Raw genomic sequence first — 50,837 nt, 5'->3', positions numbered from 1 at the left:
ACCCACCAAGTCGGCAGTAACCGGTCGGCGAACATCATCATAAAATACGATCCATCTATCAAAAAACTCTCCTAAACTAGTCCCTCTAATCTCCACTGCGACTGTGTCCCTCGTTGCTACACCGGGAGCTTCAATCTTTTCATCAGGGTCGGCTTGCCCGTCCCCAAAAACTGCAACTTCGCTCCCGGCGCCAACAAAGCCAACGAGAGGAACAAAGCTAACGCGCCCTTCCTCTAAACCGTTCATTAATTTTTCGCGCACGAGCTGGAGCAATTTCCGCTCGTTCTGACCACGCGGAATGGTCTCGCCATTCTTCCATCGAGAGACCGTAGGCTGGCTGACCCCAACTTGCATTGCGATCTCGTCCTGCAGCAGGCCGGCCTCGTCTTCAAGGCGCGAGATAAGGTCGGGGGAGAAGGTCAACTCGCTCATTTCGGGCGCATACGCCCGTGCATAAAATTTTGCCAATGCGCACGTGCATAAAGGACTTGCCTCCTTGATGCGTATGCGTATATGCATTGTTCATGCAAGCGATCGCTCATATCAGAAAGCACGTGCTCCAGATTTCGCAAGCCCGGCTCGCCGAGGTTGCGAAGGTGGCCCAGGCGACAGTCTCGCGCTGGGAAGCTGGCGAGTTCGATCCCGGCCTTGCCGAGATTACCCGCATTCGGACGTGGGCCTTAGCCGAAGGCAAAGCCTGGGACGATGCATCCCTGTTTCTGAACCACAAGTCAGAGGAGGTCGCATGACCGCCGCGGCAACCCGCGCCTGCATCGTCGCGATGCTGGCCTGGCTGGTCTTCATCGGCCTGCAGCTCGGCGCCCGCGACGCCGCTCCCTTCGAGACAACCATTCCTTGGAGTGCTGGACGATGAGCACCGGAGCCCCGCTTCCCGTCTATAAGTACGCTTCTGGCGATGAGATGCTGCAGCGATACGCGGCCATCCGAGCTGCTACGTTCGCCCCGAGGCATGTGCCGGTAAAGCCGCCGACCTTCGTTCCTCAGACAATCAAGCCACCTGATCGGGCGGTGACGGTAAAAGCCGAGGCAGAGGTACGCGCGGCGTTCCTTGAAGCCACCCGAGAAGAGCGTGTCGAAACGCTCAAGATCCTTCGCATTGCCCGTGTTGTAGCGGCGGTGACCGGGATCACGGTGGAGGCCATTAAAGGGCAAAGCCGGAAGGCCCCGACGGTGAAAGCCCGTCAGATCGCGATGTTCATCGCTCTGAAAACCGGCCGCCCCCTGACTGCGTGCGGCCATGCTCTGGGCGAACGGCACCATACGACCGTCATCCATGCTCGTGACAAACTCAGCCCGATCGCTGAGCGCCTTGGGCTCGCCGGCTGCTCGGATGCCGTCGAGATCGCCCATCAATTGTGGAATGCCGATTGGCGTCTGGCTGACGGAGCCGCGCGATGATCGCGGCCCCCCATCAGCAGAAGCTCAAGTTGGACTGGCTCCCATCTCGGCTTGCCGGCCGGGTCGAGAGTGTAGTGGACGGTTTCCTTGCCGGGACACCATCCGCGGTGAATTACCCGAATGTACTCAACGCGTTGAACATCCTTTCTGTGGGTCACGCTGTCCCGTCCCTTCCTGTGGTCGACGATCAATCGACCACAGGAGCGATGGTGTGCGGCGCAACCAGAATTGCCTTTCCGAACAACCCGAGAGACGCGTGATGACGACAGTCAGCACAGCCAGTCGGTATGCCCGCCGCCTTGTGGAAGGCGAGGCCCGCACGACCGGTCAACCCATCAAGGAAGTTGCCAAACACGTCGCGACCCGGTTGCGGCAGCCCTATGGTTCGATCTGGGGGCTATTGTTCAGATCGCCGAAGACGGTGAGCGCCGAATTGCTGGTGGCGCTTCAGGAAGCCGTTGAGAAACAGGTCCGGCTGGAGATCCAGGCCCTTGAGAACGAACTTTTGGCAGTCCGTTTGGGCGCTCTTCGCCGCGATGCTGGAGCGTTGGAAGAGATCGAAGAGGGCATCGCGCGACTGAGAGCGCGGCTGGCCGGCGCGGTGGAGGACAAGCAATGATCCCCGCCCCCTCGCTCGTCACCACCTCCGTCGATCCCGAGACCGGCAACGTCGTCATTTACGGCGACGGCATCCCGCTCCTCCAAGTCACGCAGAGCAGCGCCCTTTGGGTTCTATCTCGGCTGGCCGAAGCACTGGCGAGATCGTCATGACCCCGCGCCCGCCGTCGGAAGAATGCATACAGGGCGAGATCGTCGTGGCGATGAGCCGGACCTTCGATGCTCGCACAGTGCACGTCGCCAACGGCGGCAAGCGCTCAGCCAAGGAAGGCGCAAAACTGCGCTCGATGGGCGTCTGGGCCGGGCACCCCGACCTGATCGTCTATGGCGATGACGACCGGTCATTCCTGATCGAAGTCAAGGATCAGATCCTAGCCCGCGAGCGTGAGGTGCCGACCGATCAGCGGTTCGACACGCTCGACCCTAAGCAGAAAGACGCTGTGCTCGAACTCCGAGCGCGCGGGAAGACCGTCCACGTCATCGACAATGTCGAGGACGCCCTTGCGGCAGGCCGAGCCTTCGGGCTGGCGCCCAAGACCATCCCCATTCGGGCGAGCGCCTAGCGCAGCCCACGAAGTCTGGCCGAGGTCTGCGCTTTGCGCAGCCGGGCCGCCATCCCGTCGCCGCCTCGGCCAGACGACCCCAGGCGACGGAAGCGGTCGAACTAACAGGAGCGATCAATGGCGATCGATTGGAACACCCTCACACAAAAGAAGCGGCCGAAGCCTCCGTGCATCCTGCTCTACGGGCCGGAGAAGTCTGGCAAAACGACCCTGTCCAGCGAGTTCCTGCGGCCTGTGTATCTCCAGACCGAAGAGGGCGATGGCGTCCTCGATATCGCGTCGCTGGGCAAGATCGAGACCTATGCCGAGCTGATGGACGCGATCGGCATGCTCTACAGCAACGAGCACGACTTCCAGACGGTCGTCCTCGACAGCGTTACCGCAGCCCAGGCCCTGGTTTGGGCCGAGACGGGCGAGCGCGGCGACGACAAGGGCAACAAGAAGAAGCGGATCGAGGATTTCGGCTTCGGCAAGGGCTACACCTACGCCCTGGCAGTTTGGCAGGAAGTTCTCGACGGGCTGAACGCCCTGCGCAACGAGCGCGGAATGACGATCATCATGATCGCCCACTCCAAGATCGAGCGCTTCGACGATCCCGAGACCGTCGGCTACTCCAGATATGAGATCGACCTTCACGAGAAGGCGCGCGATTTTCTGAAGCGTGAGGCGGACGTCGTCCTGCTGCTGAAGGCGGACGTCACCGTGAAGTCGGAAGACGCCGGCTTCAACAAGGTCCGCGCCATCGGGCAAGGCGGTCGCTCGGTCTGGATGCACGCCACCTCGCGGCCGGCCTACGCCGCGGGCAACCGCTACGGCATTCCCGAAAAGACGCTCTACGAGCCTGGCAAAGGCTTCTCGGCCCTGGCCCCGTACTTCCCCCATCTCACCCCCCTCGCCATTGCAGCGGAGTAAGCACCCATGTCCGATTTCATGAGCTCGTTCGATCCGACCGCGGTCGACACCACCGATGAGCGCGGTTCCGGCGACTTCTCTCCGCTGCCGAACGGCGACTACCTCGTCCAGATCATCGAAGCCGAGATGAAGGACACCAGCACGGGCGGGGAGATGCTGCGCATGACGCTGGAGGTTCTGGACGGACCCCAGCCCGGGCGCCGGGTCTGGGAGAACCTGAACGTCGTCAACAAGAACCCCGACACCGAGAAGTACGCTCGCCGCGACCTCGCGACGATCATGGCCGCAATCGGCCAGGGGCCGACGAACGACCTCACGCTCCTCTGCGGCCGGCCGTTCAAGGTCACGCTGAAGACCAACCCGGGCCGTGAATACAACGGCAAGACCTACGATCCGTCGAACGGTGTGAAGCGCTATCACGGCAAGGCCGGCGCACCCGCCAGCAAGACCCCTGCGGCGGCTCCTACGCCTCGTCCTGCGGCACCGGCCGCCACGGCCCGCGCGTGGGCCAACAAGGCGCCTGCGGCCCGGTCGCTGGCGAACGGTGACCAGCCGCCGTTCTAGCGAAGCCGGGCGGCTGGCACCGTCCCTGGAAGTTCGAGCCAGCCGCCCTCGTCCCCGTCTAGCCCCTTTCAGAGCCGTTCGGAGAACCCGTTCCATGGCACAGGACAATTGCGCCGTCATCAAACCCGTAGGCATCGGAGATGTGTTCGGGCGCCTTACGATCATCGGAGGCCCCTACAAAGAGAAGAGTAAAGTTCGTTGGCAATGCCGCTGTGAATGCGGCTCGACCAAGGATTTTCGCCACGATCATATCAGGTCTGGAGCAACAATCTCTTGCGGATGCGCCTACATAAAGCATGGCCACAGCTTGAGCGGCAAGAAAACGGCTGAGTATGACGCCTGGACAAATATGCATCAAAGATGCAGTAATCCAAATCATTTCAAATATAAGGACTACGGCGCTAGAGGTATTGTTGTTTGTGAACGATGGAATTCTTTTGAAACTTTTATCCATGACATGGGCATGCGGCCTGAAGGTCTGAGCCTTGAACGCATTAATAATGATGCAGGCTACAGCCCAGAAAATTGCAAGTGGGCTACTTACGCTGAGCAGATGAAAAACCGCCGCGCTTACCGTCGGAGGGTTGCATAATGACATTCCTCCCTCCCGCAACCGTAAGCGCAGTCAGCTTGATTGATGCGGCTTATGTATCCGCGGCCAGAAATGGTGATGGCGCCGGCATCGCTATGTCCGCTGTCTCCAATGAATGCCTGCGGTCTCTGTTCTACCAGTTCCGCTGGGTCGCCGACCCCGAACAGTCCGAAGGTCGCAAAGAGCGCATCTTCAAGACCGGCAACCTCTACGAGACCCGGTTGCTCGACGACCTCCGTGCGATCGGCTGCGACATCCAGGAAATCGACGAGACGACCGGTTCCCAGATGAAGGTCGAGCTCGCCGGCGGGCATCTCCGCGGCAAGGTCGATGGTCGTCTGACCGGCTTTCACACCGCACCTGAGCTCGAACGCGTGGTCGAGGCGAAGTCGATGAACGAGCGCAGCTTCAAGGCGCTCGTGAAGGCCGGGAACGTCCGTGAGGGCAAGGCTGAGCACTATGCCCAGATCCAGATGTACCTCCATGGGACCGGCATCAGGCACGGCATCTACATCGCGGCCTGCAAAAACGATGACGCAATCTACGTCGAGGAGGTGCCCTACGACGCGGCGTACTGCCTCGCGATCGAGGCACGCATCCAGCGTGTCATTGACGCCCAAAGCCCGCCCGCGCGGCTCTACGACGATCCGAACGCCAAGGTCGCGTTCACCTGCAACTTCTGCCGTGCCAAGAGCCAGTGCCACGAGGGCGCCTTCGCCCGGGTGAACTGCCGGACGTGCCTCTTCAGCGAGGCTCATGACGGCCCGCGCTGGGTTTGCACGCGGGACAATCGCACGCTGTCCTATCGCGATCAGCAGGCCGGCTGCGCCGGTCACCGCTTCATTCCCGGACTGGTCCCGGGCGAGCAGATCGATGCCGATCAGGAAGCCGAGACGATCACCTACCAGCTCGCCGATGGAGCGGTGTGGGTCGATGGTGCTGTGGAGGTGGCGGCATGAGCGAGGTCATCGAAGCCGTCCGATACGATCTCGTCCAGATCCTGGCCGACCTATTGGTCGCCGCAGACGAAGCCACTGCCGTTGTCGCGCTCGCAGCTGCGCATAAGCGGATCGATGCAGCATTCGACGCGATGGAGGTCAGCGATGGCTGAGCTTCCTACTGCCGAATTGCGGAATAGAGTGCATCAGGTGCTCGATCCGCTCTGGATGAATGCTCTCGACAATGGCGGCTATCGAGAGAGCAAAAAGCGGTTTCTGCTGAAAACCAGCACTCGCCAGTTCCAGAAAATTGCTCGCGAACGTGTCTACGCATGGCTTGCCGAGCAGATGTGGTTACGCCCGGCCGATTGCCACGCTGCCCGCTTCACCATTGACCAGTGTCACGAGGCGATCAGCCTTCTTGAGAACGTGACCTACGTCGAGATCCGCAAATGGGCGCAGCGCCAGAAGTCCGCCCAGAAGTTGGCAAGGATGGAGGCTCGCGCATGTTAGACCTGAGGTATTACCAGCGCGAAAGCCTCGACGCCCTCTACGCCCATTTCAAGGACGGCGGCCAAAACGGCCTGATCGTGCTTCCGACCGGCGCCGGCAAGGCGCTGGTGATCGCGGCCCTCATCACCGAGATCATGGGCTGGTACCCCGAAAAGCGTATCGCGGTCGTCACGCACAGTCGCGAGCTCGTTGCCCAGAACCATGCCGAACTGAAAGCGTACTGGCCAGCCGCGCCGGCGGGGATCTACTCGGCCGGGCTCGGCCGCAAGGACACCCGCAGCAAGATCCTGTTTTGCGGCATCGCCTCGGTCCACAACAAGACCCGTCTCCTCGGCGCGTTCGATTTCGTTATCGTGGACGAATGCCACCTGATCCCACGAAACCGGGACACCTTCTATGGCCGGTTCCTGCGGGACCAGGCTGGCGCTCGCCTGATCGGGCTGACCGCCACCCCGTTTCGCCTCGACAGTGGTCGGCTGAACACGGGCGAGGACGCCATGTTCGAGGCGGTCGTCTACGACGCCAACGTCCGTGATCTGATCGAGAAGGGCTACCTGTCGCCGCTCATCTCCAAGGCGACCATCACCAAGCTCGACACGAACGGCGTGGCCAAGAGGGGCGGGGACTACGTCCCGGGCCAGTTAGCCGAAGCGGTCGATCAGGAAGAGATCACCCGGGCCGCGGTGGCCGAGGTGGTCGAGCGGGGCAGGGATCGACGAGCCTGGCTGGCATTCTGCTGCTCCGTCGAGCACGCGATCCACGTCCGCGACGAAATCCGATCCCACGGCATCACGGCCGAGACGGTCACGGGCGAAACGCCATCGGGCGAGCGGGACCGGATCATTCGGGACTTCAAGGCCGGCCGCATCCGATGCCTGACCAGCATGGCGGTGCTCACCACGGGCTTCAACGTGCCGGCAGTCGACATGCTGGCGCTGCTACGCCCGACGAAATCCGCCGGTCTCTACATTCAGATGGTCGGCCGGGCGATGCGTAAGGCCGTGGGAAAGGACAACGCCCTCGTCCTTGATTTTGCCGGCTGCGTCCGTGAGCACGGGCCGATCGACTGCGTCCAGATCCGAGAGCCTGGGGCCAAGGCCGGCATCGCGCCGACGAAGGAGTGTGAGCACTGCCACAGCTACATGCCGATCTCAGCCATGGTCTGCGAGGATTGCGGTAGCGAATTTCCGCTGATCGAGCGGGGACCGCGAGAGATCAAAATCGAGCGGGAGGCGGACAGCACGAGCCTGATCCTCTCGACGGAGCCGCCGACCGAGCTTCGCGTGAAGTCGTGGCGCTTCCGGGTTCACGAGAAGAAGAACGAACTCGGCGATGTCTCACGCACGCTGCGGGTCGATTTCTTCTGCGGCCTCACCAACCCCAGCATCTGGCTTTGCCCCGAACACCGCGGCGCCATGCGCCACAAGGCCGAGCGCTGGTGGAAGATGGCCGGTGGCGACGTAATGCCATCGACCGCGGCGGAATGCGTTGCGCTCGCCGATACCTTGGAGCGGCCGACGTCGATCAAGACGCGGCCCAACGGCAAATACACGGACGTGGTCGGCTACGAGTTCGCGCCCGTCCTGCAGCTGGAGGCGGCGGAATGATCGATCTGAACAACACCGAAGGATGGGAGCCGATAGCTACGGCTCCACGCGATGGAAGCGTGATCTGGGTAATGGACCCGGACTGCGGTGCTTTTCTCATGCGCTGGAGCGCGTCGACGACCAATCCGATGTTCTCTGACGCGACCGGTATGTGGCTGGCAACCGATGGCAGCCTGACGTGGTGCGAAGACACTGACGCCGGGCCGACGTGGTGGCGAGCTCAGATACTGCAATGACCCGCCCCCTCGACAACCCCGGAAGCTGCTTCGTCTGCCGGCGATCCGCGTCCGGTTTTGGCGTTCACCGCGGCGAACAGGTCGGCTGGATGTGCCTGACCTGCCGCGACACCCGATCGGGAGTGATTGCGATGTCCATCCTCACCCAGACCTTCGACCAGTACGAGCGCGATGCGCTGATCTACGCCGGCAACGAGGCGGGAGAATATCTGGACAGCCTCGGCACGACCGACCTCTCCGCCTTGCCCCCGGAAAACTACCAGCGCTTTTTGGAAATCGTCGTGAACTCGTTTGGCGAGGGCATGCGCCACAGCCTGAAGGACGCCGCATGAACACGCTCCTCCCCTTTGTGTTCGACCCTGCCATCCATCAGGTTCTGTCGAACGTCTCGGTCGCCCTCGACCTCGCGCAGAGCGGCGTCAGTGTTTTCCCCTGTCAGGCGGAGGGTGAGAAGGCGAAGTGCCCGGTCCCAGGCCTGTTCTGGCGCAATCAGAGCACCACCGACCCTCGTCGGATCGAACAGTGGTGGGAGCGGTGGCCGGATGCCATCCCGGCGATCGATCTGGCGAAGTCCGACCTCCTTGTGATCGACTGCGATGGCGAGGTCGGGCTAGCCGATTGGGCTGAGGTTTCTGCTGGTCGCTCCGACAATGCTCCAAGCGTGCGCAGCCCCCGCGGTGGCGAGCACGTCTACTTTAAGCGCAACGGCCGGAAGCTCGGCAACTCGACCGGCAGCCTGCCCGGGAAGCGGATTGGGCCAAGCGGCGACATGGAAGGCCTCGATGTCCGCGGGGCAGGGGGGTACGTCATCGCCCCGTGCGCGACCATGCTGGACGGTCGGCGCTACGAGCCCAGCGACATCAGCATCCATCATGCCGACGAGATCCCAGATTGGCTTCTTGAGATCCTAGAAGGGCATCGGCAGGCCGAGGCCACGGCCGTTCCGATGGCGCCCGGGAAGCCTGTCTCTGATGAGCGCAAGCGCGCCTATGGCGAGCGGGCGCTGTCCGAGGAGATGGCGGCCTTAGCTGCGAAGGGGCCGGGCGAGCGCAACGAGGCTGCCAACAAGATCGCGTTCCGGATTGGCCAGCTCGTCGGCGGTGGATGCCTGACCGAGGCCGAAGCCTACAGCCATCTGCATAACGCGGCAGCGTCCTGGGGCATCTCGGCTAACGACAAGGCGCTTGGGCCGCGGGGCACGATCGCTCGCGCGATTCGCGACGGCGCGCGTTCGCCGCGGTTCGTGCCGGATGACTTCTCTGAGGTTGATGCCGACACCTATGCGCGGGCCATCATCACCACGAAGGAAGGCACGTTCGACGCGACCACGGGCGAGGAGATCAAGCCCATCGTCGCAGAGCCGGCCGAGGACTATCCGGACGAGGCCCTGCAGGTCGGCGGGCTGGTTGGCGAGATTGCCGACTGGATCATGTCGACCGCGATGTACCCATGTCGTCTGTTCGCTGTTTCCGCGGCCCTCGCGGCGGTCGGGACTGTAGTCGGGCGGCAAGTCTATACCGGCGTGCCGCGGGCTGGGTCCGCCTTGTACTGGCTCATCATCGCGCCAACCGCGGGCGGCAAGGACCGGCCGCAGGAAGCACTGAAGCAGGCCCTCCAGGCCGCAGACCTTGGGCATCTCATCAAAGGGTCTGTCTCATCGTCCGCGAAGCTCGGAATGACCCTGATCGAGCAGCCGGTGCAATGTCAGGTGATCGACGAGGTGGGAAAGGTTCTGCGGAAGTTCGTCAGCCGCAACGCCTCCAGCCAGGAAATGAGCCTGCTCGACGACTATTGCTCGATCTGGGGCAAGAACCTCGGCTCGTTCGAGCCGGAAGGGGTGACCGTCAGGACCGACTCGACGATCCGGCAGCCGTCGCTCACTTTTTTCGGCGCCACCACCCCGACGGCGTTCTATACGCAGCTACGATCAGCCCAGGTTGCTGGCGGCTTCCTCAACCGCTTCCTCGTCATGCAGCGTCACAAGCGCGTTCCGGAGAACGCCAACGTCCAGCCCGAGGACGGCGTGCCGGAGGTCATCGTGGAGGGCTTGAGACGGCTTCACACGTGGCAGGACTGCGTGGCGGGTCGGGTCTCCGATCAGGTCAAGGACGCGCTTCTCCCGCCAGATCCGTGCGTGATCCCAACTAGCCGAGAGGCTGATGTGCTCCTGCTGGAGGCCCGGGCCAAGGCTCGAACCTGGATCGTAGCGTCTGACGACAATCCCATGCTTGAGGTCTACGCGCGCTCGGCCGAGATGGTGAAGCGCATGGCGCTAATCCTGGCCTGCGGGCGGCATTGGCAGGACATGACGCGGTGTCGGATTGAGGTCTGTGACGTGGCCTATGCCAACGGTCTGGTGAATTGGTCCATGGGTTCGTTCGTCGAGGGCCTGAGCCAGCACATGGCCGAGAATGAGCACCAGGCGAACGCCAAGATGGTGCTGAGCATGATCCGGAAGGCCGGCACCATGCCGCGCTTCAAGCTGGTTCGGCAGATCGACGGTAGGCTCGATGCCCGGACTTTGGACAGCGTTCTGAACAATCTGGTCGAGGGTGGATCGGTGGAGAAACTGACCGAGGCCAGCGGCGAAAAGGGTGGCCGGCCGAGGACGGATTACGTCTACCGAGGGGGGTAGTTATTGCGGAAAATGGCTTCCGAATGGGGGTTTTGTCGGGTCGCTCGGAAGGTCGTTTCCGGGCGATTTTTCGTTTCAAGAGGGGGTTATGGCGGGTTTCAGGGGGGTTCTTTCGGGTGCGTTTTCCGACAAAACCTCCGCCCTCTAACTCATTGTTATATATATAGAAAAAAGATATTTTTTCTTAATTATATAGTTTTGTCGGTTTCTTCGGGGCGGTATATGAATTTTCTCTCTTTTTATCAGTATGCATACCCTTGACCGACAAAACCTACAAAACCTCCCCAAGCAATAACCTGCGGATGGCGAAGTCCGGAGTCAGCAACCAGCCCGATCGCGATGGTATAACCCCTCATCACCTGAGCGGGCCGGCGCGATGGATCAATCCGAACTCGATGACGCGACCAAGGGCCGGGAAGCCTACGAGGCTTTCATCCACCTGTTCATGCATCCGTTCGACCACGACGAGGATGTGATCCTGTCCGTTGTCGAGGCTGGTGACGGCCAGCCGATGGTTCTCGTGGAGGCGGATGCCGAAACCCTGCTCTTGACCGTCCAAGAGGCGATGGATGCCTCCGCGGTCCTCACGATGGTCGCCCGCTTACTGGACGACGAGCCAGACGCCCCGGTCATCCTCGAACTGGCGCATGACATCACCGAGATCGTCGCCGAGGCCCTGGGCATGGAGGCTGCCGAATGCGTGCTCCACTGACCTCTCCCCGTCAGTCCCCGACCGCAGAGAGGGACGCGCGATGAACTGGCCATCAGCTTTCACGGCCCTCGTCATGACCGTCGAGAATATCCTGATCCTCGGCGGCACTGGCTATGCCGTGTTCGTCCTCGGCGCGAGCGGATGGTGGTTCGTGCTCGCCGTGCTCTGCCTGAACATGTGGAGGTCGAAGGCATGACCCTTACCGACAAAGCAGCCAGCTTCGCCAGAACCGAAACAGAGGAGGGGGCCGTGGGAGACGTACCGGAGATGATTGAGCGCGTGGCGAGGGCGCTGGTTCTCGATTATGGCGGCCATCCCGACCAAGTCCTGGGCTTCTCCAGCGCTAGCGCTGCGCTTTGGACATTCTACGTTCCGGCTGCCCGCGCCGCCATCGCCGCGATGCGCGAGCCGAATGAGGCCCTCCTCGGCGAGCTTCACGATAAGGTGCGGATTGAAGTCCGCCCCGAAGAGCGCGGCGCGTACATCACGAACGCTGATGCCATGTGGGCCGCTGGCATCGACGCCGCCCTCGGCAACCCTCCGGCGGCGCGATGAGCAACGCCCCGCACTTCGATCCTCTCAACGCCTCCTCCGAGGAAGAGGCCGACATGGTTCGCGGATACCGCGAGGCTGGAGACATGAGTGCCGTCTTGGAGATGGAAGGCGTCGCCTACGAGCACGGCTGGCGGATGCGCAGGAACGACATGGCCGGTGTGGTGGATGCCGATCAGCGCAATCTAGCGCGGCGGTATCTCTGCCTCCGCCAACCCATCAGCGTCTGGTCTCCCCAATCCGGCTTCAGCATTGAGACTTTCAACTAACCCCTTCCCGACACCCGGAGACGCCCGATGGCCTTCGCCAGAACACCCGAGCAGATCGAACGCTTCCGGAGCCTCGCAGCGCCCCGTCGCGAGGCCAATGGCAGGAAGCAGCGCCCAACCACCTCGGCGGCCCGTGTGGAGGCCAGGAAGGCAAAGGACGACATGTCTGAGACCGAAGCACTGAGCGTCGCGCTAAGCCAGCCTCATCGGAGGCCATTTAAGTCCTCACGCCTGGACCCGAAGCTCGGCATGCGCGATCCGCGAGCGGGCTACCCGATCGGGCGCCTCTACCTCGAAGGCACACTGACCATCGACCAGTTCAACACCAGCCACCGCTACATCGAGCTCTACGAGCGATATGCCCATCAGGTGGTCGGCGTCGCGCCGAAGTTCCCGTGCCAGGCCATCAGCGACGCGCCGGGCGGCAAGTCCACTGGCCGGGAGATGACATTCGAGGAAGCCGACAAGATCAAGGCGCAGTGGCACGAGGCTCAGACCGCGCTCGCCGACACTGGCGAATGGGCCGCGTGTGCCGGCGCTCTCGTCGCCATCGGCGTGATGCTCAAGAACCCGAGGAACGACGCGGAGCTTGGATCGCTGCGGGTTGGGCTGAACGCCCTTCACAAAGTGTGGAAGTAGGGCGTTGACACGGCGTTCAAAAAATTCCATGGTCACGTCGTTATCGGGCGCTTTGCGTCCTCAGGGCTGGTCCGCAGGGGCTGGCCCTTTTGTTTTTCCGCCCGCATCGTCCCGCCCATCCCCCAATTCGCCGCTGAGGCGGTAGAGAGCCAGCTAGCCTCGCAGCAGAGTCAGGAAAGCCTCAATCTCTGAAGCCTGCTTGTCCCATGTATCATACCTTCCGGCGATGAACGTCCCGCCGGGTGTGATGATTTTCTTGACGAAGCCGACTTCAAATCGTTTCGCTCGCGATGCTCCTGCCTCACGTACTCTCAGGCACCTATCCACGATGTCGAGAATTTCGACGTTGGTCATTCGCTCCTCAGGCGTATCGGCCGAGTAGCCGCGCCGAACGATGACTTCTCGGGCATGGACGGGCTTCGCAGGCATTTGAATTTGGCTCCTCTCAGCCGCCAATCCTGTTCGCTAACGATATCAAAGGCAACGACATGACAACCATCGCCATGCGCAATGCCCTTCAGTCGATGGGCGCTTCCCTTGAGACCGGCGGACTTCTCGTCAACGAGGCGATCGACGCTGTCGTCTCCGCTCATGAGCATGGTGGCAAGGCTGCCTTCGACGAGCGTATCGACCACCTTCGTGCTGTCGTCATCGGGTATGCGGATACGGCGAAGTCGCACCGCGACATGGCTCTTCACGTTGCAGGGCTGCCGGGGTTCGTTCCGAATGAGTCGGTGGCCCCTGTCACCGACAGCACCGATCCCGAAGTTGCAGCCGCTGCTTCGCGGAAGGGTTCGGGCAAGGCGGACGCCTGAGGGCTGGAATGGCAGACAGCGACGAGGCCCACGACAATCCAGTAGGCCGCCCCACTGCCTACAAGGCTGAGTTCGCCGAACAGGCTCGCAAGCTGTGCTCCCTTGGGGCGACGGACATCGAACTCGCAGATTTCTTCAGCGTAAGTTCCTCGACGTTTTACCTTTGGCGGAATGTGCATCCGGAATTTTCGGAGGCAGTCACCGCGGGGAAGGATAGCGCTGACGACCGGGTTGAGCGCGCCTTCTACAATCGGGCAGTCGGATACACCTTCGAGAGTGAGAAGGTCTTCCAACACCAGGGACAGATCATTCGCGCAGAGACTCGTGAGCATGTGCCCCCGGATGCCGGTGCCGCTCTGAACTGGTTGAAGAACCGCCGCCCCGATAAGTGGCGCGATAAGCAGGTGGTTGAGCACGACGGCAAGGTCGAGATTGGTGCTGATGCAGCCTTCGGAGATCTTGTCGGAGCGTTGGAAGCTGCTGCCCGCCTCAAGTCAGGCGGCTCTGGCAGCTAGATCTCGCTGGATAGACCGGGCTCGTCCGGCTCAGATTACGCCGGAAGGACTAGACTGGTCGACGTGGCTGATCCTTGCGGGCCGTGGCTGGGGGAAAACCCGGACGGGTGCCGAAGACGTTGCTTGGTACGGGGCCAGCAAGCCTGGCGTCCGGATCGCTGTCATCGGCCCTACCTACGCCGACGCGAGAGACACCTGCATTGAGGGCGAAAGTGGCATTCTTGGGGTTCTTCCTCGTGAAGCCGTCGATACATGGAACCGCTCCCTCGGCGAACTGATCCTCACGAACGGGTCGCGCTACAAGCTCTTCTCAGCGGACGAGCCGGATCGTCTTCGCGGGCCGCAGCATCACCGAGCCTGGTGCGACGAACTCGCGGCATGGACGAAGCCCGATACTTGGGACCAAATGCTTTTCGGGCTCAGGCTCGGCGAGCACCCTCAGGTGGTCGTCACCACGACGCCGAAGCCGACGCCGCTCGTTCGCAGATTGGCGCTGGATGCCCGTACGCGCCTTACGAAGGGTCGGACGCTAGACAATGCAGCCAACCTCGCTCCGAGCGCTCTAGAGCAGCTTCAGGCGCGATACGCAGGCACGCGGCTGGGCAGGCAGGAACTTGAAGCCGAGATCCTCGACGATGTACCTGGGGCCTTGTGGACTCGGGCCATGATCGACGAGGCGCTTAAGCCCGTTGCTCTGCCCGCCATGAAGCAGATCGTTGTGTCGATAGATCCTTCCGGAACGAAGGGCGATGCCGACAGCGGAGACAGCATCGGGATTGTCGTAGCAGGTAAGGGCGTGGATGGCAGGGCCTATGTGCTTGCCGACCGAACCTGCAAGCTGTCACCGAATGGATGGGGCCGGCGCGCGGTCGAGGCCTATCACGAATTCAAAGCCAATATGATCATCGCAGAGCGCAACTTCGGCGGCGCGATGGTCGAGCACGTAGTTCGAACCGCCGACCCTTACGTTCCGTACGAAGAGGTCGTGGCTTCCCGCGGCAAGGCTATTCGAGCCGAACCGGTCGCCGCCCTGTACGAGCAGGGGCGTGTTTCGCATGTCGCTGGCATGACCGATCTGGAGGATCAGATGTGCCAGATGGCGGGAGATGGATACCTCGGCGAAGGATCGCCGGATCGGCTTGATGCGATGGTGTGGGCTCTTTCACACCTGATGTTGGGGGAGGTCGCTCGGCCGCTTCGCGTCAGTTCACAGGCCGTCGCTCAGTCCATGGCATCAAGCCCTCGACGTGCCCGGTTCTGATGGCAACCTCGCGCCAGCGCCGCCTCGCGCCCAATGCTAAGCAATCCTCGCCTAGTAAGGCGAAGATACACCCGATGTCGGTGCATCAGTCGCGCCAGAAGCCTCGCGAGGAGGGCATTGACCCATATGCAGCCGAGCGGCTGAATGGCCTGTTCCCATCCAGCGTCTTAGGCGAAGGCTCCGGGCAAATCGCTCAGGACGGTGCGATAGCCGAGGTCTCCAATTGGGCTTCGGCCGGCTACGCTGATTACGCTCTGTCGGAGGGCGTTGCCTTCCTCGGGTACCCCTACTTGGCCGCGCTGTCTCAGAGGGCCGAATACCGCAAGATCGTCGAGGTTATCGCGACCGAGATGACGCGGAAATGGATCAGGATCACCTCTCAGGGAGACGACGATAAGTCGAAGCGCATCAGGGCGATCGAAGAGGCGTTTGATCGGCTCAACATCCGCGACGCATTTCGACGCGCGGCTGAGCAGGACGGGTTCTTCGGCCGCGCCCACATATTCATTTCGCTCAAAGGGGATGATCAGCCCAACGAACGGGCCGCTTCGATTGGTGACGGTCGAGATGAGACGTCCCGCGTCAAGGTGCCGAAGGGAAGCCTTCAGCGCCTGGTGACTGTTGAGCCATACTGGGTGGCCGCCAATCCCATCAGCTTCAATTCGATGGACCCGCTCGCCCCGGATTTCTATCGCCCCAACAATTGGAACGTGATGGGCAAGCAGGTGCATACCTCGCGCCTGTTCACCTTTGTCGGCCGTTCGGTGCCGGATGTCTTAAAGCCGGCCTACGCTTTCGGCGGCCTTGCGATGACGCAAATGGCCAAGCCCTACGTCGACAACTGGCTGAAGACCCGAGAGAGCGTTTCAGACCTGATCGCATCGTTCTCTGTGAGCGGCGTTAAGGGAATGGATATCGTCGACGCGCTCGCCAATGGGCAGATGGAAGACCTCTTCAACCGGATCGAAGTGTTCAACAATCTGCGTGACAATCGCGGGTTCATGGCGCTGATGGCCAATGAGGAATTCTTCAACGTCTCCACTCCGCTTGGGACGCTTGATAAGCTGCAAGCCCAAGCGCAGGAACAGATGGCAAGCGTCAGCGGCATCCCGCTGGTCAAGCTCCTCGGCGTCACCCCATCGGGGCTAAACGCCTCGTCTGATGGCGAAATCCGGGTCTTCTACGACTACATCCATGCCTACCAGCGGCTGCTGTTTGGCCCCAACCTGAAGCGGCTTCTGAGCATTGTTCAGCTCTCTGAATTCGGCGATGTAGACGAGAGCATCGGCTTTGAGTTCGAGCCGTTGTGGGAGATGTCGGACAAGGAGAAGGCAGATGTCCGCCTCGTCGAGGCGCAGACGGCTCAAGCCTACGTCGACAGCAGCATCATTCTTCCTGAGGAGGAGAGAAAGCGGCTTAGTTCCGATAAGGACGGCACCTATCAAGGGCTGGATCTCTCCCTTGATATCGCGCCCGACCCGACAGAGTTGCTGAGCGAGCCGCCAGAGCCCGATCGGAATGATGAGGGCCGAGAGGCGGCAGAGTGAACCTCGACCAGCACTTCGACGCTTCGGCGCGCTATCGTAGGGCTCTTGCCCTTGATGAGGCCCGAAGCGGTTTCGGCTCTGGTCGAGATCGTGAGCCATCCCCACAATCGGCGCTCAAGCGTGCCAAGAAGCTGGAGAACTCCTACGGCGCTCGCCTTCGCAAGATCGCGAGACACATCGGCGACATCGTTACGGGCTTCGATCTCAGTACACCGCAGGGTGCGGTTTTCATCGGTTCAGCCCTTCGTCGGTACGCCGACATGCTCGACCCCTGGGCTCGGTCTGTCGGCGCCCGGATGGTCGCTGAGGTTGCCGCGGCCGACAAGCTAGGATGGCGGCGTCTTTCGACGGTTATGGGCCGCGCCCTGCATCGCGAGATCGAAGAGGCTCCGACCGGGCAGGCCATGCGCGCCTCCATGGAGCGCCAAGTCACGCTGATCAAATCGCTCCCACTCGATGCTGCGGAGCGCGTCCATCGCCTCACGGTCGAGGGCATCTCGCAAGGCCGCCGCGCCGACGAGATCGCCAGAGACATCATGGCGACGGGTGAGGTGACCAAAAGCCGGGCGACGCTGATCGCCAGGACCGAAGTCAGCCGCACCGCCACAGAGCTCACCAAGGCAAGGGCCGAGTACGTCGGGTCCACGGAATTTATCTGGCGCACGGCTGGCGATGGCGACGTTCGAGACAGCCACAAGCGCCTCAATGGCAAGGTCTTCCGGTGGGATGCGCCGCCTGAGTGTGACCCCGGCCACCACGCCTTGCCTGGGGGAATTTGGAACTGCCGATGCTATCCAGAAGCAGTGATCCCAGACTGAAAGACACGCTCGCCTTCGACCGTGCCTCGGCTCGAGTCTTCGACGCGGACGGCCATCTTCATGTCAAGCGGACGGCCATCAGCAAGGCATGCGTGAACGAGTATCTGGGCCGAGAAATTCCCGACTGGGAAAGCCTCGGGCTCAATGCCGAGCGTCGCTATTCGCTTCTGCGAGACCCCGCCGAACTGGCGGAGGCCGCCGAAAGCTTCAACAACAAGCCGCTGCTGTTCGACCACAACCCGATCAGCGCGGACGAGCACGATCATAGCCGTACGGTCGGCGTGGTCAGCAACCCGGTCTTTCAGGAGCCTTACCTCTACGCGGACCTCGCGTGCTGGTCTGGCCCTGCGATCCGTCTGATTGAGGACGGGTCACAGAAGGAACTGTCGAGCGCGTATCGCTACGAGCCTGACATGACGGCCGGCACCTACGACGGTGTCCGGTACGACGGTGTGATGCGGAACCTTGCCGCGAACCACGTCGCCCTGGTCCGTAAGGGCCGAGCCGGACCCGATGTCGTGGTCGGCGATTCCATGGAGAACTTACAAATGGCAAGCACCGCCCTGTCGGGTGCCGCTGCGCAGACGCAGGGCGCTCTCGCCGTCTACCTCCGCACGAAGCTGGCCCAGGACGCGAAGGTCGATCTCGGCCCGATCGTCACCGGCCTGACCTCGAAGAAGTTCAAGAGCCAGATCCCGTTGATCGTCCTCGGCGTTCAGAAGGCTGTCCGCGGCAAGCTCGCCCAGGACGCCGACATCGAGGACGTGGCCGAGGTGATCGAGGCCCTGGCCGAGATCCTTCCGCCCGAGGCCGAAGCCGACGTCAAGGCCGCCGTCGAAGGCAGCGACGTCACCGAGGACGATGACACCGCCCTTCGCGCCATGCTGAAGGCCAAGGGCCTCTCGGACGAGGAGATTGATCGCATCTGCGGCGGCGCGGCTACTGCGGCCCTCGACGAGAAGGACGAGGCCGCCAAGAAGGACGAGGACAAGAAGGCCATGGACGCAGCGATCAGGACCGCGACCAAGGGTATGGTGTCCAAGGCGGCAATGGATGCCGCTATCTCGGATGCGGTGACCAAGGCGCAGTCCGAGACCGCCGCACATCTCAACGCGATCTCGGATGCTCGCCGCACGGTCCGTCCGTGGGTCGGCGACCTCGCCATGTCCTTCGACAGCGCTGAAGAAGTGCTTCGTACCTCGCTCAAGATGCTCGGCCGCAATGCCGCAGGCAAGCACGCCGATGCCCTGATGGACATCCTGGAGAGCTGCCCGAAGCCTGGTGACAAGCCCGCCTCTTCGACCCGCATCGCTCAGGATGCTGCATCGCTCAAGTCCTTCGACGACCGCTTCCCCGGTGCTGCCCGCATCGGCTTCGCCGCCTAATCGGGCGCTCAGCACAGGAGAATAGACCATGGGTTTCCCCGCTTCCGTCTCTTACGCCCCGGCGCCCGCCGTTGAAGGCGATTTCTGCGATGCCAATCCTCGCTCGACCGTCAATGCCGGCTCTGGCGGCCTCGTCGTCGGCGCGGCCGGCGTTCAGGTCGGTCGCTTCGCATGGGCGGCAGCGCCCAACGACGCCAACGGCGCCCCCGCGACCGTGACCAATGCCGGATCGGGCGCGCCCACCGGTTTTGTGCATCGCGAGTTGCAGGGCCTGAACACCGTGTTCCTGTCCGAGTCCACCAATCTGGTGCCGGCCGGCTTCGCGATCACGCTGTTCAAGTCCGGCGGCTTCTGGGTCATCAACCGCGGCGCCGCTGCTGCCACGATCAATCAGAAGGCTTTCGCGAGCAACACCGACGGCTCCGTCGCCTTCGCTGCTGCCGGCGCTACCGTCGCCGGCTTCACCGAGACGAAATGGATCTGCATGTCCCCCGGAGCGGTGGGCACCCTCATCAAGATCTCCTCCCAGCCGAACGGCTGATGCGGATCGGCTAGAACGGAGATTACACCAATGAATGCACTCGAAGCCCGCTCTCAGTTTCAGAGCGACAAGGACATGCTCGCGGATCGCGGCATGGTCCTTGACGGCGTCTATGCCTACGCGACGCCCGACATGAAGCGCGACTACACCGTCGCGATGGATGGCCTTCCGCCCGGCCTGACTGCGGCGAACGCCGGCATCCCTGCCATGCTCACCACCACGATCGATCCGAACGTGATCACGGTGCGCTTCACCCCCACCAAGGCCGCCGAAATCCTCGGCGAGCAGAAGAAGGGTGACTGGCTGCAGGACACCATCGCGTTCGGCGTCGTCGAGCACACCGGCGAAGTGTCGAGCTACGGCGATTATGCCAACAACGGCATGGTCGGCGTGAACATGAACTGGCCGCAGCGTCAGAACTACCTGTACCAGACGATCTCCGAGTACGGAGAGCGCGAGCTGGGACGCGCGGGCCTCGCCGGCATCAATCTCGTCGCTGAGAAGGACGCCGCTGCCGCCAACGTGATGGGGCGGTTCGAGAACGCCATCTATCTGTTCGGCATCCAGGGCATCCAGAACTACGGTCTGATGAACGATCCCGCGCTCGGCCCGACGCTCACCCCGTCGACCAAGGCAGCGGGCGGCACCACGTGGCAGACCACCGGCGGAGCTCCGAACGCGACGTCGAACGAGGTCTACAACGACTTCCTGGCTCTCTTCAGCCAGCTTGTCACGCAGACCGCGGGTCTCGTTGAGGCTACCGACGAACTGGTGCTGGTGCTCTCGCCTGGCAGCGCCGTTGCCCTTAGCTACATCAACCAGTTCAACCTCAAGGTCCGCGAGGCCTTGATGTCCGAGTTTCCGAAGCTGCGCATCGTGACGGCCGTCCAGTACGGCAAGCAGTCGGCCGCCAACCCGCAGGGCGTTGCCGCCGGCAACTTCATGCAGCTGATCGCCAAGACCATTGACGGTCAGGATACGGGCTTCGCCGCCTTCTCCGAGAAGATGCGCCAGCACAACCTCGTCACCGAGATGTCCTCCTACAAGAAGAAGTGGTCCGGTGGAGCATGGGGCGCGGTGATCCGCGTGCCGTACGCCGTCGTGTCCATGACGGGCATCTGACGTGGGCGCCCCTCAGCCCAACCAGCCGGTGCGCCAGGGCGTAGCACCGATGAACACCGTAACCGAGGCCCGTGAGGTCGTCTCGGTGGCCTGTAAGCTCCCGAGTGGCTTCATCATGCGCGAGTTCACTCCGCAGGCCGAAACGGAACTCGTTCTCGGCGGAGGCTCGCGCGATGTCACGGTCCACCGTGAGACCGGGCGACAGGTCGTGGTCAAAGGCGTGGCCTATCGTTTCGGCTCTCCGCCTCCGGTTCTCGTCAACGGCTATCGCATCACTCGCGATGTGCCCAAAGACCTCTGGGACAACTGGTACGAGGCGAACAAGGCCAGCGATCTCGTCCGGAATCATATCGTCTACGCCGATGTGCGTCATGACGATGTGAAGGCGTGGGGTCGTGACCATGAAGCCGCGCCCAGCGGCTTTGAAGGCATCGACCCGGATGGGCCGAACAAGCGTGTGCGCGGCATCGAGCGCGCCGACAGGCCGAAGTAGGAGCACTCCAATGGCTGATACCGTGAAAGTTGGCTGCCGCCTACCGCAGGGCGTTCGGCTTCGTGTCTTCGAGCCAGGCAAGAATGCTCTCGGCGAGCCTCAGATGAACGAGATCGGCGGCATCGATCTGGCCGGCTCCGGCCAGCATGTCACAGCGCCCGGCGGGCTGCAGACTGGCGACGACGACGTCTTCTTCAACGAAGTCCCGTCGGATCTCTGGGGAAAGTGGCTGAAGGCCAACGAGGGCAGCGATCTCGTCACCAGCGGCGCTGTGTTCGCCAAGGGGCATGATCTGGTCGAGAAGGATGCGGATGCTGAGGCATCCAAGCGACCTGTCGGCCGTCCTCGGGCATCCTGAGGCACTTCACCCATGACCGTGACGCGCGACAGCTTCACCGCTGTCTTCAAGGAATTCAGCGATATCACCGCGTATCCTGACGCCGCCGTCACGTTCTGGATCGGCCAGGCCGAGGCGTCGCTGCCGCAGTCCATCGCGACGGCTCAACTCGACCTCGCCACCATGCTCTACGTTGCCCATAATTTGACGCTGAGCACTCTCGGCGCCGCCGGCGGCGGAGCAGGGGCTTTTGCCCCAACGACATCCAAGTCGATCGATAAGGTCTCGAAGTCCATGGACCCGAGCCTGGTCATGACGGCCGGCGCGGGGATCTGGAACGCGACCGCATACGGACAGCGTCTCTATGCGTTGCTTCGGAGCTTCGGGACCGGTGGATTCTATCGCCCGTCACGGCGAGCCGCCGCGATCACCGCGGCTCAGGGTTACCCCTACCGCTGATGACCGTCACCATCACGAAGGACCGCGTGGCTGAGATGCTGCGGTCTGTCCGCGGCCTCACTCGCAACGAGGTGCTGATCGGGGTGCCCGACAGCAACGCAGAGCGGGCGGTCGATCCGGAAAACCCCACCCCTCTCTTGAATGCCGCCATCGGGTATCTGATGGAGACCGGCGCTCCGGAGCGGAACCTGCCGGCCCGCCCCTTCCTGGTCCCTGGCGTCACGGAAGCCGCTCCAGCCCTAGTCGAACGGCTCAAGAAGGCCGGGAACGCGGCGATCCTCAGTCCTGGCGGGAAACAGATAGTCGATCAGGCCATGCACGCGGTCGGGCTGCTCGGCCAGAACGCTGTACGCGGCAAGATCACGGAAGGACCTTTCGTTCCGCTCGCCGAGATGACCCTGGCGATGCGCCGAGCCCGCGGTCGGACAGGCACGAAGCCTTTGATCGACACCGGGCAGTTGAGAAATTCTGTGACCTACGTCGTGCGGCCGAAGGGGAAGAAGTGATGGTTATCATAGAAGACCTTTCCCTCGCTGGACGTGTAACGACGCTTCTTGACGACCTGCGGAAGCAGGGACGAATGTCGGGGGCTGAGGCGCAAGTCGTTCTTGATGTCCTCTGGCATCCGAGCTTCCCAGAATTTCTTCGTCAAGCGGTCAGTGCTCCTCAGGTGTCTGTGGTCGAAGGGGTGAACCGCGATAGCAGCCTGTCACCTTCGGTCCCACGCCGTCTCAATGCCAATCCGCCTCAAGGCAGCGTCGGGTCAGTAGCTTTCGAGCAATAATGCCCCGCCCCCTTCTCGACGTCTCGGACGTTCTCGACGATCCCGATTTTCAGGACACCACGCTTACCGTCCGGCGCTCTGTCGTCACCGTCGGTGCGCACGGTCGCGGTGAAGCCTCGGAGCAATCCCTGCCGTTCGCTGGCGTCGTCATCCAGAACGACAGCGGCAGCCTCGTCCGTGCCCCTGAGGGTCAGTACGTCCGCGGCTCCCTGACGATCTATACCCGCTTCCCTCTGACCTCCGGCAACGACACGATGGAGGCCGACGTCGTCCAGTGGAATGGCCTCGACTTCACCGTCGTCAATCCCATCGACTGGTCGTCCTATGGCGCGGGCTACATCGCTGCCGAGTGCCAGTTGGTCCCGCTGAACGCGACCTACGCGAATGGCTGACAGCTCAACCGGCGGCTACCTTCGGCCCACCACCGAAGCGCCTCCCTACGACATCGACCTTGATGAGGTGATGCAGGGTGTCGTCGTCGGGATGACTGGCCTGCCCGACGATTTGGTCCGCCCGCGCTGGCAGCCCGTCCAGCCTCGGCAACCCAATCACGACGAGGACTGGTGCGCCGTAGGTGTCACCGCGATCCTCCCCGACGGCAACCCTGCGATCTCCCACAAGGGCGCAGGAGAGGGTTCTAGCGTTCTGACCCGACACGAGGTGCTGGAAACTCTCGCGAGCTTCTACGGGCCAACCGCGCGCTCCTACGCGGCCATGTTTCGTGATGGTCTCTACGTCTCGCAGAACCGCGAGCAGATGTTCTTCAACGGCATGGGTTTGATCGACGTCGATCCGATCCGTTCGGCCCCCGAGCTTCTCAATCAAAACTGGCGCCGTCGCTACGACGTGGCCTTCCGCTTCCGTCGTCGCGTCGACCGTACCTACGCGATCCTGAATGTCTTGCAGGCTGCCGGCACCATCCATGGCGATGGCGGCTCTGTCACGGGCGTTGCCGCCTACGAAAAGCCATTTATTACCCCGGTTGAGCCATAATATATCCCGCTGCAAGCGGCGACATGTTAATATGGGGCATGTCCAAAACTCTTCATATTTACCGCATCACCAACCTGCTTAACGGCAAGCGATACATTGGATGGGCGGTCCACCCAGGACGACGATGGGCGAGACATAAAAACGACGCTCGGAAGGGTCGTCAGAACGCGATCCACCTCGCCATAGCAAAGTACGGCGCGGAGAATTTCAGCTTTGAGGTCGTTGAGATTTTTGACGGCAATGAAGCGGAGGCGAAGGCCAGGGAAGTTCTCCGGATTGCGGAGGAAGGGTCACTTTTCCCTGGCGGCTATAATCTAACCAAGGGCGGCGACGGAGCCGATGACCTGGGCAGGCTAGCAGCTGCATCGCACGCAAAACGACGTGCCTTAGACGTAGACGCAGATAGACAACGCAGATCGGAGCGAACCCGCCGCGCGAACGCTGCCATGGACCCTACGGTCCGAAGCGAAGCCGCTAAAAGAATGTGGGCGTCCCGATCGCCAGAGGCGCGGGAGGCTATCGCTGCGAAAGCGAGGGCGCAGAGAGCAGCGGAAACCGTAGAGGAACGCTCAGCACGAGGTCGACTGGCACACGCTCACCGCACCGCAGCAGAGCGATCCGAAGCCGCCCGTCGAGCTAATGCGGGACTTAGTTCCACCCAACGATCCTCAGCCGTCGCCGCGATGAACGCCGCCATAACCGGCGAAAAACGAAGTGAGATAAGCCGCAAAGGCCACGAAGCCTATCTCGCACAGACCACAACCGAACAACGCAGTGAAACCATTCGCCGAAATTGGGAACGGCTTTCATCTGAGGCTCGGGCTGACATTGGCGCGCGCATCTCGGAAAAACTGCAAGCAAAGAGCCCGGAGGAACGGGCTGAAATCGGCCGCCGCCGGTGGGCAACTCGCCGCGCTAAGGCTTCGTCAAATTCAGGTTTCACCTAATTAGAGGCGCCTTGTTTGGCGAATACTGCAATGGCAAAGGGACTAAGCGTCAACGACGTTGTAAATGTTACACTAAATTTATCGCCGACAGCCGCTGGATACAGAAATTTTGGATCTTTACTGATCCTCGGTTCAAGCGCGGTGATTGACACGACCGAGCGTCTGCGGCTCTACACGACCCTTGACGGGGTGACGGCCGATTTCGGCGTCAACTCGCCGGAGTATCTCGCGGCCGATCTGTTCTTCTCGCAGTCGCCGCAGCCGAACCTGCTCTACGTCGGGCGGTGGGCTCAAGGTGCGACGGCGGGCCTGATCCGCGGCGGGGTACTCAACCCCACCCAGCGGCTTCTCTCGAATTTCACCGCCATCACGACGGGCACACTGAGCCTAAGCGTCAACGGCGTAGTGAAGTCGCTCACGGGCCTGAACTTCTCCACCGCGACCAACCTCAATGGGGTCGCTTCGATCGTTCAGGCTGCCCTGGTCGCTGCCAGCACTCCCAATGCCACCGTGACGTGGGACTCGGTACAGAACCGCTTCACCGTCACCAGCGGTACCACGGGCACGACCTCGACCGTCACTGCCGCCACGGGCACCGTCGCCGCTCCGATGGGGCTGACGAGCGCGCTTGCCTCCGTGCCCGTCAACGGCGTTGCGGCCGAGAGCCTTGCCCAGGCCGTCGCTACTCTCGCCGACGTTTCCAGCGATTGGTACGGCCTCACCGTCGCCACTACGACGCCGCCCGCAAACTCGGATCATCTCGCCGTCGCCGCGATGATCGAAGGCATGACGATGCGTCGGATGTACGGCATCACCATCACCTCGACGGATGTGCTCGACCCGACGACCTCCTTGGATCTGGGGAGCTCGCTGGAAAACTTCGGCTACCAGCGCACGATCTGGCAGTACTCGTCGTCGAGCCCCTACGCGATCGCCTCCGCCTTCGGCCGCGCCTTCACGGTCAATTTCGAGGCCAACAACACCACCATCACCCTGAAATTCAAGCAGGAGCCGGGCGTCGTTGCGGAGCTTCTCACCGAGACGCAGGCCGCGACCCTCAAGGGGAAGAACGGCAACGTCTTCGTCGCCTACAACAACGACACCGCCATCTTCCAAGAGGGCGTGATGGCGAACGGCTACTTTTTCGACGAGGTCCACGGAACGGATTGGCTTGTGAACGCCGTTCAAACTGACGTGTTCAACCTGCTCTATCAGTCCCCGACTAAGATCCCGCAGACCGACGCCGGCATGCACCAGATCGTCACCACGATCGAAGCCACCCTGGCTCGTGCGGTCAATAACGGTCTTGTCGCTCCCGGCCAGTGGAACGTCGCCGGGTTCGGGCAGCTCAAACAGGGCGATACGCTCCCTTCGGGCTTCTACGTCTACTGCCCTCCGGTCGCTCTTCAGTCGCAGGCTGATCGGGAAAAGCGCATCACGCCTCCGATCCAGGTCGCTGCGAAGCTCGCAGGCGCCGTGCACCAGGCGAACATCCTCATCAACGTGAACCGATAGGACGGGCCTGAACAATGGCGAGCACGTATTCCTTCGCGGATGTTCTCTGCGCTATCACCGGCCCTGGCGGCAACCTATCGCTTTCGGAGGGCGGGGTTGCCGACGAGGGCATTACGGTTGAAATGAATGATGATAAGAGCAGCATGGTTCCTGGCGCCGATGGGAGCTGGATGCACTCGCTGCACGTCTCTAATTCTGGACGGGTGGTGCTAAGGCTGCTGAAGACGAGCGAGCTAAATCAGCGTCTGACAGTCATGTACAACTATCAGACAGCCAGCTCTGCGAACCACGGAAGAAATCTTATTTCTGTCCGAAACCCGGCCGTCGGCATGTCAATCACCTGCGAGGGTTGTGCCTTTAAAAAACTGCCGCCCAACGTGAATGCTAAAGACGGTGGCACCAACGAATGGGCATTTGACTCGGGGCGCATCACCCAGGTTCTGGGTAGTGGCGACCCGTCCCTCTGAGGTGATGCATGGTTGAGTTTGAGATCGACGGGCATTCCTACCGCAGCGGCCAGATGCCGGCCAAGACGCAGTTCCACGTTCTGCGCCGTCTCGCGCCCGTTCTAAGCTCCCTCAAGGATCTGTCGGGGCTCACGGGCGGCAACGCGGAAGCCATGGCGGCTTCGCTCGGCCCCATCACTGAAGCCATCGCCAAGCTCTCCGACGCAGACACCGAATACGTCCTAGACGCCTGTCTTGAGGTCACGGAGCGCCAGCAGGGCGCCGGATGGGCCAAGGTCCAACCGAAGGGCTCTCGCCGCCCGATGTTCGACGACATCAACTTCGCCGTCATGCTCAAGATCGCCATGGCAGTGATGCAGGATAACTTCTCGAGTTTTTTTCCCGCGAGCCTCTCCGGTTCAGTCGGCGAGGCCAAGACCTGAGCTTCGACGCCGTGCGCATGCCGCATGGAGAGGAGTGGCTGCTTCGGCCCGTGAGCCGTGGCTGGTGCCGGTATGAGTCCCTGCTGGATGGCACGCTCGACATTTCGGACATTGCCGAGATGAACGATGCCATCGCGGCCGAGGATGAAAACCGCGAGCGGGCGCAAGAGGCGGCGAAGAACCGATGAGCGCAGAAATCATTAAAGAGTTCCTGGTATCAATAAATTATCAGGTCAATCAGGGCTCCGAGAAGAAATTCACCGATGGGATGGCGACCGCGGCCAAGGGCGCTGCGGCTCTAGCCCTGGCTGTCGGCGCAGCAGCCACAGCCGTCGTTGCTGCGGTCGCACGCATCGCCTCTCAGTTCGACACCCTCTACTACACCTCGCAGCGCACGGGCGCCTCGGTCCAGAACATCAAAGGACTGGGCTACGCCTTCTCGCAGTTGGGTGGTTCGGCTTCTCAGGCCGTCGGCACGCTGGAGAGCTTCACCAAGGCGCTTCGTAACAACCCAGGCCTGACGAACTTCGTCAAGGGCATCGGCGTCAACGTCAATCAGGACAAGGCGAAAGTCCTCACCGACGTCATCGATAAGCTGGCGCAGAAGCCCTACTACATCGGCGCCCAGCAAGCCGAGATGCTCGGCATCAGCGAAGAGTCGTTCAACCTCATGGTCAAGAACCGCGCCGAGTTGGCGCGGTACAGGGCCGAGTACGATCGCACGGCGAGGACGGTCGGGCTCAACAACGATGAGGCTGCGAAAGCCTCTCGTGCCTTCAACGACGCCCTGCTGTCCCTTCGGGCGACGGCGATGGCGGTTGCTGAGAAAATCGGAACCGACCTCGCGCCGGTCATCACTCGCTACCTCAACATGCTGCGGGATTGGATCGCAGCGAACCCAGATAAAATCGAAGCGGCCATCAAGCAGGTGATCGCCGTCGCTGAGGCGTTGGTTACAACGGCCGCAAGCTTGGTTCTGGCTCTTAAGCCGGTCGGGGAGATGTTCCAGAGCATCGCGGAGACACTGACCGGCAAGGAGGGCCTTCAGGCCTCAATGGAGCTGTTCGCGATATTCATCGTGACGTCCTGGCTCACTCGCATTCTCGGCGCATTTGGGGCGGTAGGGCTCGGATGGAAGGGGCTTCTGTTGCGGCTCGGCATCCCGGTAGGGCTTGGCGTTCTTGCGACAGGGCATGGCTATCAGACGCCCGAGCAGGCTGCGGCCAATCCGGACAGTGCCGCACTCAACAAAGAGGGCATCGACCGCCGCGAACGCGTTCGCGGCTACATCGGCGATGTGTTCAAGCCGAAGGAGGGGGATGATCGATCTCTTGCCGAACGGCTTCTGCCGAAGGCTCTCGGTGGGAAGGATCGGCCGGAAGCTGCTGGAGGCGGCTCGACGGCCCCGATTGGGGGCTCAACGTTCAGTCAAAAAGCTCCAGGCGTGATGAAGCGCCTGATGGAAGATTTCGGACTTTCCAAGGAAGAGGCCGGGGTCGTCCTCGGCAACCTTGGGCACGAGAGCGCCGGATTTAAGGCATTTGAGGAGGGCGGGGGCGGCCCCGGACGCGGTTGGGCTCAGTGGACGGACCCAGGCCGTAAGCGTCGGTTTTTCCAGTATGCCGAAGACAACAAGCTTGATCCGAAAAGCGACGAAGCCAACTACGGCTTCCTCAAATGGGAGCTCCAGAACACCCATAAGAGCGCGATCTCAGCCCTCAAGAATGGCGCGACCAACGAAGATAAAATGGTTGACTTCGAGCGTATCTTCGAAGGCGCCGGCATCAAGGCATATGGAAGCCGTTACAAGTACGCGCGAGACGCGATCAAGGCCTACGACGCCGCCGACCAGGCCCCGTTGCAGGCTCCCGCGCCATCGGGCGGGCCTCCAAAAATCGATCTGTCAAAGGCCGCTGCTGCCGCAGGCAAGTTCGACCTAAACGGCATCACCGGCTCGTCCCCGTTGGGTACGTCTTCCTGGGACAACCGCACCAGCAACACCACGATGCACCAAGAAACGAAGATTGAGGTCAACGGCGCGAGTGACCCGGCCGCCGTCGGTTCAATGGTTGAGCGCAATCAGGATCGGGTGAACTCCACCATGCTCCGGAATGCGACCGGCGCGGTTCGCTAGCGCGAAACGACGTTGGGGAAAGACTGAAGGACGCTGGCGCATAACGCATCGTGCCCTTCAGCCTTCTCACGATCCGCGAATTTCTGTCCACCGGCAATGAAGCGCCTTTTCATGGCTGCGTCACTCATTTCCGAGGAGCATTCCTTCGCGATGTTGATCATCTTCTGATCGTATCCGTTGAACCCGCACTGGAACTGAGATCGGCTCAGGAAGGCGTGAACCTCAAGCAGTTTGCCGCAGTCGAGGGCGTTGGCTGACGAAGGAAACGAGAGGGCGACAAAGGCGAGAGCGTAACGCATCTGAGCAACTACCTCTGGAATGGAGCGGCGTTTCGGATGCGATCCTGGCCGATATAGGGACCAACGCACTCGAAGAGGTTCGTGTAGTTGTGGCTCGGAGCTCGTCCGGCCCCCTTCGCGCAGACCTCTCGCGTCCGGGCGTCGACATTGCTCCATACCAGCTTCAGACGGTCGTAGGCCTCCTGTTCGCTGGTTAGGCAATAACCACGGGTTAGGCGGTTCGGTTCGCCACTATATCGAGACCCGCATCGCTCATTCACATCCCAATCGGGAATGACCTGAGCGGCGAGGGGCATGATGGTCAGCAATAACAGGGCGGCGGCAGACAGGATGCGCATTCCGGCCAACATATGCCGCCGCACCCGCTTGTCGAGAGAGGCCTGACCGATGTCCCTTCTCGGCGAACTCACCTACGCGCTGATTTCCTCTGCGTCACGCGACATTGGCGGCATCATGCCGGACGTCGTCGTCGAGGAGATGCACCGCGACGAGCTCATCATCACGGACCATCCGGTCGAGACCGGAGCCGCGATTACGGACCACGCCTTCAAGCGCCCATCCGAAGTCGAGATGCGCTGCGGGTTCTCGAACTCCAGCGCCGGCTCGGAAGGGTACGTCCAAGAGGTCTATCAGGAGTTTTTGGCGCTCCAGGCTTCGCGCCAGCCCTTCAACGTCTCAACGGGCAAGCGCTCCTATCGGAACATGCTGATCCGTGGCCTTGCGGTCACGACCGACCCGAAGAGCGAGAAGGCGCTCAACGTCGTCGTCGCTCTCCGAGAGATCCTGATCGTCAGCACGCAGCGGACGTCGAGCGGATCGGGCTCTGGGGGAAGTGGAACCGCTGCGCCAGCCGCATCTGCATCCGACCAGGCGTCGCCGCAGACCACGTCCGAGGCGATCGACAACGGCGACAAACAGGCCACGGGCGTTGGCGACACGGCCTTTGCCGGGGCTTTCGATCCAAGCGGCTTTTCGACGACGGACCCCGTCACAGGTGGTCCCACCGCAGAACTCGGGGAAATGACGATTGAGGCTGTCGACGGCGTTCCGGTCCCGACGCCATCGCCCGTCGAACAGCCCTATAACATCTACGAGTTCGGCTGATGGCAACCTACGAAATTCCGCTGGTGCCACAGCCTCAAATCTTCGGCATCCAACTTGGCGACGTGAACTACCGGCTCCGGTTTGCCTATGCCGACACGCTCGAAGGCGGGTGGCTGATGGACATCAACACGGAAGGTGGCGACCCCATCCTCTGCGGCGTGCCCCTCGTCCCGAGCATCAATCTGCTGGCTCAGTACGCGTATCTCGGCCTCGCCGGTGGCCTCATGGTGACGAACAAGGAGGACGAAGCTGCTATGCCCGCCTTCGCCGCCTTGGGCACCACCAGCAAGCTCTATTTCGTCTCCGTCGCATGACGCAGCAGTACCTTAGGGACTGCCGCCTGACCGTCGGGGGCGGGGGTAGCGCCATCGACCTCTCGCAGATGCGCATCACCTTCGATGTGCGGCAGGGCGATCGACAGTTCCCGAACTACGCCAACATCCGGATCTACAACCTAGCCGATAAGACGGCTCAGGCGATCCGGAAGGAGTTCAAATCGGTCACGCTTGAGGCCGGCTACCGAGGTGCAATCGGAGCGCTGTTCAAGGGCGAAATTCTTCAGGTCCGCATCGGCCGAGAGAACCCGGTCGACAAGTACTGCCACATCCTCGCGACCAGCGCGGATCGGGCGCATAACCACGCCGTCGTGAACAAGAGCCTCGCGGCTGGCCACACCTTCAAAGATCAGGTCGAGGCCTGCCTAGAGCCGATGAAGGCCTTCGGAGTCACCGTCGGCCACATCGACGATCTAGGCTCGAAGAAGATGCCTCGCGGGCGCGTTCTCACCGGCATGGCTCGGGACATCCTGAGGCAGGTAGGGTTCGCCACCGGTACCTCATGGTGCATCGTCAACGGCACCTTTCAGATGGTGAAGAACACCGGCACGCTTCCCGGAGACACGGTGGTTCTCAATTCGACGACCGGTCTGATCGGAATGCCAGAACAGACCATTCAGGGCATCGTGGCGCGGTGCTTGCTCAATACGCAGATCGTTCCGGGCTGCAAAGTGAAGATCGATCAAGCCAGCATCCAGCAGGCCGAGTTTGATCCCTCGTTCACTGGCGCGAAAACCAATGAGCAGTACGATGCCACCGGCGCCAAGATCGCGGCCGACGGCATCTACAAGGTCATGGTCGCCGACCACAACGGCGATACCCGCGGCGCCCCGTGGTACACCGACATGATCTGCGTGAACGCTTCTCAGGGCATTACGCCAGCTCTTGCGGCCCGCGGCATCGGCACCGACGACCCCTCGGACCAGGGAGGTTAACAATGGACCTCCGCGAACGCTGGAACGACCCAGACGAGGATCTGAAAGCTGCTCTAGAGGGCATGCAAGCCAAGATCCACACGTCGATCCCGGTCCGTGTGGTCAAGGACAGCGACGGCCACACGGTCGGGCTCCAGCCCCTCATCAAGTTCGTTCAGCGCATGCCGGACGGCTCGCAGAAGCTGATGGACTACCCGGTGATCTCCGACGCTCCGGTCCAGTTCTCGGGCGGCGGCGGCGTGACGATGACCCACCCCATCAAGGAAGGCGACGAGGGGATGGCGATCATCTCCTCCCGCTCCATCGACACTTGGCACCAGCAGGGCGGGATGCAGCCGCAGATTGATGCCCGGATGCACGATCTCTCCGATGCGGTCTACCTGCCCGGCATCCGGTCGACGCCGCGGAAGATCAAAGACGTCAGCACCTCGGCGATCGAAACCCGCTCGGATGACGGGAAACACAAAATTAGCATGGACGCGAAGACCGGCGCGACGACGATCTCCATCGATGAGGGCAAGCACACCTTCGGGATCGATCCGAAGGCGGGCATCTCCATGGACACGGCGATGAAATTGGCCGTCAACGCGAAAAGCGGCATGGACTTTAAGGGCGCGGCGCACTTTGCCGACAAGCTGACCTCGTCGAAGAGCATCGGCGCTCCATCGCTTCAGGGCGTCGTGGGCGGCTTTACCGGCGCCGCCCTTGCCGTGGCGCTGATGATTGGCGCGATGGCCCTCACGGGTGCCCAGAGCCCCCAGGAAGGCATCCAGACGGCACGATACGCTCTAGCGGCATGGGTCGGTCATGCGTATCCGTAAGGTCGACGCAGCCGGTGATATGATTTTTGGCGGCAGCCAGGCTTCGTTCTTCCGCGATGTGCCGGATGCCCCTGCGCTCGTCGTCTCGAACCGACTCCATCTCTGGAGCGGACAGTGGTTCCTCGATCTGACCAAGGGCATTGACTACCAGCGCCGTGTTCTCGGCAAGCGCACAGAGTCGACCCGCGATCCCGTCATCCGCGCCGAGATCCTTGACAGCCAGGGCGTGTCTGGCATCGCGGAATATTCGAGCACGCTGAACCGCGACACGCGCACCTTCGACGTGGTGGCGACCATCGACACGGTCTACGGACAAGCGACGCTGCGGGAGACGATCTAGATGGCATCGACGCCCGCGCCCATCGTCGATGCGACCGGCATCCATGTGCCGTCCTACGACACCTATCTGACCTATTTTCAGACGGCCTACCGCGGGATCTACGGGGCCGACGTCTACCTTGACGCGGACAGCCAAGACGGCCAGTTCCTCGCCATCCTGGCGCGGTGCTGCGCCGACCATGCCGCGGCGACGTTCGCCACCTACAATGCTTTTTCTCCACTGACCGCTCAGGGCACTGGTCTTTCCTCGGTCGTGAAGACCAATGGCATCACCCGAGCGATCCCGACCGCTTCCACGGTCGACCTGCAGATTGAAGGGCAAGCGGGAACCATCATCACCAACGGGGTCGCGAGCGACGCACAGAACGGGCGCTGGAACCTGCCTGTCGAGGTGGTCATTCCTGCGAGCGGTCGTATCCTCGTCACAGCGACAGCCTCAACCCTTGGAGCGATCGAAGCGGGCGCGAACACGATCACCACGATCGCCACCGTGACCCGCGGGTGGCAGGCTGTGACGAACCCCGCTGCGGCCTCGCCAGGCATGCCGGTCGAGAACGACCTCAAGCTGAAGCGTCGCCAGGCGATCTCCACCGCGTTGCCGTCGCGAACCGTGTTCGAGGGGGTCATCGGAGCCATCGCCGCCATCAACGGCGTTTCCCGCATCCGAGGCTACGAGAACGACACCAGCGTCGTCGACGCGAACGGAATTCCTCCCCACGCCATAGCCTTGGTTATTGAAGGGGGAGACAGCAGCTCAATCGCGCGAGTTCTCTTGGCCAAGAAGGCACCAGGGGTCACTACCTATGGGACAGTGCTGCGGTCCTCGACGGATGCTTACGGCATTCCTCATGCGATCCGGTTCTTCCGTCCGACCTATGTGCCGATTGCCTACTACATCACCCTGCAGGCGCTCCCCGGCTACACTCAGGACGTCGAGGCCATGATCCGGCAGGCACTTGCCGATTGGACCAACGGCCTCGGCATTGGCAACCTTCTTCGTCTCACTCGTGCATACCTGCCGGCCAACCTGAACGGCACAGTTCAGGGTGGGACATTCGAAATCCTGTCCATGACGGCGCAGCGTGACGGCCTAGCGCCAGTCGGGGCCGTGGATGTCTCGGCGGCTTTCAACGAAGCCTTTCAGTGCGATCCCGCCAACATCCGAATTTCGGTCATCCCACAATGACCGAGGACTACCTTCTCGGGCTGGTGCCGCCTTGGCATTCCACTCGTCCGAAATTCATGGCGACGCTGGCGGCGGTTCTCGCCCCTCTCGTTGCCATGCGAGATGTGGTCTCGCACCTTCCCGTTGATTTCGATCTGGACAGCGCCATCGGCGTCCAGCTTGACGCTGTCGGTGTTCGCATCGGTCGCGCCCGCACGGTTCGTCTGCCGGCGCCAACGCTCTACTTCACCTTCGACGAGGTCGGTCTCGGCTTCGATCGGGGCGTCTGGAAAGGCCCTTACGAAGATCCCCAGACAACCGTGAGCCTTGACGACGACACGTATCGCCGATTGCTGCGCGCCAACATCCTGGCCAAGCATTGGGACGGCACCATCCCTGGCGCTCAAGCCGTGTTCGATGCCTTCTTTATCGATCCCGACACCTACGTCTTCGTCCAAGACAATGCCCCCGCAGCGTTCCCGGATGAGCTCGCCATACCCGGTACCGGAGATCAGCGTCTCGAAATGTCGATGACCATCGGCGTCGCGGGCAAGGCGCTGTCGCTCACCTATCTCGGCATTCTGGATCAGAACCTCATTCCGATTAAGCCGGCCGGCATCGATTCGACCTATGCCGTCGCGTCCACGAACAATCGGGCACTCTTCGGGTTCGATGTCCAGAACGAGTTCGTCGCCGGGTTTGATACCGGTGCTTTCGGCGTGACACCGGCCGAGCGGCTGAGAGCCTGAGCGACTAGCGCTCTCCTCCCGACATCAAAGGACTTTCGATGGCTGGCACGAACCAGTTCCTCCCGTTTGCCACTGGCTCGGGAGCGAACGCCCTTACGGTTGCGCAGTATCAGGCCCTCGCCGCACGCCAGGGCGGTTTTGTGGCCGGGATCGCCAAGTCGATCGAGGTGAACACGTCTCTTCGGCAGGCATCGACGATTGCCGCGATGATCGGCCAATTCATTGCGGACCTGTCCGGGAACGACGCCAACGATGACGGCAATATCGCCGTCCTCGAAAGGCGCTTTCGCGATGCGCTTCTCGCTTCTCTGACCGCAGATGCCGGCAACTCGCTGGTGCACTACGGCCTCGACATCAGCACGACCGCCAACCTGCTGAACGTCCAAACGGTGGTTCCGGCGGTTCCCTCCCTCGCGGAAGGTATGCTGTTCGAAATTGTGCCTCTGAGAACGGTGACGGGGTCATCGGCAATCGTTCTCGGCACGAATGCGGCTGTCTCTCTTTTTCGGCGGAACGGTACGCCCGTCGTCGCTGGCGATATCGTTGCCGGCGTGCCGTTCCTCGGCATCTACTTCGGCGGCGCCATCCGCATGCTGGGCCTCGCAGCATCTGAAATCGGCACGATCACGACGACCGTCATCAGCAATCTCAGGATCGTCGGCGGTACCCTTGAGCCCTACGCAACGCCGGGTACCTTCTCCCTTACTCTCCCCGCTGGAACGCCTTTTAGCGTCGAGGAATGCCGCGGCGCAGGTGGAGGTGGCGGTGGGGCGGATAGTACGGGCGCTGCTGGCTCTGGTGGCGCTGGCGGGGCCAGGCTGGTCGGCATCTACCTTGCCATCACAGACGTGACGCTCGCAATCACCGTAGGCTCTGGCGGTCTCGGTGGAGTTGGCGGGACAACGCCAGGATCGGGAACCGCAGGAGGCACGACCTTTATCGTTGTGTCGTCGGGTACGGTTCAGCGAAAGAACGGGCTTACGGTCACGACGGGACAAACCCTGTGCGCCTCGACGGGCGGCGGCGGCGGCGCCCCCGGCTCTGCCGCGAGCCCGCAGCCGAATACTGCTGGCGCTGGCGGGACTTCGTCTGGCGGTGATGTCAACGACTCTGGAGACGGTGGCGGGTTTCCGATCATCGTCGGCACGAATAACCGTCTCGGCGGTCTTGGTGGACCTAGCCCCGGAAGCGGTGGCTCTCCTTCGGCCAATGCCGTTGCGCAGGGCAACAGCTCTTCATCTCCTGGGGTCGGCGGCAACGGGTCGTCAGCGAATGCTCCCGGCGGCTTTGGCGCCCCCGGTCGCGTTCTCATTCGTCACTGAGGTCGATCTATGACTGTCGCTTTGATCAAGGATCGTGCCGTTCTCGCCCTCTACCCCGAGCAAGAAGGGTGGATGGACCTGTTTGACGCTCGCGACGTCACGGATGTCGAGGGCATCGAGCCGGGCTGGCTGGTCGACGAGGATGGGGCTTATAGCGCCCCCGAGGCACCTGCTCCGGCTGAGATCATCCCAGACGTCTCCAGTGCTCAAGCCAAGATCCAGCTTTCCCGCGCGAGCTTTCTGGTTCCGGTGAAGGCTGCTGTCGAAGCCCTCGGAGGCGAAGCCGAGATTTGGTTCACGGACGCACGGACGTGGCAACGCAACAACCCATACGTGGCCGAGCTCGGCGGCGTTGTGGGTCTGTCTCCTACTGAAATCGACGACCTTTTCCGTGAAGCCGCGAAGATCGACGCCTGACGGCGCTGAGGGCGAGTGACCATGAACCCCACCGCCGTCATCGACAACGCGGATTGGCTTCTGGCCGTCCTGATCCAACCGGTATCCGGCCAGACCGTCGATTTTTCGGGGACGGCTCTCTTTCTCGCTCTGACCCCGACGTTTGGCGGTGATCCCATCGCGATCGCTTCCAGCGAGGATGGCAGCCTCACCTTCGTCCCTGGCGCGACACCGTATTTCGCGATCGACCTGCGTGTTGCGGACCGCACCTGGCGGGTATCTCGGGTCACCAGCGTGCTTGGCGACATTCTTCGGTACCCCGACCCGGCCAACCCGGATCACGTCGAATGGCTCGGTCGTCTCGCGCTTCGGGTTCATCCTGGATCGAGCTCGTCGGGTATCGTCAGCGAGGCAACGTCTCCGGTTCTCATTCCCGCACAGCCCTTTGAAGGGCGCCTCGTAGCCGCGCCTGTCATCGTCGGGCCGCAGGGTGTGCCGGGGCTGGCCGGGAACGGTTCCAGCCTTGTCCATGAGCAGGGCTCAGCCGCATCAACCTGGATCATTCCACACAACTTCGGGCGCCGCCCCTCGGTCTCCGTCTACTCGGCGTCCGGTGACGAGATGCTCACCGATGTCACCGCGACGACGACCAGCGTGAGCGTCGTCTTTGCTCAGCCGACCGCCGGTTCCGCCATCCTCGCTTAAGGTTTTTCAGACATGACGAAGAAGGTAGGCAACGGCCTCGATCTTCAGAGCCAGCGCATCCTAAACCTTGGCGATCCGTCGACAGGGACGGACGCGGCGAACAAGCAGTACGTCGACAATGTCGGCGCGGGCATGTCTTGGAAGGGGCCGGTTCGGGCTGCTTCGACTGGAAACGTGTCTCTCTCTGCGCCTGGATCGACAATCGATGGCGTGACGCTCGCCAGCGGCAATCGTATCCTCCTCAAGAACCAGACCGCCGGCGCCGAGAACGGGCTGTGGCTTTGGACTGGCGCATCTTCTGCCCTGACGCGCACGTCAGACGCCGACAGTGGGACCGAACTTCAGCCTGGCGCGGTCGTGTCCGTGACTGAAGGGACGGTCAACGCCGACAAGGCGTACATGATCATCTCGGATGCGGCGGTCACGATCGGCACGACCGCGACGACCTGGGGACAGTTCTCGGCCGCGCCGACCTATACGGCTTCGAACGGCGTCAGTCTGACTGGGACGAACTTTGCAGGTGTCGCGGCCCCGAGCGGCGGTCTTGTCGTCGGTTCAACCGGCTTCTCCATCGATACCTCGGTGGTCGCTCGCAAGATCGCCGGCAACATGGGCAACGGGGCGCTGACAGTTATCCCCGTCACGCACAGCCTCGGCACCAAGGACATCCTTGTTTCGGTTCGCCTCAACAGTACCGACGAGGAAGTGCTGGCCGATTGGATCGCGACCGACACCAACACCGTGACGTTCACATTCCCGTCCGCACCAGCGTCCGGCGCCTACCGCTACGCGATCCACGGCTAGCCCCATGGCTAAGAAATCCGCTGGCGGGTTCGATGCGCAGGGGCAGCGTGTTCAGAATGTCGGCACGCCGACAGACCCAGCCGACGCCTCATCGAAGTCCTACGTCGATGGACTGGTCGTCAAAAACAACTTCGCCGCTACCGCAGCCCCTGCTGCGGGCAACGATAGCTCTCAGGGCTATGCGGTCGGTTCGGTGTGGATGGTACCCAGCACCGGAGACATGTGGCGCGCGCGCTCAGTTAGCGTCGGCGCAGCTCGCTGGATCAAGCTCGGTATTGTCGATCACCCTGGATATGTCCCTGGGCGTTTTTACCTGCCGTCAGGACAAGGGGGATCGCTTACCGGAGCGGTCACAGTCGTAGGGACCGCCTATTTCGCGTTCGGAATTATCAAAGAACGTATTACCGTGTCGCAGCTTGGCGTACAGGTGACCGCCGCCTCGGCAGGGGGTAATTTCCAACTCGCGCTCTACAGCCATAATCCGGCGACTGGGCTTCCAAGCACGCTCGCTGGTGCGACCGGGTCGGGAACGACGGCGGGGACGAACCTCGTAAACGTTGCTCTTTCAGCAAGTGCAACGATTGAGCCGGGGTTCTATTGGTTCGCTTATAACTGCGACAATGCCACTGCTGTGTGCCTTTCAGTCGGCGGTACAAATACATCTCCGGCAGCGCAGATCGGAAGCGCCAATGGGGCGATCATCAACTCGTCCTCTGGGCAGTTGGCTGGCTTGACTGCTCCTATCGCGTTCGGGGCGTGGCCGGCAGACGTAGGTGCATTGACGTTCACGATCATGACCGCTCGCGTACCCATGATTCAGTTCCTCGTTGCCAGCGTGCCGTGATGCGCAGCCTTGTCAGCCCGCTCGCCGTTCCGCCCCAAGGCCCGCGCGGCGCCCCCGGTCTAAACACTGGCTTCGGGCAGATCACATACACGGATCGGACAATTGGCGCCGAGGATACATTCGACCCGAATGTGCGCCAGCGACTGATGTTCGCGCCCTCCGGCCTGACCACTCAGAACTTGCTTCTCGATCCCTTCAAGAACCACAATTTCTTCGTCGACAACGTCCTGCGAGCCCGCGCGATGGGCGACGTCTACGACATGACGGTCAACCTCGGGGTTCGATCCATGCAGTCCGGTGGCAAGGTCCGGGTCGACATCGACAGCGGCTCAACCCTTGGCCCGCTGCAGACCAGCACGGCGTCGCTGTTCGAGGGCGCCACGGTGGTGGAGAGGGTCACGCTCAACTTCTCAATTCAGGTGCTGAGCACGTTCCTCGCGAACGGCGCCCTGTTCTACCTGACCGCGGACCGGCCGCTTCAGGTCGTCAGCGAAACGCTCTTCCTTCGCCCGACGAGCATCCAGCCATGACCCGTGTTCGCGTCTGGTACGATGATGCCTGCGATCAGATCTTCATCTCGGGGGAGATGCACTCCTACGCGCCTAGGTCCCTCGTCTGCGCGCTGAACGGGAACGGCACGACGATCCTTATCCACATCGCGGGGACCGCGGACACCGCCGTCGCAGGCGGCAATTACGCTGATTTCGGCGGGGCAGACGGCATCCCATTCTCAACGCCGCAGGCCACGAAAGCCTATCTGGACGGCGTGTTCTCTCGGACACCTCTGGCGGGCCAGACTTCGCTGACCTTCGGCGCCGGCCAGCCAATTGGTGGGCATAAGGCGGTTCGCGTGGTCAACGGCGGCCAATTTATGGTGGCGTCGTCTGACGATGCCTCGCAGATCGGAACCGTGATCGGCGTCTCCTCAAACGCGGCCGATCAAGGGGATGACCTGCGGGTCGTCAGCCTCGGAGAGATCACCGAGCTGTCATGGGGCTTCGTGCCAGGGCCGGTGTTCCTCGGCGTTGGCGGGTCTCTCGTCCAGACGCCTCCATCCATCGGGTTCATCCAGCAAATGGGCGTGGCTTTAAGCACCACGAAGCTGCTGGTCGCCCTTAGCGCACCGATCGCCTTAGCGGAATAGGAGGCTCATATGGCAGCGAAGAGATATCTGAAGGCTCAAAACGGCTATTCCGCCGAGCAGCCCGCAACCGTCATCAGCACGGGCGCGGTCAACGGGGGCGATATCCCGGCGCTGGACGATACCGGCCGGCTCGACCCGAGCCTGATGCCGGTCGGGGTTGGCGCCGACGTCGCTATCCTTACCGCCTCCGAGGCGCTGGCAGCCGGCGACTTCGTCAACATCTACTCCAATTCTGGGGCCTTTGCCGTGCGCAAGGCGGATGCGTCCAACGTCGGCAAGGAAGCTCATGGCTACGTGCTCGCGGCCGTCGCCAGCGCGGCTCAAGCCACGATCTATTTCGATGGTCGCAATACGACCGTCACCGGTCAGGCGCCTGGTGCTGTGTTTCTGTCCGCCACGGCGCCCGGCAAGGCCACGGCAACCTGCCCGACCGGCTCCGGCCAGCTTCAGCAGCGCCTCGGCATCGCCGTAGCCGCGACCGAGATCAACTTTGAGGCGTCGCCTCCCATCATCCTGGCGTGACCGCTTATGGCCTCGCGCAAGCCGCTGGTGGCCCTGAATGGGGCTGCCGTCGAGTTGCCCGCCGCGGATACACTGGCGACCGGGCTGAGGATCGAGAAGTACACAGCCACGGTGGCAGGCGGCGCTGGTGTCGCTAGCGCCAGCTTCGCTCCAGCGTTCAAAGCCGCACCTGTCGCTTTCGTCGTTGAGGGTTGGTCCGGCCAGCAGATGGTATGCGGCTCTGTGACTGGCACAACCGCTTCAGGGTTCACCGCCCAGGTCATGATCTCACAAGCAACTGTGCTTTTGAGCGGTACGCCCTTCACGACGGCTCCGAATGGCACGGTCGTGAATATCATTGCCATCGGCGTCTAGCCGCCAGGAAAAGCGATTGATGCCAACCAACATCCTCAGCATCCAGCCGCGGCGGCAGAACTTTCGCACGTCCACGAATGCCGATTGGCTGGACGGGCTTCTGGTTTATCAAGCCGGGTCAGGCGGGGTGGTAGCGGCAGAGAAGAACGTCGGCAACGGTTCGCTTTCCGTCGCCTCCGTTGGGTCCGGCACCGCCCTCGGCGTGCACATCGTCTCAGTCACGTCGGTCGACAATTCGCCTCGCCTCACCGTGCAAGATCCGACCGGCGCCGTGGTTGCGCGGGGTGTCGTTGGACTTCCCCTCTTCGCCTCCGGCATCACCTTCACGGTGACCTCCGGCGCCACGGCCTTCGCAGTCGACGACACGTTCTTCATCAGCATTCTCCCGATCCCGATCGATATCGCCGGGATCAATTTCGACATGCAGGTGAGGCTGGAGCCCACCGATCCCAACGTGCGGTTCTCCGCGACCTCTCACCCGGCGAGCTCGTCCGTAGTTCCGACGATCGTCACAGGCGGGGCAGGCGGCCAGGTCGCCATGCGCGTTCTCTACACCTCGCTCTCGGCCAGCAATCTCCCGACCGGCACATACGACTACGATCTCCTGGCCTCGGCTGACGGCCTTCGCGTCGTCGCGTTCTACGGCACGATCGAGCACGTCAACGGCGTGACCTTCCTGCCCTAGCAGGCCAGCGCAGCCCCGTCTTCGCGCCCATCATCCAAGGAAAATCGCATGGCTTTGGCCGATGACAGCGGGGCAATACCCGCTGCGATCCCTATTGTCGGGCCTGCTGGTCTGAGCATTGTTGGACCGCAGGGTAAGGATGGGCCGGAAGGCAAGCAGGGGCCAGTTGGCCCGATGGGCTCGGTCTCACCGGAGCAGCTTCAGTCCGCTGTGGCACCCGTCGATGCGCGCGTGGCTCGCCTCGAAGTCTCCCTTCAGACCGGCTACATCACCCGCCAGACCTATGCCGAGATCGCCGCGCTCACCCTGTCGGCCACGGCAACCTACGTCGTCCCTGATACCGATACCGGCACGCACGCTGGTGTTTCGACGGAGGTCGGATATTCGGGGGGGCAAGTCCCGAACGCAGGTACCTTCTCCGCGACCGGCTCCCCCCTGGCGCTCCGCCGCGTTGCCTCGACCGGCACGGCTGCGATCCCCGGCATTCAGACCAGCGTAGCTCTTCTTAACCGGGCAAGGTCGGACTACCGCCCAGGCGACCTTCTCGCCGCATGGACGACGCAGGTCAGCTCGCCTGAGGCCACGGCAACCCCGCTTTCTGAGGGTGGTCAGTACGTCCTCGCAGATGGCGCCGACGGTCGCGTGCTGCGGATTACGCCTACTGGGTCGGTCGGCGTCGGCCCTATCAAATGCGACCCCATCTACGCAGATCGCACCTACGATTACACGCTGATCGACCAGCGCATTACCAACGGGTCGAGCAGCACGGTCCTGCTTCGGCTTTCCGGCTTCACTGCGGCCAATGCACTTGTCGGACCCGTCACCATCCTGACCCAGGCTCTGGTCAGCGCCGATCTGCAGCAAAAGCCGTTCGTCCGCCTGACGGGCGCCGCGATCCTCGCCCTGCTGCCGAATGCCGTGAAGGCTCGGCCTTACGTTTCACTGACATCATCGTCTGGAACGTTCGACCTTTCCGCCATCGCGCGCAGTACCGCTTCGGATTTGGCGTCTGTCACGTCGCAGGCCTCGGTCCTTTCGACGATCCCGGATGACCAGCTGTTCGCGACGCTCGGCGCAGATCGCAAGATCACATCCCTCATAAATTTTGCTGCCCTCAAGGATCTTGTGATGGAGAAGTTTTATAATCGCACGGTCACTTTCACGGCTACATCAGATAGCACTCAAGCTCTTCCTGCTGACCCTTTTCGCAACAGTATTGACATTTTGAACTCTTCAACGAGTACGTCGATCCTTATCAGTTTCGACCAAGCTCCTGTTCGAGGACAGGCCGGCACGAGGCCACTGGCCCCAGGTGAAGGGTATTTCCGTGAGCATCCTCCAACTGGACCTCTATACATAAAGTCGGAAGGCGAAAATGTCCCTCTCGTGTTCGACTTTACAAACAGCAATAATTCCGACCCGCTGAAATATTCTCTGGCCGATGCTTATATTGCCAAATCTGCATATGTTCCGTCCTCGGCGGAGCGCGATATCTTCGCCAAATTCTTCAACACGATCCGCGATGCCAGCATTCTACCACTGCTTGGCACAGCAGCCATCCTTGGTGGCCCCAGCCGAACCCTTTCACTTCAAGATATCGTACGGAATGTCACGTACGGTCAGGTAAACCCGACCAGCGGCACCAGTATCACCTTTACAAAGTATGTAGGTTTTACGGGCAACGGCTCGGATCAATATCTTCGAAGCATGTACATTCCAGCTCAAGATACGGGCCGTTTCCTCGCCAACAGCCATAGCTTCGGCGCGGTGGTGAATGCCGGTATTCAAGGCACGACGCCTATCCTGATGGGCAGCTACACCACGGGGCTCCAGCCGCAGCGTAGTGTAGACAGCCAAGCCGTCAGGTCGGCAACCGTCAACTCGACCGTCGTGACAATCAACGCAGCCGCCGACGGCGGGTCGGGTGGCATGTACGCGGTGCTGAGAAATGCCGCTGACAAGTGCACGTTGATCCATCGCAAGACCGCCTACGAAGTTGCCCAGGCTGCCACCGGCCTTGGGTCTGGGAACCAAGAGCTCTTCATTCTCGCGCAGAACACCTCTGGGGGAACGCCGACGGCTTTCTCGACCCTGACCCCGACTTTCGTTTGGGCTGGTGGGTACATGACCCCGGCACAAACTGCGGTGCTGTTAGACGCCGAAGCCGAAATGCACTCGGCCTTTCTCGCGCTGGGAGCCTGAGCCCATGGCAACGAAAGTCGTCGACTTCTTCTGCTACGGCGCCACCCTGCCGGGCTACGCCTTCATGCACTACGCCTGCCGTGGTGGCGGCACGGGGCTGATTGCCGAATGGACCGGCCATAAGGGCGGGCTGACGACCGGCGGCCTCGGCGTGGGTGACTGGGACACCCCGCGCTGGGGTAAGGTCAAGGAGTTCAACGTCTGGATCGGTCGCGAGCGCATGGGCCGCACCGACGGGTCTGAGGTCAAGGACATCACCTCAATGTCCGCTCAACTTGCGCTGGACGCCGTTTTCATCGCTGGCAACGCGAATATCGAGGTCAGGGTCAACTGCCGCCTCAAGAACGTCTTCAAGAACCAGATCACGAAGGCGGTCTATATGGTCGAGTTCGAGAACGGCGACTTCGTCATGATGAAGTATTGTCATGACGCCTCCTATGAGGTGGATCTTGCGCGCATGGCCGGCGTAAAGATGCGCCAAGGCCGCGAAAGCGCCACCCACTGGAACGAGCCTGTCGAGTTTCCCGACAAGGAGGGCCGGCTTTCGACGCCTGGTCTCAATAAGACTTTCGGACCTCAGGGATACAGCCTCTACGACACGCGCGGAGATCGGGTCTGGACGTCTTCCCAGCCTCCGCAAAAGCACCTGCTGACCGGCGACGCCGTCCCCGTGTGCCAAGCGAACGGCTGGCGCTTCGAGTTCCAGTTCAACAGAAACGGCGAGGACATCGGCGTTCCGTTCTCCAAGCCGCCGGGGTGGTCGGCCGCAGATACCCGGAAAATCATCGACCTGCGTTCCTATACCCGAGTGCCAGGGTCGCCCGACCCGGTATCCGCCGGCGGCGTCGTCTTCCCGTTCGGCAACTCCGCGCGCGGCTTGGAGAACAACCCGCTGAGCCCGGAAACCGGCAAAGTGGGCACTAACGGCTGTGATCTTCCCGGCCATTGGACGAACGGCTGGATGGACATGACCTATGACCAGCGGGTCGAGACGGCCGAGCACGCCGCCTGGATCACGATGGGTAGCCACTGGGTCGTGCAAACTGACCCGTCTATCTCAAGCAGTACGAGGGACGCGATTGCTCGCTTCCGTCTCGTGACCGACGTCTGGCAGACGCCGGGCGACTACACGCTGTTCCCCGGCTGGCCGCCCGCCTTCTACATCCGCGATGCCGGGGGCATCTGGGCGCAGTTCAATATGGATGCCCGGATGGCTTACAACAATCCGGACAGCCCTGACGGCAAGTGGAACTTCGACGACAGCGTGACGACCGGAGGCTACCCGCTCGACATCCACACGCCCATCCACTTCAACCGGCCAGATGGGTACGGGCAGAAAGAGGGCTACGTCGACTACACCAAGAGCCCGAACTACGGCGTGCCGATCCGGGCCATGCTGCCTGACTTCAGCCAGTGCTCGAACCTCACCGTGTCCTGGGGCGCGGGCGGCTCCGCGATCTGGCGCTCGTCCTGGCGCATGGAGCAGACCGTCGCGCGCGGCGCGCAGGCCTGTGGCATGCTGATGGACCTCGCCAACCGCGGACGGAACGGGGTGTCAATCCCGATCTCGCAGGTGCCGTTCGCCGACCTGAGGGCGATGCTGAACGCCGAAAACGCCGTCACGACGGTCTGAGGAGAGCACGCATGCCCAATTACGGTGGACGATCGGTGGCGGCAGCCTCCGGCCTTGATCTCAGCGGCGCGAAGGATGGCATCCTCTGTAAGTTCGGGAACCAGATCTCGACGTTCGAGCTCCAGGGTATTCCTGGCATGAAGATCCTCCACGGCAACGCCCGTGAGGGGAACCCGATGTTCGAGGTCGAGTCCTGGCTCGGCCGCGAACTCCACATGGACCTGAGCAAGACCGGTGACATCGCCATATTCCAACGGGCGGCGCTGTTCATTCCGCGTCGCATCGTCATGACCCTGGCGCGCGGCGTGCCCACGACGATCAAGGCCCGGTTCTTTACGGGCTTCCAGGGCCGCGGTGAGTTGCTCTGGGACGTGCCGGCGGCCGAGTGGCAGAAGCTGACCGACGACATCCAGGTCGTCGAATACGTCCTGCCCACGGCTCGTCGGTCGTTCGACTACCTGCATCTCCTGGTAGACACCGCCAACGATGTGCCGTTCCGCGTCTCCACGTGGATCTTCGGCGAAACGCTCATCTCCAGCGACATCCGCGGGCGCGGGTTCTGAACGAAGAAGGAATGCACACCATGGCCGAGCGCTACGCAATCATCGACCAGACCAAGAACCCAAAGCTCGTCGTCGATGTGTTCGCCGTCGAGGAGGGTGAGGAACTGTGCGTACCTTCGGAGCTCGAAGACAGGGCGGTCATCGCCGTGCCGGACGGCGAGCCTGTCGCCGAGGGATGGAAGTGGACGAAACGGGACGGGTTCAGGGCGGCGTGACACGCACCCCAGTCGGACCCTAAGGCCGGCGGCAGGATTTCGCCGCTCGCTTAACCGTCTTCGAGTGGGGCGGTGAGGGCCTCTCGCTGGCTCTGGGCCGTCCCGGCGTGTTGGGGCGAGGATAGCATGGGCGAGGGTAAAGGTCAGTGCGGGCCGGGCGCTAATCCGGCGAGAGGTGGCAATTTGCGATTGGTCGGCCAATCTCGGAACGCACTCTCCGATCAACCTGCGCGGCAGACGATGCGTCGTCTCCGCTAAACCCTCGTAGTCGGCCCCTGATCGGGCTTGCCGCCACCTCGCGGCTACAACATCGCTGCGTGTCTGCTTTCCACGCCGCCGCACTGATCCGCGAACGATAGCACACCTTGTTCCCTGAGGAATCCCCTCCCGAGCCGGCCGGTCGCCGTGCAACCCCTGACATCGTGAGAACCACCATGGCCCGCGCTCTGCTCGCGTTCGCGCTTCTCTGCGCGCTGGCTTCTCCCGCCATGGCTGATCGGCGTCGTTCGGTCTGCGTGGCCGTCGACGTCGAGGGCATCCCGTCCCTCGTCTGCTCTCGGCCGGCGCGGCGGCGCTGATCCTTTCCCCGAAACTGTGAGAACTGTCATGGACAAAAGCGTGCCAGCCGGCGCGGCGCTTCTGCTCGACTTCATCGCGTCCTACGAGGCGCCTTACGGGTACGGCACCATCTACGGCAACAACCAGAACAAGCTGCCAGCCGGCATCACGACCATGCGGCTGGACGACGTGATCGCCGCGCAGAAGTCGTGGACGACGAAGTACGGCTCGTCGGCGTGCGGGCGCTACCAGTTCATGCGGGCGACGCTCCAGGGGCTGAAGACCGAACTCGGCCTGTCCGGCATGGAGTTCTTCGATCCGAACCTTCAGGACCGGCTCGGCTACCACCTGCTCAAGCGCCGAGGCTACGCCTCGTTCATGTCGGGCGCGCTCAGCCCGGTCGGGTTCGGGCTCAAGCTCGCGCAGGAATGGGCCTCTTTCCCGGTTCTCGCTGCCACCAAGGGCGCGCATCGGAACGTCGTTCGCGGTCAGAGCTACTATGTCGGCGACGGCCTCAACAAGGCACTGGTGAAGCCGGAGGCGGTCGAGAAGGCTCTGGCTTCCGCCCTGAAGCTGTTCGGCGTCCCCGGCAGCCAAGCGCCCGTTACAGCCACGCCTACCCCGCCGACGCCGCCTGTTTCTCCGACCGCACCCATCCCGCCGTCACCCGTCGGTGTCGCAAGCGGTTTTTGGGCATCCGTCATCAAGCGCCTCCGGGCCGCTTTCCCCGCAAAGAAGGTCTGATCCCATGGCTGGCGGTATCATCGGCTCAATCATCGGCGCGGCGTTGCCTGGGGTCCTTCCCAGCATCACGGAGACGGCGAAGATCCTCGTCGAACGGCTGGTGCCGGACCCTGTCGCTCGCGCCCAAGCGCAGAAAGAGGTCGAGGAAGTCATCTCCGCCCGCGAGGCGGCTGTGGCTTCCGTCATCATCGAACAGAACAAGGCGCAGAACGAGATCAACCTCGCCGAGGCGCAGGGGAACGACCGTTTCAGTTCCCGCTGGCGCCCCTCGGTTGGGTGGATCTGCGTCGCCGCGCTGGGGTATCAGTACCTCTTCGCACCGATCTTCACGTGGTTGGGCGCCATGATCGGCGTCGCGCTCGGTATCGCCTTCCCGGCCCCGCCGACGCTCATCATGACCGACATCCTGCCGATCCTCGCCGCTCTTCTCGGCCTCGGTGCCCAGCGCACCTACGAGCGGGTTAGCGGCGTCTCAACGGCCGTTCCGGCGAAGCGCTAAGGCATGGCGCTCTCCGGCCTGTTCTACCGCGCCGCCGTCGAAGTCCCGTCCGGCATTCCTACGGGGGTGCCGGGCCAAGCCATCGTCGAGGATGCGGTTCGCAAGATCGCCGCGGCGGATAGCCTCTACGCGCCGCTGTTCATCGCCTCGCTGGCGGTCATCGCGCTTCTCGGCTGGCTTCTCTACCGCGCCGGCATCGCGAAGACGACGGAGCTCGAACGCGTCGTCACCGCCTTGGAGCGGTCGAACGGCATTCTCACCGCCCTCGACGCCATGAAAGGCTCGATCACCGCCCTCAACACCGCCGTGCATGACCTTGCGCGTGAAGCCGAGGGCGAGGCCAAGGATGGTCGCCACGGGCAGGCCAACATCCTCCAGATCGTCGGGTACAACAACGAGATCATCAAACGGCTGGAAACACGGATGGACCGCCTCCTTAACCGAGGAGGCGATGCATGAGCATCATGGAGAGCGTCATGCATTGGATCATGCCCGGTCGCCATGCTTCGCGCGCGCTCCACGAGCGTGCAAGGGCGGCCTTGGCCTCCACCGAGGATGCCGGCGACGTGGTGCGCAAGATCGTCGAGGCATCGCACGCCGAAACGGCTGAGGCGGTGGAGCTCTCCGATAAGACGCGGGAGCGGCTGGTGAAGCTCGAGGCCCGCCAGAAGCGCCGGAAAGACCCCCACGTCTCTGTGGTCATAGAAACGATGAAGATCATGGAGCGCCGGTCCTGATGCGTGCGACGCTGAACCGTTTCATTGCCCCCATTGTGGCGTTCGCGCTGCTCGCGCTCTACTGGCCGGTCGCCGTGGTGGTCGAGGACAACTTCCAGGCCGAGGTGCTGCGCGCGATGCAGGGCACGGCCCTCACGGTGATCTTTGTGGCCTTCGTGCTGAAGTTCCGACGCGCCTTTGCCCCAGAGGTGCCGGACAGCGCTCGCCGGTTCTATCTCGGGCTGATCCTGTGGTCGTGTGCGGCGGCTGGCGGCGCGCTTTGGCGCCTGCTCTGGCGCATGGGCGGCGGCGGTCCAGAGCTTGCGTGGATGATCACGAACGATGCGATCATCTTCCAAAGTTGGGTGGAGACCGTCGGCATCTTCTTCATGCTTTCTGGCCCCGCGATCCCGGCCGGCAAGCTCGGCGACATGGAGCCTCAGTACCCCGAGGACATCAGCTGGAAACGGATCATCATCGCGGCGACCATCTGCTTCACGGCGGCTTACCTCGTGGTGGTGCTACGGATTGGGTCCGATCAGATCCGCGCTCTGCTGGCGTATCTCCATCCAGGGTAGCTATCCCACCCGACGCGCTACCGCGCCTGTCGGTCGTCCTGAGAGCACGATAGGGCCTCGTTCAGCTTCGGCTGGGCGAGGTCTTTTTGCGTTTAGACCGAAGCGCGGCCTGCCCAGGATGGTCCCTGATTGACCGCTCCGACACAGTCTACGAGATGCCCGCACCCGAAGGTACGCCCGTCGGTTAGCGTGACGGCAGTGATCTCATATCGCCTACCTGCATCAACGGGGTCACCGGTATTCACGGTCCTCTCGTTCAGAAAGGCACCCCCTGGTCCTAGATCACGGACATTGACGCTCGCCATAACTGCGTGACGCTCAAGCCTCGCGCCATCGGGGATGGCGGAATAGTCGCCTCCGTCGCCTGGATCGAGCACAAGCATGGTAGCGCCAGGCGTAAAGCCGCGAGCGAAGCCAGTCGCCATGCCACCGTTGCCGCCGTAGATGATCACATCGTATTTCTCGTCCATCCTCACCTCCTCACGCGTCGTCTGGCTTAGGCCGGGCGGGGGGGCATCTCGCTTCGGATGCCATGGCAGGATCTCGGCGCCCGGATTCCGCCATTGCTCGTAGCCGAAATAGTCCAAAGCTCGGATCACCGCCTCGTCGTAGAATAGCCCGGCGGCATCCGCGAGCGCGCCGATGATCTGGTACGCTTCCCCAGAGACCTTGCCGGCCAAGTCTTCCTGTTCCTCGTCCATCCATCTCTCCTCAAGCCCGGCCGCCGTCAGGGCGGGGAAGGGGGTTAGCGACGCCAGTAGCGTGTGAGCAGGACCGACAGGCCCCCAACGGCAAGCGTCCCTACCAGCACCATCAGCGGCAGCACGTACGTCACGTAGGTGTGTAGGCTCACCATGCGCTCGTTCTCCTCTCCGCCGGGCGGATCAGTCTGGGGTAGTTGGGGACCGGTCGGGATCGTCAGGGCCGTCATCAAGGTCGATTGCCCGAAACACAGCGATCGCATCCTTCCGGTCTTTGAACATGAACGACACCACATGACGGGTGCCGTCATCCTCCTTCCCAATCTGGACGCAATCGGCTCGCGTCAGAAGCTTCACCATCGCCGCTTCGTCCATCACCCTTCCCCTCCTTGATCCACCACGTCGAAACTCAGCGCCTCCAGCTTGGAGAGGGGGCGGTCTAGGTCCTAGGAGTAAACCCACAATCCGCCATGGCTCTGGCAAGGGCCGCATCAGCCACGGCGATCAGCCTGTCGGGGTCTTCGCCGCGAGCAATGGTGTCCGCCCGCAATTCCTCTGGCGTCATCGCCAGGATACGGGCG

73 protein-coding genes (1 of these 73 running past the window's edge) are annotated in these 50,837 nt (G+C 62.4%); 68 read left to right on the top strand and 5 right to left on the bottom strand.

The genetic code is table 11. From position 1 onward, the window contains the following. Positions 1-432, bottom strand: the 5' portion of a protein-coding gene (locus tag FV220_RS00340; protein WP_187273283.1) for a helix-turn-helix transcriptional regulator. The gene continues 162 nt to the left of window position 1, outside the view; the window shows 432 of its 594 coding nt (coding positions 1-432); the start codon lies at positions 430-432; its stop codon lies beyond the left edge, outside the window. 92 nt (positions 433-524) lie between these two features. Between FV220_RS00340 and FV220_RS00335 the strand changes: the two genes are divergently transcribed. From FV220_RS00335 to FV220_RS00250, 22 genes are all read left to right on the top strand, one after another. Continuing rightward, positions 525-749: a helix-turn-helix domain-containing protein gene (locus tag FV220_RS00335; protein ID WP_147828942.1), complete on the top strand. Its 225-nt coding sequence runs from the start codon at positions 525-527 to the stop codon at positions 747-749. Continuing rightward, positions 746-874 (top strand): hypothetical protein, encoded by a 129-nt coding sequence (locus FV220_RS26335; protein ID WP_281406066.1) that lies wholly within the window; start codon positions 746-748, stop codon positions 872-874. The genes FV220_RS00335 and FV220_RS26335 overlap by 4 nt, the downstream gene beginning before the upstream one ends. Continuing rightward, entirely contained in the window at positions 871-1,419 is a 549-nt protein-coding gene (locus FV220_RS00330) for a helix-turn-helix domain-containing protein (protein WP_147828940.1), read from the top strand. Before FV220_RS26335 ends, FV220_RS00330 begins: the two co-directional genes overlap by 4 nt. Next, positions 1,416-1,679 (top strand): hypothetical protein, encoded by a 264-nt coding sequence (locus tag FV220_RS00325; RefSeq protein ID WP_147828938.1) that lies wholly within the window; start codon positions 1,416-1,418, stop codon positions 1,677-1,679. Before FV220_RS00330 ends, FV220_RS00325 begins: the two co-directional genes overlap by 4 nt. Beyond that, complete coding sequence (locus FV220_RS00320; protein WP_147828936.1) at positions 1,679-2,038, top strand: hypothetical protein; 360 nt, start codon at positions 1,679-1,681, stop codon at positions 2,036-2,038. The genes FV220_RS00325 and FV220_RS00320 overlap by 1 nt, the downstream gene beginning before the upstream one ends. Continuing rightward, positions 2,035-2,190: a hypothetical protein gene (locus FV220_RS25300; protein WP_187273282.1), complete on the top strand. Its 156-nt coding sequence runs from the start codon at positions 2,035-2,037 to the stop codon at positions 2,188-2,190. The genes FV220_RS00320 and FV220_RS25300 overlap by 4 nt, the downstream gene beginning before the upstream one ends. Next, entirely contained in the window at positions 2,187-2,600 is a 414-nt protein-coding gene (locus FV220_RS00315) for a VRR-NUC domain-containing protein (protein ID WP_147828934.1), read from the top strand. Before FV220_RS25300 ends, FV220_RS00315 begins: the two co-directional genes overlap by 4 nt. A 117-nt stretch (positions 2,601-2,717) precedes the next feature. Beyond that, complete coding sequence (locus FV220_RS00310; RefSeq protein WP_147828932.1) at positions 2,718-3,512, top strand: ATP-binding protein; 795 nt, start codon at positions 2,718-2,720, stop codon at positions 3,510-3,512. Between the two features lie 6 nt (positions 3,513-3,518). After that, positions 3,519-4,076: a DUF669 domain-containing protein gene (locus FV220_RS00305; protein ID WP_147828930.1), complete on the top strand. Its 558-nt coding sequence runs from the start codon at positions 3,519-3,521 to the stop codon at positions 4,074-4,076. Between the two features lie 94 nt (positions 4,077-4,170). Continuing rightward, complete coding sequence (locus FV220_RS00300; RefSeq protein ID WP_147828928.1) at positions 4,171-4,668, top strand: hypothetical protein; 498 nt, start codon at positions 4,171-4,173, stop codon at positions 4,666-4,668. Further along, positions 4,668-5,627 (top strand): oxidoreductase, encoded by a 960-nt coding sequence (locus tag FV220_RS00295; protein WP_147828924.1) that lies wholly within the window; start codon positions 4,668-4,670, stop codon positions 5,625-5,627. Before FV220_RS00300 ends, FV220_RS00295 begins: the two co-directional genes overlap by 1 nt. Continuing rightward, positions 5,624-5,779: a hypothetical protein gene (locus FV220_RS25295; protein ID WP_187273281.1), complete on the top strand. Its 156-nt coding sequence runs from the start codon at positions 5,624-5,626 to the stop codon at positions 5,777-5,779. Before FV220_RS00295 ends, FV220_RS25295 begins: the two co-directional genes overlap by 4 nt. Then, positions 5,772-6,119 (top strand): hypothetical protein, encoded by a 348-nt coding sequence (locus tag FV220_RS00290; protein WP_187273280.1) that lies wholly within the window; start codon positions 5,772-5,774, stop codon positions 6,117-6,119. The genes FV220_RS25295 and FV220_RS00290 overlap by 8 nt, the downstream gene beginning before the upstream one ends. After that, positions 6,059-7,726, top strand: coding sequence for a DEAD/DEAH box helicase (locus FV220_RS00285; protein ID WP_246689345.1), 1,668 nt, complete (start codon positions 6,059-6,061; stop codon positions 7,724-7,726). The genes FV220_RS00290 and FV220_RS00285 overlap by 61 nt, the downstream gene beginning before the upstream one ends. Continuing rightward, entirely contained in the window at positions 7,723-7,962 is a 240-nt protein-coding gene (locus FV220_RS00280) for a hypothetical protein (RefSeq protein WP_147828920.1), read from the top strand. Before FV220_RS00285 ends, FV220_RS00280 begins: the two co-directional genes overlap by 4 nt. After that, entirely contained in the window at positions 7,959-8,294 is a 336-nt protein-coding gene (locus FV220_RS00275; protein WP_147828918.1) for a DUF6511 domain-containing protein, read from the top strand. Before FV220_RS00280 ends, FV220_RS00275 begins: the two co-directional genes overlap by 4 nt. Beyond that, a complete protein-coding gene (locus FV220_RS00270) occupies positions 8,291-10,597 on the top strand; it encodes a bifunctional DNA primase/polymerase (protein WP_147828916.1) in 2,307 nt (768 codons plus the stop codon). Before FV220_RS00275 ends, FV220_RS00270 begins: the two co-directional genes overlap by 4 nt. 376 nt (positions 10,598-10,973) lie before the next feature. Continuing rightward, positions 10,974-11,309 (top strand): hypothetical protein, encoded by a 336-nt coding sequence (locus FV220_RS00265; RefSeq protein WP_147828914.1) that lies wholly within the window; start codon positions 10,974-10,976, stop codon positions 11,307-11,309. Between the two features lie 40 nt (positions 11,310-11,349). Next, on the top strand, positions 11,350-11,505 hold the full coding sequence (locus FV220_RS25290; protein WP_187273279.1) for a hypothetical protein: 156 nt from the start codon (positions 11,350-11,352) through the stop codon (positions 11,503-11,505). Next, the gene (locus tag FV220_RS00260) at positions 11,502-11,864 is read left to right on the top strand and encodes a hypothetical protein (RefSeq protein WP_147828912.1); all 363 of its coding nucleotides are present in this window, start codon (positions 11,502-11,504) and stop codon (positions 11,862-11,864) included. The genes FV220_RS25290 and FV220_RS00260 overlap by 4 nt, the downstream gene beginning before the upstream one ends. Further along, positions 11,861-12,130 carry a hypothetical protein gene (locus FV220_RS00255; protein WP_147828910.1) on the top strand — a complete coding sequence of 90 codons (270 nt, stop codon included), beginning with the start codon at positions 11,861-11,863 and terminating at the stop codon, positions 12,128-12,130. Before FV220_RS00260 ends, FV220_RS00255 begins: the two co-directional genes overlap by 4 nt. Positions 12,131-12,157: 27 nt before the next feature. Continuing rightward, entirely contained in the window at positions 12,158-12,769 is a 612-nt protein-coding gene (locus tag FV220_RS00250) for a hypothetical protein (RefSeq protein WP_147828908.1), read from the top strand. 153 nt (positions 12,770-12,922) lie between these two features. Here the strand turns inward: FV220_RS00250 and FV220_RS00245 are convergent, their stop codons facing one another. Beyond that, positions 12,923-13,198 carry a hypothetical protein gene (locus FV220_RS00245; protein ID WP_147828906.1) on the bottom strand — a complete coding sequence of 92 codons (276 nt, stop codon included), beginning with the start codon at positions 13,196-13,198 and terminating at the stop codon, positions 12,923-12,925. 59 nt (positions 13,199-13,257) lie between these two features. On the opposite strand from FV220_RS00245, the gene FV220_RS00240 reads away from it, so the two are divergent. From FV220_RS00240 to FV220_RS00150, 19 genes are all read left to right on the top strand, one after another. After that, complete coding sequence (locus tag FV220_RS00240) at positions 13,258-13,584, top strand: hypothetical protein (RefSeq protein WP_147828904.1); 327 nt, start codon at positions 13,258-13,260, stop codon at positions 13,582-13,584. Between the two features lie 8 nt (positions 13,585-13,592). Next, positions 13,593-14,099: a helix-turn-helix domain-containing protein gene (locus FV220_RS00235; protein WP_187273278.1), complete on the top strand. Its 507-nt coding sequence runs from the start codon at positions 13,593-13,595 to the stop codon at positions 14,097-14,099. Further along, positions 14,026-15,360 (top strand): terminase family protein, encoded by a 1,335-nt coding sequence (locus tag FV220_RS00230; RefSeq protein WP_147828902.1) that lies wholly within the window; start codon positions 14,026-14,028, stop codon positions 15,358-15,360. Before FV220_RS00235 ends, FV220_RS00230 begins: the two co-directional genes overlap by 74 nt. 74 nt (positions 15,361-15,434) lie before the next feature. Then, positions 15,435-16,907 (top strand): DUF1073 domain-containing protein, encoded by a 1,473-nt coding sequence (locus tag FV220_RS00225; RefSeq protein ID WP_187273277.1) that lies wholly within the window; start codon positions 15,435-15,437, stop codon positions 16,905-16,907. Continuing rightward, complete coding sequence (locus FV220_RS00220; protein ID WP_210245927.1) at positions 16,904-17,725, top strand: phage minor head protein; 822 nt, start codon at positions 16,904-16,906, stop codon at positions 17,723-17,725. Before FV220_RS00225 ends, FV220_RS00220 begins: the two co-directional genes overlap by 4 nt. Continuing rightward, the gene (locus FV220_RS00215; RefSeq protein ID WP_147828898.1) at positions 17,695-19,110 is read left to right on the top strand and encodes a DUF2213 domain-containing protein; all 1,416 of its coding nucleotides are present in this window, start codon (positions 17,695-17,697) and stop codon (positions 19,108-19,110) included. The genes FV220_RS00220 and FV220_RS00215 overlap by 31 nt, the downstream gene beginning before the upstream one ends. Positions 19,111-19,138: 28 nt before the next feature. Then, positions 19,139-19,651 (top strand): hypothetical protein, encoded by a 513-nt coding sequence (locus tag FV220_RS00210; RefSeq protein ID WP_147828896.1) that lies wholly within the window; start codon positions 19,139-19,141, stop codon positions 19,649-19,651. Positions 19,652-19,726: 75 nt separating this feature from the next. Then, the gene (locus FV220_RS00205; protein ID WP_210245926.1) at positions 19,727-20,773 is read left to right on the top strand and encodes a major capsid family protein; all 1,047 of its coding nucleotides are present in this window, start codon (positions 19,727-19,729) and stop codon (positions 20,771-20,773) included. A gap of 49 nt (positions 20,774-20,822) precedes the next feature. Then, entirely contained in the window at positions 20,823-21,266 is a 444-nt protein-coding gene (locus FV220_RS00200) for a hypothetical protein (protein ID WP_147828892.1), read from the top strand. A gap of 103 nt (positions 21,267-21,369) precedes the next feature. After that, positions 21,370-21,624, top strand: a complete 255-nt coding sequence (locus FV220_RS00195) for a hypothetical protein (RefSeq protein ID WP_147828890.1) — start codon at positions 21,370-21,372, stop codon at positions 21,622-21,624. A gap of 12 nt (positions 21,625-21,636) precedes the next feature. Next, positions 21,637-22,062, top strand: coding sequence for a DUF4054 domain-containing protein (locus FV220_RS00190; protein WP_147828888.1), 426 nt, complete (start codon positions 21,637-21,639; stop codon positions 22,060-22,062). Continuing rightward, positions 22,062-22,568: a hypothetical protein gene (locus FV220_RS00185; RefSeq protein ID WP_147828886.1), complete on the top strand. Its 507-nt coding sequence runs from the start codon at positions 22,062-22,064 to the stop codon at positions 22,566-22,568. Before FV220_RS00190 ends, FV220_RS00185 begins: the two co-directional genes overlap by 1 nt. A 277-nt stretch (positions 22,569-22,845) precedes the next feature. After that, positions 22,846-23,238 carry a hypothetical protein gene (locus FV220_RS00180; protein WP_147828884.1) on the top strand — a complete coding sequence of 131 codons (393 nt, stop codon included), beginning with the start codon at positions 22,846-22,848 and terminating at the stop codon, positions 23,236-23,238. Continuing rightward, positions 23,231-23,839, top strand: a complete 609-nt coding sequence (locus FV220_RS00175) for a hypothetical protein (RefSeq protein ID WP_187273276.1) — start codon at positions 23,231-23,233, stop codon at positions 23,837-23,839. The genes FV220_RS00180 and FV220_RS00175 overlap by 8 nt, the downstream gene beginning before the upstream one ends. A gap of 977 nt (positions 23,840-24,816) precedes the next feature. After that, positions 24,817-26,301, top strand: coding sequence for a DUF3383 domain-containing protein (locus FV220_RS00165; protein ID WP_147829042.1), 1,485 nt, complete (start codon positions 24,817-24,819; stop codon positions 26,299-26,301). A 14-nt stretch (positions 26,302-26,315) separates the two neighbouring features. Next, positions 26,316-26,768 (top strand): phage protein, encoded by a 453-nt coding sequence (locus FV220_RS00160; protein ID WP_147828880.1) that lies wholly within the window; start codon positions 26,316-26,318, stop codon positions 26,766-26,768. 8 nt (positions 26,769-26,776) lie between these two features. Next, entirely contained in the window at positions 26,777-27,190 is a 414-nt protein-coding gene (locus FV220_RS00155) for a phage tail assembly chaperone (protein ID WP_147828878.1), read from the top strand. An 11-nt stretch (positions 27,191-27,201) separates the two neighbouring features. Beyond that, complete coding sequence (locus tag FV220_RS25285; protein ID WP_210245925.1) at positions 27,202-27,378, top strand: hypothetical protein; 177 nt, start codon at positions 27,202-27,204, stop codon at positions 27,376-27,378. Continuing rightward, complete coding sequence (locus tag FV220_RS00150; protein WP_147828876.1) at positions 27,375-29,324, top strand: phage tail tip lysozyme; 1,950 nt, start codon at positions 27,375-27,377, stop codon at positions 29,322-29,324. The genes FV220_RS25285 and FV220_RS00150 overlap by 4 nt, the downstream gene beginning before the upstream one ends. On the opposite strand, the gene FV220_RS00145 is transcribed toward FV220_RS00150, so the two are convergent. Continuing rightward, positions 29,321-29,623: a hypothetical protein gene (locus tag FV220_RS00145; protein ID WP_147828874.1), complete on the bottom strand. Its 303-nt coding sequence runs from the start codon at positions 29,621-29,623 to the stop codon at positions 29,321-29,323. The two genes, FV220_RS00150 and FV220_RS00145, sit on opposite strands and share 4 nt — an antisense overlap. Before the next feature lie 387 nt (positions 29,624-30,010). Here FV220_RS00145 and FV220_RS00140 point away from each other — a divergent pair, with 387 nt between their 5' ends. The 27 genes from FV220_RS00140 to FV220_RS00015 all read left to right on the top strand — a co-directional run bounded on the left by FV220_RS00140 (position 30,011) and on the right by FV220_RS00015 (position 49,555). Further along, positions 30,011-30,727 carry a phage baseplate protein gene (locus tag FV220_RS00140; RefSeq protein ID WP_187273274.1) on the top strand — a complete coding sequence of 239 codons (717 nt, stop codon included), beginning with the start codon at positions 30,011-30,013 and terminating at the stop codon, positions 30,725-30,727. Continuing rightward, entirely contained in the window at positions 30,727-31,041 is a 315-nt protein-coding gene (locus FV220_RS00135; protein WP_147828872.1) for a hypothetical protein, read from the top strand. Before FV220_RS00140 ends, FV220_RS00135 begins: the two co-directional genes overlap by 1 nt. Positions 31,042-31,109: 68 nt before the next feature. After that, positions 31,110-31,997, top strand: a complete 888-nt coding sequence (locus FV220_RS00130; protein WP_147828870.1) for a hypothetical protein — start codon at positions 31,110-31,112, stop codon at positions 31,995-31,997. A 2-nt stretch (positions 31,998-31,999) separates the two neighbouring features. Then, positions 32,000-32,818, top strand: a complete 819-nt coding sequence (locus FV220_RS00125) for a Gp138 family membrane-puncturing spike protein (protein ID WP_187273273.1) — start codon at positions 32,000-32,002, stop codon at positions 32,816-32,818. Next, positions 32,805-33,158: a hypothetical protein gene (locus FV220_RS00120; protein WP_147828866.1), complete on the top strand. Its 354-nt coding sequence runs from the start codon at positions 32,805-32,807 to the stop codon at positions 33,156-33,158. Before FV220_RS00125 ends, FV220_RS00120 begins: the two co-directional genes overlap by 14 nt. Then, a complete protein-coding gene (locus FV220_RS00115) occupies positions 33,159-34,343 on the top strand; it encodes a baseplate J/gp47 family protein (protein ID WP_147828864.1) in 1,185 nt (394 codons plus the stop codon). It begins immediately after the preceding gene. Continuing rightward, positions 34,340-35,071, top strand: coding sequence for a DUF2612 domain-containing protein (locus FV220_RS00110; protein WP_147828862.1), 732 nt, complete (start codon positions 34,340-34,342; stop codon positions 35,069-35,071). The genes FV220_RS00115 and FV220_RS00110 overlap by 4 nt, the downstream gene beginning before the upstream one ends. A gap of 38 nt (positions 35,072-35,109) precedes the next feature. Next, positions 35,110-36,393, top strand: a complete 1,284-nt coding sequence (locus tag FV220_RS00105; protein WP_147828860.1) for a hypothetical protein — start codon at positions 35,110-35,112, stop codon at positions 36,391-36,393. Positions 36,394-36,465: 72 nt separating this feature from the next. Continuing rightward, positions 36,466-36,810, top strand: a complete 345-nt coding sequence (locus FV220_RS00100; RefSeq protein ID WP_147828858.1) for a hypothetical protein — start codon at positions 36,466-36,468, stop codon at positions 36,808-36,810. 21 nt (positions 36,811-36,831) lie between these two features. Continuing rightward, entirely contained in the window at positions 36,832-37,494 is a 663-nt protein-coding gene (locus tag FV220_RS00095; RefSeq protein WP_147828856.1) for a hypothetical protein, read from the top strand. A 12-nt stretch (positions 37,495-37,506) separates the two neighbouring features. Continuing rightward, positions 37,507-38,298, top strand: a complete 792-nt coding sequence (locus FV220_RS00090; RefSeq protein WP_147828854.1) for a head decoration protein — start codon at positions 37,507-37,509, stop codon at positions 38,296-38,298. A gap of 4 nt (positions 38,299-38,302) precedes the next feature. Beyond that, a complete protein-coding gene (locus FV220_RS00085) occupies positions 38,303-39,142 on the top strand; it encodes a hypothetical protein (protein ID WP_147828852.1) in 840 nt (279 codons plus the stop codon). Beyond that, positions 39,142-39,672, top strand: coding sequence for a hypothetical protein (locus tag FV220_RS00080; protein WP_210245924.1), 531 nt, complete (start codon positions 39,142-39,144; stop codon positions 39,670-39,672). The genes FV220_RS00085 and FV220_RS00080 overlap by 1 nt, the downstream gene beginning before the upstream one ends. Beyond that, positions 39,669-40,286, top strand: coding sequence for a hypothetical protein (locus FV220_RS00075; protein ID WP_147828848.1), 618 nt, complete (start codon positions 39,669-39,671; stop codon positions 40,284-40,286). Before FV220_RS00080 ends, FV220_RS00075 begins: the two co-directional genes overlap by 4 nt. A 9-nt stretch (positions 40,287-40,295) precedes the next feature. Beyond that, a complete protein-coding gene (locus tag FV220_RS00070) occupies positions 40,296-40,808 on the top strand; it encodes a hypothetical protein (RefSeq protein WP_147828846.1) in 513 nt (170 codons plus the stop codon). Between the two features lie 6 nt (positions 40,809-40,814). After that, on the top strand, positions 40,815-41,162 hold the full coding sequence (locus FV220_RS00065; RefSeq protein WP_147828844.1) for a hypothetical protein: 348 nt from the start codon (positions 40,815-40,817) through the stop codon (positions 41,160-41,162). A 19-nt stretch (positions 41,163-41,181) separates the two neighbouring features. Next, positions 41,182-41,847: a hypothetical protein gene (locus FV220_RS00060; RefSeq protein ID WP_147828842.1), complete on the top strand. Its 666-nt coding sequence runs from the start codon at positions 41,182-41,184 to the stop codon at positions 41,845-41,847. Between the two features lie 48 nt (positions 41,848-41,895). Next, positions 41,896-44,049, top strand: a complete 2,154-nt coding sequence (locus FV220_RS00055) for a hypothetical protein (protein WP_147828840.1) — start codon at positions 41,896-41,898, stop codon at positions 44,047-44,049. Between the two features lie 4 nt (positions 44,050-44,053). Further along, positions 44,054-45,682, top strand: a complete 1,629-nt coding sequence (locus tag FV220_RS00050) for an FAD-dependent oxidoreductase (protein WP_147828838.1) — start codon at positions 44,054-44,056, stop codon at positions 45,680-45,682. Between the two features lie 11 nt (positions 45,683-45,693). Then, on the top strand, positions 45,694-46,245 hold the full coding sequence (locus tag FV220_RS00045) for a hypothetical protein (RefSeq protein ID WP_147828836.1): 552 nt from the start codon (positions 45,694-45,696) through the stop codon (positions 46,243-46,245). 20 nt (positions 46,246-46,265) lie between these two features. Then, positions 46,266-46,460 (top strand): hypothetical protein, encoded by a 195-nt coding sequence (locus FV220_RS00040; RefSeq protein WP_147828834.1) that lies wholly within the window; start codon positions 46,266-46,268, stop codon positions 46,458-46,460. A 434-nt stretch (positions 46,461-46,894) separates the two neighbouring features. Next, positions 46,895-47,038, top strand: a complete 144-nt coding sequence (locus FV220_RS25280; protein ID WP_187273271.1) for a hypothetical protein — start codon at positions 46,895-46,897, stop codon at positions 47,036-47,038. 28 nt (positions 47,039-47,066) lie between these two features. Further along, positions 47,067-47,762, top strand: a complete 696-nt coding sequence (locus FV220_RS00035; RefSeq protein ID WP_147828832.1) for a glycoside hydrolase family 104 protein — start codon at positions 47,067-47,069, stop codon at positions 47,760-47,762. 4 nt (positions 47,763-47,766) lie between these two features. Next, positions 47,767-48,261, top strand: a complete 495-nt coding sequence (locus tag FV220_RS00030) for a 3TM-type holin (protein WP_147828830.1) — start codon at positions 47,767-47,769, stop codon at positions 48,259-48,261. A 3-nt stretch (positions 48,262-48,264) separates the two neighbouring features. After that, on the top strand, positions 48,265-48,720 hold the full coding sequence (locus FV220_RS00025; RefSeq protein ID WP_147828828.1) for a hypothetical protein: 456 nt from the start codon (positions 48,265-48,267) through the stop codon (positions 48,718-48,720). Beyond that, complete coding sequence (locus FV220_RS00020; RefSeq protein ID WP_147828826.1) at positions 48,717-48,998, top strand: hypothetical protein; 282 nt, start codon at positions 48,717-48,719, stop codon at positions 48,996-48,998. The genes FV220_RS00025 and FV220_RS00020 overlap by 4 nt, the downstream gene beginning before the upstream one ends. Next, entirely contained in the window at positions 48,998-49,555 is a 558-nt protein-coding gene (locus FV220_RS00015; protein WP_147828825.1) for a hypothetical protein, read from the top strand. The genes FV220_RS00020 and FV220_RS00015 overlap by 1 nt, the downstream gene beginning before the upstream one ends. A gap of 92 nt (positions 49,556-49,647) precedes the next feature. On the opposite strand, the gene FV220_RS00010 is transcribed toward FV220_RS00015, so the two are convergent. Further along, on the bottom strand, positions 49,648-50,256 hold the full coding sequence (locus FV220_RS00010; RefSeq protein ID WP_147828823.1) for a hypothetical protein: 609 nt from the start codon (positions 50,254-50,256) through the stop codon (positions 49,648-49,650). Positions 50,257-50,439: 183 nt separating this feature from the next. Beyond that, positions 50,440-50,631, bottom strand: a complete 192-nt coding sequence (locus tag FV220_RS00005; RefSeq protein ID WP_147828821.1) for a hypothetical protein — start codon at positions 50,629-50,631, stop codon at positions 50,440-50,442. Positions 50,632-50,837 lie beyond the last annotated feature (206 nt).

The sequence above is a fragment of the Methylobacterium sp. WL19 genome (assembly GCF_008040005.1).
Lineage (GTDB): Bacteria > Pseudomonadota > Alphaproteobacteria > Rhizobiales > Beijerinckiaceae > Methylobacterium > Methylobacterium bullatum.
Note: the sequence above shows the minus strand (reverse complement) of the source record. Positions and strands in the feature narration are given on the sequence as shown.

Excerpts from the sequence above, each read along its gene's own strand:
- FV220_RS25290 (WP_187273279.1), top strand. The coding sequence starts at position 11,350 with ATGAACTGGCCATCAGCTTTCACGGCCCTCGTCATGACCGTCGAGAAT.
- FV220_RS00100 (WP_147828858.1), top strand. The coding sequence starts at position 36,466 with ATGGACCTGTTTGACGCTCGCGACGTCACGGATGTCGAGGGCATCGAG.
- FV220_RS00330 (WP_147828940.1), top strand. The coding sequence starts at position 871 with ATGAGCACCGGAGCCCCGCTTCCCGTCTATAAGTACGCTTCTGGCGAT.
- FV220_RS00255 (WP_147828910.1), top strand. The coding sequence starts at position 11,861 with ATGAGCAACGCCCCGCACTTCGATCCTCTCAACGCCTCCTCCGAGGAA.
- FV220_RS00130 (WP_147828870.1), top strand. The coding sequence starts at position 31,110 with ATGCGCATCACCTTCGATGTGCGGCAGGGCGATCGACAGTTCCCGAAC.
- FV220_RS00210 (WP_147828896.1), top strand. The coding sequence starts at position 19,139 with ATGGGTTTCCCCGCTTCCGTCTCTTACGCCCCGGCGCCCGCCGTTGAA.
- FV220_RS00240 (WP_147828904.1), top strand. The coding sequence starts at position 13,258 with ATGACAACCATCGCCATGCGCAATGCCCTTCAGTCGATGGGCGCTTCC.
- FV220_RS00185 (WP_147828886.1), top strand. The coding sequence starts at position 22,062 with ATGACCGTCACCATCACGAAGGACCGCGTGGCTGAGATGCTGCGGTCT.
- FV220_RS00305 (WP_147828930.1), top strand. The coding sequence starts at position 3,519 with ATGTCCGATTTCATGAGCTCGTTCGATCCGACCGCGGTCGACACCACC.
- FV220_RS00265 (WP_147828914.1), top strand. The coding sequence starts at position 10,974 with ATGGATCAATCCGAACTCGATGACGCGACCAAGGGCCGGGAAGCCTAC.
- FV220_RS00085 (WP_147828852.1), top strand. The coding sequence starts at position 38,303 with ATGGCTAAGAAATCCGCTGGCGGGTTCGATGCGCAGGGGCAGCGTGTT.
- FV220_RS00175 (WP_187273276.1), top strand. The coding sequence starts at position 23,231 with ATGGCTGACAGCTCAACCGGCGGCTACCTTCGGCCCACCACCGAAGCG.
- FV220_RS00200 (WP_147828892.1), top strand. The coding sequence starts at position 20,823 with ATGAACACCGTAACCGAGGCCCGTGAGGTCGTCTCGGTGGCCTGTAAG.
- FV220_RS00140 (WP_187273274.1), top strand. The coding sequence starts at position 30,011 with ATGTCCCTTCTCGGCGAACTCACCTACGCGCTGATTTCCTCTGCGTCA.
- FV220_RS00090 (WP_147828854.1), top strand. The coding sequence starts at position 37,507 with ATGACGAAGAAGGTAGGCAACGGCCTCGATCTTCAGAGCCAGCGCATC.
- FV220_RS00335 (WP_147828942.1), top strand. The coding sequence starts at position 525 with ATGCAAGCGATCGCTCATATCAGAAAGCACGTGCTCCAGATTTCGCAA.
- FV220_RS00285 (WP_246689345.1), top strand. The coding sequence starts at position 6,059 with ATGGGCGCAGCGCCAGAAGTCCGCCCAGAAGTTGGCAAGGATGGAGGC.
- FV220_RS00105 (WP_147828860.1), top strand. The coding sequence starts at position 35,110 with ATGGCTGGCACGAACCAGTTCCTCCCGTTTGCCACTGGCTCGGGAGCG.
- FV220_RS00205 (WP_210245926.1), top strand. The coding sequence starts at position 19,727 with ATGCTCGCGGATCGCGGCATGGTCCTTGACGGCGTCTATGCCTACGCG.
- FV220_RS00050 (WP_147828838.1), top strand. The coding sequence starts at position 44,054 with ATGGCAACGAAAGTCGTCGACTTCTTCTGCTACGGCGCCACCCTGCCG.
- FV220_RS00010 (WP_147828823.1), bottom strand. The coding sequence starts at position 50,256 with ATGGACGAGGAACAGGAAGACTTGGCCGGCAAGGTCTCTGGGGAAGCG.
- FV220_RS00300 (WP_147828928.1), top strand. The coding sequence starts at position 4,171 with ATGGCACAGGACAATTGCGCCGTCATCAAACCCGTAGGCATCGGAGAT.
- FV220_RS25300 (WP_187273282.1), top strand. The coding sequence starts at position 2,035 with ATGATCCCCGCCCCCTCGCTCGTCACCACCTCCGTCGATCCCGAGACC.
- FV220_RS00145 (WP_147828874.1), bottom strand. The coding sequence starts at position 29,623 with ATGCGTTACGCTCTCGCCTTTGTCGCCCTCTCGTTTCCTTCGTCAGCC.
- FV220_RS00260 (WP_147828912.1), top strand. The coding sequence starts at position 11,502 with ATGACCCTTACCGACAAAGCAGCCAGCTTCGCCAGAACCGAAACAGAG.
- FV220_RS00125 (WP_187273273.1), top strand. The coding sequence starts at position 32,000 with ATGGACCTCCGCGAACGCTGGAACGACCCAGACGAGGATCTGAAAGCT.
- FV220_RS00120 (WP_147828866.1), top strand. The coding sequence starts at position 32,805 with ATGCGTATCCGTAAGGTCGACGCAGCCGGTGATATGATTTTTGGCGGC.
- FV220_RS00295 (WP_147828924.1), top strand. The coding sequence starts at position 4,668 with ATGACATTCCTCCCTCCCGCAACCGTAAGCGCAGTCAGCTTGATTGAT.
- FV220_RS00005 (WP_147828821.1), bottom strand. The coding sequence starts at position 50,631 with ATGGACGAAGCGGCGATGGTGAAGCTTCTGACGCGAGCCGATTGCGTC.
- FV220_RS00155 (WP_147828878.1), top strand. The coding sequence starts at position 26,777 with ATGGTTGAGTTTGAGATCGACGGGCATTCCTACCGCAGCGGCCAGATG.
- FV220_RS25280 (WP_187273271.1), top strand. The coding sequence starts at position 46,895 with ATGGCCCGCGCTCTGCTCGCGTTCGCGCTTCTCTGCGCGCTGGCTTCT.
- FV220_RS00275 (WP_147828918.1), top strand. The coding sequence starts at position 7,959 with ATGACCCGCCCCCTCGACAACCCCGGAAGCTGCTTCGTCTGCCGGCGA.
- FV220_RS00165 (WP_147829042.1), top strand. The coding sequence starts at position 24,817 with ATGGCAAAGGGACTAAGCGTCAACGACGTTGTAAATGTTACACTAAAT.
- FV220_RS00315 (WP_147828934.1), top strand. The coding sequence starts at position 2,187 with ATGACCCCGCGCCCGCCGTCGGAAGAATGCATACAGGGCGAGATCGTC.
- FV220_RS00290 (WP_187273280.1), top strand. The coding sequence starts at position 5,772 with ATGGCTGAGCTTCCTACTGCCGAATTGCGGAATAGAGTGCATCAGGTG.
- FV220_RS00270 (WP_147828916.1), top strand. The coding sequence starts at position 8,291 with ATGAACACGCTCCTCCCCTTTGTGTTCGACCCTGCCATCCATCAGGTT.
- FV220_RS00280 (WP_147828920.1), top strand. The coding sequence starts at position 7,723 with ATGATCGATCTGAACAACACCGAAGGATGGGAGCCGATAGCTACGGCT.
- FV220_RS00190 (WP_147828888.1), top strand. The coding sequence starts at position 21,637 with ATGACCGTGACGCGCGACAGCTTCACCGCTGTCTTCAAGGAATTCAGC.
- FV220_RS00160 (WP_147828880.1), top strand. The coding sequence starts at position 26,316 with ATGGCGAGCACGTATTCCTTCGCGGATGTTCTCTGCGCTATCACCGGC.
- FV220_RS00035 (WP_147828832.1), top strand. The coding sequence starts at position 47,067 with ATGGACAAAAGCGTGCCAGCCGGCGCGGCGCTTCTGCTCGACTTCATC.
- FV220_RS00250 (WP_147828908.1), top strand. The coding sequence starts at position 12,158 with ATGGCCTTCGCCAGAACACCCGAGCAGATCGAACGCTTCCGGAGCCTC.
- FV220_RS00025 (WP_147828828.1), top strand. The coding sequence starts at position 48,265 with ATGGCGCTCTCCGGCCTGTTCTACCGCGCCGCCGTCGAAGTCCCGTCC.
- FV220_RS00310 (WP_147828932.1), top strand. The coding sequence starts at position 2,718 with ATGGCGATCGATTGGAACACCCTCACACAAAAGAAGCGGCCGAAGCCT.
- FV220_RS00110 (WP_147828862.1), top strand. The coding sequence starts at position 34,340 with ATGACCGAGGACTACCTTCTCGGGCTGGTGCCGCCTTGGCATTCCACT.
- FV220_RS00235 (WP_187273278.1), top strand. The coding sequence starts at position 13,593 with ATGGCAGACAGCGACGAGGCCCACGACAATCCAGTAGGCCGCCCCACT.
- FV220_RS00030 (WP_147828830.1), top strand. The coding sequence starts at position 47,767 with ATGGCTGGCGGTATCATCGGCTCAATCATCGGCGCGGCGTTGCCTGGG.
- FV220_RS00320 (WP_147828936.1), top strand. The coding sequence starts at position 1,679 with ATGACGACAGTCAGCACAGCCAGTCGGTATGCCCGCCGCCTTGTGGAA.
- FV220_RS25295 (WP_187273281.1), top strand. The coding sequence starts at position 5,624 with ATGAGCGAGGTCATCGAAGCCGTCCGATACGATCTCGTCCAGATCCTG.
- FV220_RS00245 (WP_147828906.1), bottom strand. The coding sequence starts at position 13,198 with ATGCCTGCGAAGCCCGTCCATGCCCGAGAAGTCATCGTTCGGCGCGGC.
- FV220_RS00020 (WP_147828826.1), top strand. The coding sequence starts at position 48,717 with ATGAGCATCATGGAGAGCGTCATGCATTGGATCATGCCCGGTCGCCAT.
- FV220_RS00080 (WP_210245924.1), top strand. The coding sequence starts at position 39,142 with ATGCGCAGCCTTGTCAGCCCGCTCGCCGTTCCGCCCCAAGGCCCGCGC.
- FV220_RS26335 (WP_281406066.1), top strand. The coding sequence starts at position 746 with ATGACCGCCGCGGCAACCCGCGCCTGCATCGTCGCGATGCTGGCCTGG.
- FV220_RS00325 (WP_147828938.1), top strand. The coding sequence starts at position 1,416 with ATGATCGCGGCCCCCCATCAGCAGAAGCTCAAGTTGGACTGGCTCCCA.
- FV220_RS00070 (WP_147828846.1), top strand. The coding sequence starts at position 40,296 with ATGGCAGCGAAGAGATATCTGAAGGCTCAAAACGGCTATTCCGCCGAG.
- FV220_RS00045 (WP_147828836.1), top strand. The coding sequence starts at position 45,694 with ATGCCCAATTACGGTGGACGATCGGTGGCGGCAGCCTCCGGCCTTGAT.
- FV220_RS00095 (WP_147828856.1), top strand. The coding sequence starts at position 36,832 with ATGAACCCCACCGCCGTCATCGACAACGCGGATTGGCTTCTGGCCGTC.
- FV220_RS00135 (WP_147828872.1), top strand. The coding sequence starts at position 30,727 with ATGGCAACCTACGAAATTCCGCTGGTGCCACAGCCTCAAATCTTCGGC.
- FV220_RS00055 (WP_147828840.1), top strand. The coding sequence starts at position 41,896 with ATGGCTTTGGCCGATGACAGCGGGGCAATACCCGCTGCGATCCCTATT.
- FV220_RS00180 (WP_147828884.1), top strand. The coding sequence starts at position 22,846 with ATGCCCCGCCCCCTTCTCGACGTCTCGGACGTTCTCGACGATCCCGAT.
- FV220_RS00115 (WP_147828864.1), top strand. The coding sequence starts at position 33,159 with ATGGCATCGACGCCCGCGCCCATCGTCGATGCGACCGGCATCCATGTG.
- FV220_RS00040 (WP_147828834.1), top strand. The coding sequence starts at position 46,266 with ATGGCCGAGCGCTACGCAATCATCGACCAGACCAAGAACCCAAAGCTC.
- FV220_RS00060 (WP_147828842.1), top strand. The coding sequence starts at position 41,182 with ATGCCAACCAACATCCTCAGCATCCAGCCGCGGCGGCAGAACTTTCGC.
- FV220_RS00225 (WP_187273277.1), top strand. The coding sequence starts at position 15,435 with ATGTCGGTGCATCAGTCGCGCCAGAAGCCTCGCGAGGAGGGCATTGAC.
- FV220_RS00015 (WP_147828825.1), top strand. The coding sequence starts at position 48,998 with ATGCGTGCGACGCTGAACCGTTTCATTGCCCCCATTGTGGCGTTCGCG.
- FV220_RS00065 (WP_147828844.1), top strand. The coding sequence starts at position 40,815 with ATGGCCTCGCGCAAGCCGCTGGTGGCCCTGAATGGGGCTGCCGTCGAG.
- FV220_RS00150 (WP_147828876.1), top strand. The coding sequence starts at position 27,375 with ATGAGCGCAGAAATCATTAAAGAGTTCCTGGTATCAATAAATTATCAG.
- FV220_RS00075 (WP_147828848.1), top strand. The coding sequence starts at position 39,669 with ATGACCCGTGTTCGCGTCTGGTACGATGATGCCTGCGATCAGATCTTC.
- FV220_RS00195 (WP_147828890.1), top strand. The coding sequence starts at position 21,370 with ATGAACGAGATCGGCGGCATCGATCTGGCCGGCTCCGGCCAGCATGTC.
- FV220_RS00230 (WP_147828902.1), top strand. The coding sequence starts at position 14,026 with ATGCAGCCTTCGGAGATCTTGTCGGAGCGTTGGAAGCTGCTGCCCGCC.
- FV220_RS00215 (WP_147828898.1), top strand. The coding sequence starts at position 17,695 with ATGCTATCCAGAAGCAGTGATCCCAGACTGAAAGACACGCTCGCCTTC.